The following is a 57,671-nucleotide window of genomic DNA, read 5'->3' as shown; positions in this document are numbered from 1 at the left end:
GTGGATTTATTTAGGGATCTATATTATTTTTATTGCCGAATTATCGAAAAGTACACTCTTTTTCGATAATTTTTATTTTAATCCCACCATCCTGTTTGTTATCAGCTTTCTTGTGCTTATCCTAATAGGGACAGTCCTATTGATGCTTCCGCGAACAACGATTGAAGCTCCGCTCAGTTTTGTCGATGCCTTATTTATGGCCACTAGTGCTGTTTGTATAACGGGATTGTCCGTAGCAGATATTTCCACCAACTTTAGCATGTTTGGTCAGACCGTTATTATTGTATTGATACAGGTTGGAGGATTGGGAATTATGACGTTTACAGGATTTTTTGGTTATTTTTTTTCTGGTGGATTTTCATTCAAAAACCAACTGATGTTTGGTGAAATATTGGGCGAAAATAAAGTGGCATCAGTCATTAAGACATTGTTGACTATGATATTTATAACACTGTTGTTTGAATTTCTTGGTGCGTTATTAATTTTTAGTACCTTGGAAAGTGCTAACTTCCCGAATATGGGTAGTATGATTTTTTTCTCAATTTTTCATTCCATCTCTTCTTTCTGTAATGCGGGATTTTCTATTTTGTCTGGGGGAATCACCAATGATGCGTATAAGTTCAACTATCCATTTCAATTGGCTCTTTCCTCGTTGTTTATTCTTGGAGGATTAGGTTTTGGAATTGTGCTCAACTTTTATACCTATATAAAGGAGTCTATATTCCTGTGGTACCACCGTTTGGTCACGAAGAAAAAATATAAACATAAAGCTTGGAGTTTTAGCTTCAACTCCAAGTTGGTTCTACTTTGTAATGCAATTATTATTGTTTCGGCAACACTATTCTTTTACTTTTTGGAACGGAAGAATACGCTTTCCTTAGAAAAGGGCTTAGATGGCGAATGGGCTACATCTTTTTTTATGGCAAATGCCGCGCGTTCTGCTGGTTACAATAGTATTGATTTGAGTTTTGTCGGAGCTCCAACTATTTTTCTGATCATGTTACTGATGTGGATAGGAGCCTCTCCGGGGTCTACTGGAGGTGGAGTTAAAGTGACAACAGTAGCACTTTCTTTTATAAATATTATTTCTTTAGCAAAGGGTAAGGAATATATTGAAATTTTTAAACGAAGAATAGCAGGCGAATCCGTCAATAAGGCTTTTGCAATCATTTTATTATCGTTTATAGTCGTTGGGCTCAGTTTTTTTGCGCTTATTTTTACTGATCCAGATAAAAGTATGAAAGATTTGTTGTTTGAATCGTTATCAGCATATACGACCTGTGGCTTGAGTTTGGGTATTACACCTTCCTTAAGTATGGGAGGAAAACTGATCATTGTCGTGACCATGCTGGTCGGTCGTGTAGGTATGTTAACATTATTGGTTGCCTTTATCAAAAATACGACACGTCGGAATATTATATTTCCGGAAGAGAAGATCTTGTTTTAAATGCATTCTTTTTTTTACACATAAATTTGGAAATGAAGAGAAGAGGCTGATTTAATAGTATGCGATGCGATTGTACTTGTAAATACAATAAATTTATCTTAGTTTGAGTTATGAAGTATATTGTTTTAGGGCTAGGGCATTTTGGGCGTTCATTAGGTGTTCATCTTACTGAACTCGGTCATGAAGTGATTGGAGCAGATAAAAGTTTAAATATAGTGGAGCAGCTCAAAGATAAGATTACGCATACCGTATGTTTGGATACAACAGATCGGGAGGCTGTATCTTCACTGCCTTTGAAAGATGCACATGCTGTCATTGTCGCTATTGGGGAAGACGAGGGAGCTTCTCTTATGACTGTAGCGCTCCTAAAACAATTAAAAGTAAAGCGTATAATCGGCCGTATCGTATCCGATTTGCAGAAAACAGTTCTGGAAGCAATGGAGATCAATGAGTATATTATGCCAGAAGAAGAGGCTGCAGAGCGCTTGGCTATGCGATTGGATAATATCGATATTGTTGATTCCTTTAAGGTTTCAGATCGGTATTCTATTGTTGAAACAAAGGTTCCACAGCGTTATGTTGGTATGACGCTACGCGAGGCTAATCTGACGAATCTTTATAAAATTATTGTGCTGACCACAGTGAAAATTACAGAAACAAAAAAAGACGGAATTACCAAAGAACAAAAGGAAGCATCTGGTATTGCCACGTCTGAAACAGTCATGGCGGAAGGGGATATCTTAGTTGTTTTTGGCGAATTATCCGATATCAATAAGTTAATTCAAAAAGGAGAATAAAATTATGTTATTAACAACAACAAGTGTTATCGAGGGACACCAGATCGATCGTTATTTGGGGATTGTTTCTTCAGAGGTTGTTTTGGGGGCGAATGCCATTAAGGATATGATGGCTGGATTTCGAGATTTTTTTGGTGGTCGATCCAATTCCTATGAGCGGGCGTTTCAGGAGACTCGTGAGGCTGCATTGCGTGAGTTAGAAGATCGCGCGAAAGCATTGGGAGCTGACGCAGTCGTTGGCGTACGATTGGATTTCCAAACTGTTGGAACAGGAGGGATGATGATGGTAGGAGCCACGGGGACAGCCGTTAAAATGAAATAAACTCAAGATAGCCCTAATATAATTAGGGCATTTTTTTTATAAAAAGACGGGAGTGAATCCATCGTTATTTATTTTCCATGCATTTTTCGGCTAGACTGTCTTTGATGAATCATAGCAATTTGAGGTTTATTTCTTTTCATCATCTAGGAGAACTGTATTTAATAGATTGCGCATAATTATAATTGTATATAAAAACAAATTTATCTAAGTTTGGCTTTTAAGACTTTTAAACAACCTAAGAGGATAAATGAAAAATTGGTTTAAGGCGAATTCAGCACATTTGATCGTTATTGCGGTCTTTATTGCGCTCGTATTTTTTTATTTCACACCTGTTTGGCAGGGAAAGACACTTGCTCAATCAGATGTTGTACAGGCGCAAGCTGGACAAAAGGAATTATTTGATTATAAAGCCAAAGATGGAAAGGCGCCTTTATGGACGAATTCTATGTTTGGAGGAATGCCTACCTATCAAATCTGGCAGGCAAATGAAAATAATATTGGTACCTACTTGTTGAAAGCGGTGAAGTTTGCCTTTCCAAGTCCGATGGACACCGTGTTGTTTTATCTATTGGGGGCCTACTTTCTTTTTAGCGTATTACGCATCAAACCTTGGCTTGCTGCGGTGGGCGCAGTTGCAATAGCCTTTACTTCCTACAACTTTATTTATATTGAAGCTGGACATATTACCAGGGCAAATGCAATCGCCTTTATACCACCTGTTATAGCTGCGGTGATTATGTGTTATCGTGGGAGTAAGTTATGGGGGCCGGTACTACTGGCATTATTTCTTTCCTTGGAGATACGTGTCAACCACTTACAGACGACCTATTACTTGTTAATGGCGTTGATGGTCTACGTTATTTTTGCTTTAGTAGATGCAATCAAACAAAAACAATTAAAGGAGTTCTCTATTGCCTCCGGCAGACAGGTGATTGCGGTTATCATTGCTTTAATGGTGAACGCTTCCATTTTATTGCCTACCTGGGAGTACAGTAAGCTAAGTACACGTGGCCATGCTAATATTACGAAGGTTGACAATAATAATACAAAAGCAAAAGGACTAGATAAAGAGTATGCTTATGAATGGAGCCAAGGCGTTGGCGAGACCATGACCTTTATGATTCCTAATGCTTATGGCGGAGCTAGTGGTGGTCAATTGGACGAAAAATCACATGTTGCCAAATTTTTTACGGACAAGGGGATGTCAACTGTGCAAGCTGGACAGATAGCGCAAAGTATGCCAACGTATTGGGGTGACAAACGTTTTACATCAGGGCCTTGGTATTTTGGAGCGGGTGTTTTCTTCTTGTTTATATTGGGGCTGGTTATTGTTAAAGACCGTTTCAAATGGTGGATATTAACGACCACAGTATTAGCATTACTTTTGTCATTTGGAAAGAATTTTACATTGGTCTCGGATTTATTCTTTGATTATTTCCCGATGTACAACAAGTTTAGGGCTGTTGAATCCATCCTGGTTCTTGTTTCAATCACAGTACCATTGATGGCCATTTTGACGGTGAATGAACTGCTGACGCGAGCCAAAGAAATTCCAAATCTGGATAAGAAAGTGCTTTATACTTTTGCAGGTGTAGGTGGTGTTTGTCTGCTGATTGGTTTGATGCCGGATTTGTTCTTAAACTTCAGAAATGCAGGTCATAATAATTTAATAGAGTATTATGCTCAACCCCAGCAAATTGGCGATAAATCTTTAGCAACAGAGTTGGTGAATCAACTGGTTTTGGATCGTAAAGATATTGCGAGTAAAGATGCTTACCGCTCCTTTGTGATTATCTTGCTTACATTCGGACTTGTTTGGTTCTACCTTAAGAAAAAGCTTAATGAAGGTGTTTTATTGGGTAGCTTGCTTATCTTGTTCTTATTCGATTTATGGAGCGTAGATAAACGCTTTTTGAATGATAAATCCTTTATGGAGAAAGGTGCGACTGCACAGCAGGTGTTCCAGCAACGCGAAGTTGATCAATTGATTTTGATGGATAAGGATCTAAGTTATCGCGTCCTTGACTTGACGACTGATCCATTCTCTGATGCCCGCCCTTCGTATTTCCATAAATCGTTAGGAGGCTATCATGCTGCTAAATTAATGCGTTTTCAGGAGATTTTAGAGAATCAATTCAATGGGGCGCTTAACGAAGACGTGCTGGATATGTTCAATGTGCGTTATTTGATCACAACAGATCCTCAAAATCAATCGCAGCGTATTGTGAGACGGAGCACTGCGGCTGGAAATGCTTGGTTTGTAGACAAGGTGACTTTTGTAAAAGGAAATGCGGAGGAAATGCAAGCGATCAGCTCTTTTGATCCACGTAAAGAAGCTTTTGTGAATCAACAGTACCAGAATGAAATCAAAGCAAAAACCTCGAGCGCGGCTACAACAGGGGAAATTAAACTGACATCGTATCATCCTGATAAAATGCAGTATGAATATACGGCTACCAATGACGCATTTGCGGTATTCTCTGAAGTGTTTTATGATAAAGGATGGAAGGCTTATGTCGATGGAAAGGAAATACCAATTATCCGTGCCGATTATTTGCTGAGAGCCTTACAGTTGCCATCAGGAACACATAAAGTTGAATTTATCTTTGATCCAGAATCACATAAAATGGGTAATCTTTTGACTTTAATATCGTCGATTATCCTTGGATTAGGAGTAGCAGCAGCAGCGTATTTCTCACTACGGGAGACAAAAAAAGAAACAGCTGCATAGCAAGCTGTTTTTTTTAAAGGTTAAAGCTTTAGAATAATTTGAGCTGTGGGTCAGTTATTCTAAAGCTTTTTCTATGATGTGGTGTCGAACCATATTCGAGCACTGCAGTCCGATGCTTTACGGTCGGATAGCCTTTGTTATTAAGCCAATCATAAGCGGGATAATCCGAAGCGATATTGTCCATGTATTCGTCGCGGTAGGTTTTGGCCAAGATGGAGGCCGCTGCAATAGAAAGATATTTTCCATCGCCCTTTACGATGCACGAATGGGGGATTTCTTGGTAAGGAATAAACCTGTTCCCGTCCACAATAATATATTCCGCTTTTATCTGTAGCATATCTAAGGCTTTATGCATGGCAAGATAACTGGCATTGTGAATATTGATGCTGTCAATTTCTTCCGCTGAAACACTCGCTACAGCATAGGCCAGTGCTTCCCGTTCAATAATCGGACGCAATGCCATCCGTTTTTTTTCGCTTAATTTTTTCGAATCGTTGAGCAACTCATGATGATAATCAGCTGGGAAAATTACTGCTGCAGCGAAGACTGGGCCCGCCAAACAACCTCTGCCGGCCTCGTCACATCCAGCTTCAACCTGTTGATCTTGATAATATGATAATAGCATCTTTCTAGTTCTGTAAATGAACGAAAGTACAAATAAAATTAGAGTTATGCATTGTAACTTCTGTGTGAATAATACCCTTTTACATTAATTAACACTAATAATATCTTCTTTTGTAAAGATTTAGAATGCGCTGTTGTGAATAGAAATGAAGAGGAGTTGGTTAAACTTAAACTGGGGCATTCGGTCAAATAATTTGTCAATTATAGAAATATAAAAATAGATGTTATGAGAGGCTTCATGCTTTTTTTGTTGAGTATGTTAACAGGATGGACTGTATATGGCCAGACGAGAAACGTACAAGGAATGTTGAAAGACGACAAGAACCGAGTTGTCGCTGGAGCAACAGTTAAGTTGACTTCAAAATTGGATTCTATGGTAGCAGGTTCAAACATGGCCGGTATTTTTATCTTTGATAGGATCAAGGCGGATACGTTTAAGATTACCGTTTCTAATTTAGGATTTGAACGTTTTGAAAAGGAGTTTGATTTTCCTAAGGGAGAGGTAAAATACATTATCCCAAGTTTGACCTTGCAACAGAATTCGCAGATGCTTGAGGAGGTTGTTGTGGATGGGGTGCCTACCGTGGTTGTGAAAAGTGATACGCTGGAGTACACGATGAAGGATCTGAAGTTACGTGAAGGTGCGGTAGCAGAGGATGCTTTGAAAAAATTACAAGGTGTTGAAGTGGATAAAGACGGGAATGTCACTGCGCAAGGAGAATCTGTAAAGAGGGTCAGAATTAATGGCAAAGACTTTTTTGGAGGTGATGTTAAGACAGCGACACAGAATCTTCCCGCAAATATTATCCAGAAAATGCAGATCATTGATGATTATGGTGATATGGCCAATATTACAGGGAACAAGAACGGCGATTCCGAAAAAGTACTAAACATTCAGATCGATCCCAAATATAACCAAGGTCATATGACAACACTCCGTGCCGGTTATGGTACAGAGGATCGTTATCAGGCGACAGGAATGTGGATGGGGATGCGCGAAGGAGAGCAGATTTCTGTATTAGGAAACTTAAACAATACCAATGCACCCTTGTTTGATTTCAATACAACAGGTGGTGGTGCCCGACGTGGTCAAGGTGGCGGTGGACGCCGTGGTGGTGGTATGTTTGGTGGTTCAGATGGCCTTACTAAGATAGGTTCCATTGGCCTTAATTTTCGCAAGGATTTTTCTGATAAACTGACCGCTTATGGTAGCTATAGTTATAGCCACAGCAATAATACAACATTGTCACAGCGATATATCGTGAATGCAACGCCAGGCCGATCACAAGCGGACAGTCTAGATGTGAATTCAAATACCATTGGAGGCAACCATCGTTTTGAAGCAAACGTGGAATGGAAACCAACGGATAAAGATTATATTAAGATTGTGCCGCAGTTTGGCTATGACGATGGCAATAACAGCGCGATAACAAACTCCATTACCTATCTAAGGGAGGTTTTGGATAATAGGCAGGCGTTAACAACTGGAACAAACTCCACGGCACCACGATTTGGAATCAGTGGTTTATATAACCGTAAACTGAGTGACAATGGACGTAACTTGTTTTTCAATTTTAATTACAATAACGCCAAAACAGATAAGGATGTAAATCAGATACTTGATCGGTATATTTCTGATCCATCCAATATCAACCAACCCATGAGTAACATTTACCAGCGTACGGTTCAGGATGCACTCAATAAAAGCTGGAATGCCGGAGCTTCGGTAAATTATACCGAACCTTTATCCAAAAATGGAAAATTAGAGGTAACCTATGATTTTAATAAGAATAAATACGACAATAGTATCCAGCAAACGGGGTATGACAAAGCGGGCAATAACCTTGAAAACGAATTTGAAAATGCAAAGTTAAACCTTGATTATAATTATGACTATGCGTTTATAACCCATAAAATAGGAGCGAACTATTTGTTCAGCAATGACAAGGTGACTTACTCGGTGGGGGTTGCCGGACAGCCATCCCAATTGCGAGGATCAGCGATTAATTCGGGCGAGATTATTCCGATTTCCCGTAACAATATGAACTGGATGCCAATTGCTCGTTTTGAATATAAATTCTCCCGTCAATCCAATTTAAGCGTAAACTACTCTGGATCTCCAACAGAACCAAGTGTATCGCAAATATTGCCCTATAATCTGAGCACAAGTTCGACAAATATTGTTTACGGTAATGCAAACCTGAATCCGGAATTTAATCATCAATTGAATCTGAGATTTCGTAAAAATGACTTTCAAAAAGGTAATAATTTCTTTGTATTCCTCAATGGTTCACTGGCAGATAACAAAATCGTAAGTTTAAACAAATCGTACTACGGTCCTATTCAGAAAGATCCCACAACAGGGAACATTGATTCTGCGTTGATTTCAGAGACCCGTTATTTTAATGAGACCGGGGATCGTCCGTATGCGATCAATTCATTTTACCATTATGGTAAATCCTGGAAAGAAAAAACCTTCAATGTAATGTTGATGGGCGGTATTTCGGTGAATAAAACAATTGGTTATTCTTCCATTGATGAAAATGACAATATCGGACAGAAAAATGTTGCACGTAATTTTGTCCTGACTCAAGGCCTAATGTTTCGTTACAATCCATCCGAAAATCTAGAAATTAATCCGGGTGTTCGTTACCAATTTACGCATACAGAAAATAGCTTACTACAGCGAAATAGTGATATTCAGACATGGACGCCAACTTTAATTGGTTCCTACAATATTTTGAAGAACACAATTTTTGGCGCTGACCTTTCTAAATCTTTCAACCAAGGATATGGCCAAGGGTTGTCTTCCAATCCATTCATTATCAATACCTATGTGGAACAGAGATTTTTAAAAGAGCAGCGTGGTACCTTACGTTTGCAAGCATTTGATTTACTAAATCAACAAACGAATTTATCTAGGACCGTAGATGGATTCTTAACTACAGACAGTCGTACAAATCGTCTGGGACGCTATTTTATGCTTTTATTCACCTATAAATTCCAGAAGTTTGCAATGGGGACCCCACAAGGGGGAGATGACTTTCATGGAGGTATGAGAAGACCCCGTATGTAAGCCGAACAAAAAAGCTAGCTAAAAACGGTTATAGTGATTTCGCTATGACCGTTTTGCGTTTAAAAATCCCTAGTTTTGCTGAAAATTCACCAAAATGGTTAAGTTTGACCTATGGCATACAATATGTTTGCGCTATTGTTGCAATAATGGGTGGACTGTAAATATAGATGGACGATCTTTTCGCCAATTATCATAAATAAGGAAAGCTTGGTCGGTTTGTGAGGGGGAAATGCATTAGAGAAGTGAGAATAGATCAATTAAAGAAATTTCATAAACTGAATGGAGTACGAAATCATTAGACTTTCAAATGGGATCCGTGTGGTATTCCAATATCAAAATTTGCCAATAACCCATGTGTGTATGGTTATTAATGCAGGGTCACGGGACGAATCCGAGGGTAAGTTTGGTGTCGCTCATTTTATTGAACATCTTTTATTTAAACGAACGGAGAAACGTTCAACGCAGCAGATTATTGATTATCTGGAGTCTGTCGGAGGAGACCTGAACGCTTATACAACAAAAGAATATACTTGTGTTCATGCCTCTATACTACAGCCTTATCTCAATAGAGCACTAGATCTATTTGAGGATATTTTCTTTCATTCTACTTTTCCTGAGGTGGAGATGGACAAGGAAAAATCGGTTATTGTCGATGAAATGGCGTCTTACCTGGATAGTCCAGAAGAATCTATCGTCGATGATTTCGAAGATCTTATATTTAAGGGATCGGGTTTGGGACATAACATCCTGGGGCTTGAAGATCAGCTTTTAGCATTGCAAAAAAACGATATTGCAGATTTTATGCAATCTAATTATGACACTCACGAAATGGTTATCGGCATTACAGGTAATTATAAGTTGAAAGAGGTCGAAAAGTTGTTGCATAAAGTCTTTGGAGGAATAACGCAAAATACTATTTCGCGTACGAGAAATGATGTTAGTCCAATTATAGAACAACATATTGAGATTCCCAAACCAATTAATCAAGTGCACTATATGCTGGGCTCATTGGCCTATGATTATCGTGACGAACGCAAAACTGGATTGCTACTTCTGAATAATATGTTGGGAGGAATGGGGATGGGATCTATCCTTAATCTATCCATTCGAGAAAAATATGGAATTGCCTACACCATCGAATCTAATTACACGATCTTTTCGGATACAGGGTTATTTAGTATTTATCTTGGAACCGATGAAGAAAAGGTTGAAAAAGCAAAAAAGTTGGTGTTTAAAGAGCTATTTAAAATGTGCGATCAATCCCTATCCGATGTTAAACTGAAGAAAGCAAAACAGAAGTTTATCGGTCAAATTGCTTTAACAGAAGAAAATCGAATGAGTATGATTATTTCGGCGGCTAAAAATGTGATGGATTATAATCGTGTTATATTATTGGATGAAGTGATCGAAAAAATCCAGCATTTAGATAACACTAGTCTTTTAGCCATTGCCCAGGATGTCTTTGATCCCAGGAAGATGCTGTCATTGAGTTTTGTCCCAGAAGATTAATATTTGATAGAATTCTATATATTTGCGGTTGCAGTAATTCTTAAATATGAAACTGAGCTTGCGAGCTCTCATCAGCCATTAAAGAAAAAAATATAACAGATGAAAACAGCATATGTATTTCCTGGTCAAGGAGCCCAATTTGTTGGGATGGGACAAGACTTGTATAACTTAAATGAAGAAACAAAAGCTTTGTTTGAAAAGGCTAACGATATTTTAGGATTTCGTATCACGGATATTATGTTTTCCGGTACGGACGAGGAATTGAAACAAACCAATGTAACACAACCTGCAATTTTTCTGCATTCTGTTATTTTAGCCAAAGCTTTGGGGGATTCATTTCAGCCAGATATGGTGGCAGGACACTCCTTAGGTGAGTTTTCAGCATTGGTTGCAGCAGGAGCTTTGAGTTTCGAAGATGGATTGAAATTGGTATCCCAACGCGCGAATGCCATGCAAAAAGCATGTGAATTGCAACCTTCAACAATGGCCGCAATTTTGGGCTTAGAAGATGCTGTTGTAGAAGAAATTTGTGCTAAAGTGGATGAGGTGGTTGTAGCGGCGAATTACAATTGTCCGGGACAATTGGTTATTTCAGGATCAATTGAGGGTGTAGATAAAGCTTGTGCCTTGTTGACCGAGGCTGGAGCAAAAAGAGCTTTAAAATTAAATGTTGGTGGTGCATTCCACTCACCATTGATGGAATCTGCTAAAGTAGAATTACAAGCTGCCATTGAAGCGACTGATATTTTATCTCCAAGATGTCCTATTTATCAAAATATTGATGCAAAGCCACAAACGGAGCCTGCTATTATTAAGCAAAATTTGATTGCACAGTTGACTGGTGCTGTCCGTTGGACACAGACTGTACAAAATATGCTGGCGGATGGTGCGACTGCGTTTGTAGAGGTTGGGCCAGGAAATGTCTTGCAAGGTTTGGTTAAGAAAGTAGATCGTCAGGTACAAACTTCTGCTGCTTCGGTAACAGCTTGAGAGTTGTTCTAGCTAAAAGGATATCAAGGGCCGATTATTCGGCCCTTTTCTTATACTTAAAATTTCACCATGTCTTCTTTACAAAATGCGAATTGAGGACGGATCAGCTTTGCCTTCTAATGGTACTTCTTCGGTGCTGATTCGGTTGCTAGCGTATAAAAACCGTAGTACTTCTGGCTAATACCCATTGCTTAGCCAAATAAATGCAAGGCTCAATAACGTATTATTCCGACTATTTATCTTTAAACATGCTGTAATGATCTTTCATGACCTGTAAAACGAAATCATTAGGTGTCATTTTTTCAGGATGTTTAATTTCCATAACCGCCTCGAGACGTTGCACCAAGGCTGTCAGTATCCCTACATCTCTCCTATCAAATGCTGTTTGATAAACCTCCTTGATCGCATTCGCATCTTTGTCGCTCAACTTAATGACTTGGGGGAATAAAATAGGATGATTTTCAAAGGTCTCTTCATAAATCGTATCACTGAGCTTCAAACTAGGTTTCAAACTAATGACAGATGTTTCTCCGGCGATATCTCCAATGCGTTGACCATTTTTGGATAGAACAATAGCGGTAATCGCGATACCGCCCATGGTCATCCATATATCTACTATTGATAATGTCCATCGTGATAGATACTGATAAAAGTCAGCGCGAGAGCCATCGAGCTTCACTACTTTTATTTTCATGATCTTTTTACCAATGGTCTGACCGCCAAATGCCGTTTCAGTAATCAGGGTGTAAAAAAATGCAGGTAACGTCATCCCCATAATAATACCATAGAAAAGATAAGGGTCTCTACTCGTGATATCCAATGCATCCAACAGAAACATACAAAAGAAAAAGTAACACACGATAATAAAGTAGTCTATTGCAAATGCGATCATCCTCGAACCTAGGCTAGCAAGATTATACTGGATTTTTACATTTTGTGCTGTGTTTATCTCAAGCTTATTCATATATTTGGTTTAGCCAGTTAAAAAAATTAATGAGAGAAGCATCATTTGTAGAACGAAATAAAGAAAAATGGACGTTAATTGAAAATAATTTGTCAATTAATATGCAGGTTGATCCGGACGAACTGGCTTCAAATTATATTGAGTTGACAAATGATTTGGCTTATGCACAAACATTTTATCCCGATAGTAAGGTTCGCAGCTACTTAAATGAACTTGCAGTAGCCACACATCAAAAAATCTATAAGGATCGAAAAGCCTCTAATAACAAATTTAAGTCCTTTATTAACGAAGAGATTCCGCAGGCAATTTGGTCAATCCGTCGGCCACTTTTTTATTCGCTCTTGATTTTTGTACTTGCATCGGCTATTGGCTTTCTTTCGGCGGTGTATGATATAGATTTCATTCGACTGATCTTAGGCGATTTTTATGTTGATTCAACAATAGAGAGCATTAAAGCCGGTGATCCTGCCGCAGTTTACGGTAAAGGAAGTAATTTTGGTTCGGCGATCTGGATTACGATCAATAATGTGCGTGTTGCTTTTATGGCTTTTGCATTTGGGTTGTTTCTGAGTATTGGGACTGGTTATATATTGTTTAGCAATGGTATTATGCTGGGTGCTTTTCATCAGATGTTCTTCCAATATGGTGTAATGGGAAAAGCGATGTCGGCTATTTGGATTCATGGAACTATCGAAATCTCGGTGATCATTGTTGCGGGAGGTTGTGGACTGGCGATCGGAAATAGTATCTTGTTCCCGCGATCTTATACTCGGATGGCTTCTTTTGTTCAGACAGCAAAGATTGCTATGAAAGTACTAGTTAGTACAATACCCTTTTTTATTGTCGCGGGCACATTGGAGGGCTTTGTAACTAGATACTATGATGTGTCGATATGGCTTAGTCTATTCATCATACTCCTATCGTTGATCGCTATCTTATTCTTTTATGTTATTAACCCCTATCGATTAGCAAAACGGTTTCAATGGAAGTAGAATTTGAGTTTCAGAAAGAACGAAAGATAGGCGATTTTGTCCAGAACTTTATAGACCTTTTTAAATTGATCTATAAACATTTTGTGACGACAATATTTGGCCTGTCTGCATTACCGTTAGCTGGAATAGCATTGGTATATTATTTTCTTTCTACAAAAATCACCTTTTCTGCAAGCAGTAGCTCATTCGAAGATATTGATGGATTCACTTGGGCCGGATTACTGATTCTAGCATTAATTGGGCTTGGTTTATATGTTTATGGTATTTCTATTGAATATTTTATTCTTCTGAAAGAACGTAAAAACACACTATTTACAGGAAAAGAGGTCCTACAAAATTTTAGAGCAAATATAGGTCGGTATTTTATGTTTTTATTTGCGATGGTTTTGGCGTTGATCGTTGTTTCGATACCACTCGCAATTGTTGCGATCCTCTCCGCTTTTATTCCGTTTATTGGGAGTTTTGCGATTGGTATATTGATGTCAATCGTAGGAATCTGGTTGTTTACCTCATTTTTATTCTACCGTGAGGGGTATTCTGAACTGGGAAGCTGTTTTACTGATTCCTATGTTATGCTGAGTAAAAAGCTGATCCAATATGGGGTTGCGACCTATATCGTCAATTTTATCTTCCAGATGGCCATCATGATGATTTCTATAATTCCCATGATAATTATTTCCCTTATATCTTACAATTTTTTGGGATTGGACGCAGCTTTCTTTGATTCTTCCTGGGGAAAGCTGTTAATGACTTTGGGAGGGATGTTTATTACATTGTTTACCCTTTTCTTATATATGGCAGGTGTATTGGCCAATGGTATAATTTATGAAACGGCAAAGGATCTCAAATTTGGTGAACGTATTTATGGTATAATTGATCAGATTGGAGGCAAGAATGAATAAAATATTATTCGTTGTTTCTTTTGTATTTATGCTGTCACTAGGCTCCTGCGATCCGAAACCGACAACTGAGAAATCGGAAGCCTATACTGTGGACTCGGTGGCAGTTGATTCTATTGCCCCCCTGTTGGATTCTGCGGGTATCGCCTTAGACTCTGCAGCAATGGATTCTGTTGCTATGACAAAAGCTGACAATAGTGACAATGCACTTTGGGATCCCCACTTATTTGATTCTATTCCTAAATATAGTCAGGAGAGGGTATTTAAGATGGATCCCTATCCAGAAATTATCAAACGATATGAACGTGATGATTTTGTGTATTCCGAGAATATCAAAGATAAGATAAGCGTATTGCAACGTATTTTATCCCGCATTTCGGAATGGCTGGGAGATATAATGCCTGATAATCCGTATAAGTTTAATAAAGAATTTGGTTATGTTTTTGCTTTTTTTGCGTTAATCGCGTTGGCTTTTGTTCTCTATAAAGTCCTATATAATAAAAATCAATATTTCATTAAACATGAGGGGGAAGAAGATGTCTTGGATACATTGGCTTATGTGGAGAGAAACTTGATGAACAGCGATCTCAGACAATATATTAATGATGCTGTTGAACAGAAAAATTATGCTCTGGGCATTCGCTATCTACAATTATTGAATATTCAAAAACTGGCGCAAACAGGTCACATTAAGTGGAAGCATAGTAAAACAAATGCTGAATTTGCTAATGAGATACAGAATAATACCTTACGTGAGGGATTCGAGGAATGTACCCGGATATTTGACTATGTCTGGTTTGGACAATTTGAATTAAATGCATCAGATTTCAGTCAATATGAACAATTGTTTAACCAATATCAAAATCAAATTACATGAAGGGATCAGTAAAATTTGGATTGATATTATTGGGAATCGTCCTGTTACTGATTGGTATCATCGACATGACGAGCAAGAAACCGATTATTTGGGATCGGACTTTCGATGCGAAAGATAAAAATCCTTTTGGAGCTTACGTGCTCAGAAATGAATTAAAACATATTATTGATGAGCATAATGAGGATCTCAAGCGTCCATTATATCAATATCTAGATAGTACCAAAGGAACGGATAAGAACCTTCTATTTTATACTTCCTATTTTTCCTTGGGTGAAGCGGCGGAAAATAAATTACTTGACTATGTGTCTCGAGGAGGAAAGGCGATGATTATTGCTGAAACGATTGATTATTATCTTTTGGATTCCTTGGCCATTAAGGTATTTGATTTCTATGGTTATAAAAAAGGCGTTGATATTAAAAGCCATTTAAGAGTCAAGCTGACTAACGATAATCGTAAAATTCATTATGCAAAATCGGATTTAAGTACTGTCTTTAGTAAGCTACCCAAGAATGCAACCATTCTGGGCGGGATCACTTATCAGGAATATTTACTACCTAATTTTGTTGAGGTACAGATTGGCAAGGGCAGACTTTATTTGCACCTGACCCCCGATTTATTTGGAAATTATTATCTACTGAATTCAGCCTCTCAATATGCTTATGCAGCAAAATCATTATCTTACTTAAATGATAAACCTATTGTATGGTATGATTTTAAGGCGAATACGGCTCAGTACAGTACTCCATTGCGGGTTCTGTTGACCAATCCGGGATTAAGGCAAGCATGGTATGTACTTTTGGGGGGACTTGTTCTTTTGCTTGCGTTTAAGAGCAAAAGGGAGCAGCGTGCAGTGGAAATTGCTAAGCCGGAACCCAATCTTTCCAAAGAGTTTTGTGAGACAATTGCAACATTATATTACGAAAACGGCACACCAGGCAATATGGTTGATAAGAAAATAGACTATTTCTTGCACGATATACGAAACCGTTTTCATATGGATACCTTAGCGTTAAGAGAAGAAGATTTTTGTGAAGAATTGGCAGAAAGGTCTGGTGTTTCTCTGGCTGAAACACAACAGCTAATCAGATTAATCATTCGCATGCAAGAAATGCAGCAGAATGATGTGGCAGGATTAAGGCAGATTAATGAAATTATAGAAGATTTTAAACATAAAGCAAAAATGATATGAGTGACTTCGATAAATATATATCTTTCGAAAACCGAATTGATATTTCGGTTTTGTATGATAAAATGGCTCAAGTAAAGTCGGAGGTAAAAAAGGTTATTGTCGGACAGGATCAACTGATTGATATGTTACTGATTTCGATTTTGGCTTCTGGGCACTCGCTAATAGAAGGCTTACCTGGTGTAGCGAAGACTTTATCAGCAAAATTGATAGCTAAGACAATCAGCAGTGACTTTAAACGTATTCAGTTCACCCCAGATTTGATGCCCTCAGATGTGACGGGATCATCTATCTTGGATCTAAAAAGCAACGAATTTGAATTTCGCAAAGGTCCTATTTTTGCCAATATTGTTTTGATTGACGAGATCAATCGTGCTCCAGCAAAAACACAAGCTGCGCTTTTCGAAAGTATGGCTGAGCATCAAGTTTCTGTTGATGGAAATACCTATATTTTGCCAGTTCCATTTATTGTATTCGCTACGCAAAACCCGATCGAACACGAAGGAACCTATCGATTGCCTGAAGCACAACTAGATCGTTTTCTTTTTAAGATCAATGTGAATTATCCAGAACTTGAGCAAGAGCTGGAGATCTTGAAAGAGCATCATGCGCAAAAAGCATCCAATAAAGAGGATCAAGTAAATAGTGTGGTTTCAGCGGAAGAAATTTTTTCATTTCAACGACTTATCAAATCAATTTTTGTACACGAAGAATTGTTAAGCTACATCGCTCAGGTGATCATAAAGACGCGTACCAATCCAAGCTTAACTTTAGGGGCCTCACCGCGGGCTTCTATTGCCTTATTGGAATCTGCCAAAGCGTCTGCAGCATTGAGTGGAAGAGATTTTGTAACACCCGAAGATATTAGAAGGGTTGCATCTGCAGTCTTGGGACATCGTGTCATGCTGACTCCTGAACGGGAAATGGAGGGTTTTACAACTTCTTATGTTATTGACCAAATCATTAATACGGTAGAAATTCCAAGATAATGAGAAAATTAAAGCAGCTTTTTCTAACCAATCAGTTTTTCTATTCTCTATTGGGGATAGCAACATTCTTTGCAATTTCTTTTTTTATTAAGGGATTGTTTATTGTTGCATGGATTGTATTTTGGCTATGGTTGGCTGTAATGATTTTTGATTTCGTTGTATTATTTGGAGGCAAGGGACATATTGAAATTACTAGGGTATATCCTGAGAAGCTGTCCAATGGGGATGAAAACCCGATGAAGTTAATCGTCAATTCCTTCTATCCATTTCCTACTATTATAGAAATCCTAGAGGAATTTCCGATACAACTTCAAATTCGTAACAATGAATTCTTTACTCGTTTGTCGGCGTATCAAAGTTCTGAGATTTCTTATTTGATGCGGCCAACACAAAGGGGGATATATCAGTTTGGGCGATGTATGGCACTAGTGAAACGTTTTGGATTTTTCAAACGGAGATTTGTGACCAACCAGGTTCAGGAAATTCCATGTTATCCATCGTATATTCAATTGAGAAAGTATCAGCTCTTAGCAACGAGCAATAGGTTAAATGAATTGGGGATAAAGCGAATCCGCCGTATCGGTTCTGCGATGGAGTTTGACCATGTTCGGGAGTATGTTCAAGGCGATGATTATCGTCGTATGAATTGGAAGGCAACAGCAAAAACGAAAAAGCTAATGGTCAATCAGTATGAAGAGGAGAAGTCACAGCCCATCTATTCATTTATTGACTTGGGGCGAGCCATGCGAATGCCCTTCGAGGGGTTGACACTATTGGACTATGCAATCAATACTTCATTGGTGCTTTCAAATGCAACAATACTAAAGCAAGATCGCGCTGGATTATTGACCTTTTCGAGAGATGTGAATGCTTTTATTCCAGCTGAAAAAAGAAATAATCAGATGCTCAAGATTTCGGAAGCTTTATATCAGGTTGCTACAAAATTTGATGAACCTGAATATGGGAAACTTTATAGTTATGCAAATGCACATATTAATAAACGTTCGCTGATCTTTCTTTATACAAATTTTGAAACGCTAGACTCGCTAAGAAGGCAGATGAATTATCTGTCGATGTTAAACCGGAGCCATATCATTGTTGTGGTGGTCTTCAAAAATGTTGAGGTTGAAGATTTAGCTAAAAGTTCACCTAAAAAAACGATTGAGATCTATAATCAAATTATTGCTGAAAAATTTATCTACGAGAAGCAACTTATTGTACAGGAACTGATCCGTAATGGATTTCAGACTATTTACACTGCTCCAGAAAATTTGACTATAAATTCCATCAATAAATATTTAGAAATAAAGGCACGTGGACTTATTTAATAATGGTTGTGTCTTTCACCATGACTTTTGTCCAAAAGTGTTGGTATTTCTCAATGGCTTTTAGATGAATTGGGTGGGTTTCATAAATACCAATATCTTTAAGGTCTTTAAATGTTACAATTAATGTATAATTGAAGCTATTGTCAACAACGGGCCTTTTGTTTGTTTGTGCTGGAACTCCATAATTGAGTGTTTTAATTGCTTCAATTTTTCTGAGTTCTTCAAAAAATCCGACAAAATCCTTTTTATCTTTTTCACTGATATCTTCCTTCAGCCAAAAATTAACAACATGGATAATTGTGTTAGGGTACAGGTCGTTATCTGACTGCGCCGAATTTGCCCATGCTGGTGCGGAGGCGAGCACCATAGGTGCAAGTAAAAAATTGCGTCTTTTCATTTATGATGCGGTTTAGAGATAGTAAGGTACAAAAAAAGGGGTACATTTACTGTATCCCTTTTATATTTTGATAGGTGAGCCCTTTACAGACCGAATTCTTCTTTCACCTTCTCGATGTAATCTAACTTTTCCCAAGTGAATAACTCCACCTCGATTTGTTTCTTTTCTCCAGTGGAACTTTCGAATTCTTTGGTTACTTTTCTCGGGGTTCTTCCCATGTGGCCGTAAGCAGCAGTCTCAGAGTAGATTGGGTTTCTTAGACCAAGACGGGTTTCAATGCCATAAGGAGTCATATCAAACAATTGCGTTATTTTATCGGCAATCTGGCCGTCTGTCAGGTTTACTTTGCTCGTGCCATAGGTATTTACATAAATTCCCATAGGATCTTTTACTCCAATTGCATAGGATATCTGAACGAGTAGTTCGTCTGCCACACCCGCAGCAACCAAGTTTTTGGCTATGTGACGGGTTGCGTAAGCCGCTGAACGATCTACTTTCGATGGATCTTTTCCAGAGAAAGCCCCACCGCCATGTGCCCCCTTACCTCCATAAGTATCTACGATGATCTTACGGCCAGTAAGCCCTGTATCCCCGTGTGGGCCACCAATAACAAATTTTCCGGTTGGGTTGATATGGAATTTAATTTCATCATTAAATAACAACTGAAGTTCTGGTTTCAATTGTGCTTTAACACGTGGGATTAAAATTGTTTTTATATCCTGTGTGATCTTATCTAACATGACTGGTTCACTATCGAAGTCATCATGTTGTGTCGAAATTACGATCGTATCAATCCTTTTTGGTTTATGGTCGTCGCCATATTCCAATGTTACTTGTGACTTTGCATCTGGTCGTAGGTACTGTATTTCATTGTTTTCTCTACGTAATTCCGCTAGTTCATATAAAAGACGATGGGAAAGGTCTAATGCTAAAGGCATGAAGTTCTCGGTTTCATTATTGGCGTAGCCAAACATAATACCTTGGTCTCCAGCTCCCTGCTCTTGTCTTGTCTTGCGGTCTACACCTTGATTAATATCCGCAGATTGCTCATGGATTGCAGATAATACACCACAGGAATTTGCTTCAAACATATATTCAGACTTGGTATAGCCAATTTTTTGGATAACAGAACGGGCTATTTTCTGGACATCCAAATATATGTTTGATTTAACCTCACCTGCAAGAACGACCTGACCAGTCGTTACTAAAGTCTCAATAGCAACACGAGAGTCTTCATCCCATGCTAGAAAATTGTCTATTAGTGCATCTGAAATTTGATCCGCAACTTTGTCTGGATGTCCTTCAGAAACAGATTCTGACGTAAATAAATAAGCCATGCTTTTACGTAATTTTAATATTGGATTTGCGCTAGAAATGAAATTACAGCAAAGTGATAAGAGCCGTGATAGCGAAGGGTTTTTAGCACTTTTTTACTGTGGTTGCAATCTCCTTGTCGTTGCTTTGTGTATGCAACAGCACGCAAATCAGTCCACATTCTATTTTTTGTTGCGACAAAGCTACGATACTTTGTGGGATATTTAAAATCAAATTTGTCTTTTAATTTTAAAAAGCGTAGAAAGCGATGCTAAAACGGTATAAAGATTACATTATTTTAAGAAATTGGTAATTTCCGCTATCTTTGGATATGTCAGAACGTAAACAAATATTGTTTGTTATTAACCCTATTTCAGGAGGAAAACGTAAAACGTCCTTTAAAAAGCAGGTATTGGATGTGCTGGATTTGCAGAAATTTGATCCTACATTTCAGCAAACAGCGAGACCCAATCATGCCTACGAAATTGGCTTAAAGGCTATTCAGGAGGGATATGATGCGGTAATTGCCGTCGGGGGAGATGGGACAATCAATGAATTAGGATCTGCTTTGGTTGGCTCAGGCATACCTTTAGGTATTATTCCTGAGGGCTCAGGTAATGGTCTGGCACTTTATTTAGGTATTCCGATGAATGAGGCAGCGGCTATCCGCCGTATAAATCGTTTTGAATCCATTGAAGTCGATTGTGGTGTCATTAATGAACGTCGTTTTTTTAATATCGCAGGACTGGGGTTTGACGCATCAGTAAGTGAGAATTTTGCCAACGAAAATATCCGTGGACCTTTGGGTTATATGAAATCTGTTTTTAATGTGCTAAGCAAATATCAACCAGCGCATTATAAATTAACGATAGATGGCCAGGTTTATGAAAGGCAAGCCTTTATGATTAGCGTAGCCAATTCACCTCAGTATGGAAATAATGCTTATATCGCACCTCAGGCTTCAGTTAATGATGGTATACTAGATGTTTGTATTGTACATAAATTCCCTTTATATATCTTGCCTAAGATGATTTTTCATTTGTTTAATAAATCTGCTGACCAGTCAAGTTATGTGGAGATTATACCGGGAAGGAATATCGAAATTGAAGTAGATTCTATTTCACCAGTGCATGTGGATGGTGAACCGATCGAGCTCGGTGATAAGCTTAATATTTCCATCATGCCAAAGGCGATAAAAATTATTTGTTAAAAATCATGAGTAAAAATAAGAAACAGTCTTACGAAGGCGTTGTATATTCAACGGATGACAGTTATAACTATCAACTTGCTGATTCTTTTCAGGAATTGGAAACATTACCAGTGCATCAGCAAAACCTTAAAGTACAACTCGATCGTAAAATGCGGAAAGGTAAGGTTGTTACCTTAATCACTGGATTTGTGGGACAAATAGAAGATTTGGAAGCCTTGGGTAAATTATTGAAACAGAAGTGTGGGGTAGGGGGGACCGTTAAAGATGGAGAGATTGTGATCCAAGGTGAATTTAAGCAAAAGATCTATGAGTTGTTACTTAAAGAGGGGTATCGTGTGAAATTGGTTGGTGGTTAAACAACTATATCTGTACTAATTGTAGTAAATCTAATGAATTGTTTATTAGATAAATATGATATAAAAAAGAGATGATAATGGAATGAAAAACATGAGTAATCACTTACTTTTTGTCGCTTAAAATCCTCGTTTTTCTTGCATATCAAAAAAAAAATGGTTTTCATTGTAAAATAATTATTGCTAATAAGCGATTTAGCTCATGGTAATAAGGATTATATAACGGGAACTGCTGAGAAAAATAACACTATGAATGGTGTGTTCAGTTTGAAAAAACAAATTTGATTTTTTTTATATATTTGAGATGAATATTTTAAATTTGACATTAAATATTAAATTTGCTTTGCAAAATTGATTTCGAAAGCGACTAAGAGTGCATATAATTTAAACAACATTATATATTTAAACAACAGTAAAAAACTAAAAATTAGAAAAATGGCAAACGCACCTAAAACTGCTGCAAAACAAGAAAGCAACAACGGAGGATCTTTCTTCGCTCAAGCTGCAATCATCATCTGTTTCATCGTTGGTTTCTGTTTATGGAAATTTGTAATGGGTAATCCAACTAACTTCGTTGATAACAATCCTGAAAATGCTCCTAACCCTGGTAACTATTTAGGAATGGTTTACCACGCTGGGGCTATCGTACCTGTTTTGCTTGGTTTATTCTTGATGGTATGGGTTTTCTCCGTAGAACGTTTTATCGTTATTAACAAAGCTTCTGGTACAGGAAACGTTGGAAACTTTGTTAGAAAAATCCAATCTTTGATTAATGGTGGAAACATCGATTCAGCTATCGCTGAGTGTGACAAACAAAAAGGTTCAGTTGCAAACGTAGTAAAAGCTGGTTTATTGAAATACAAAGCAGTATCAGCAGACCCTGAAGTGAATACTGAAAAAGCGGCTATTGCAATTCAAAAAGAAATCGAAGAAACTACAGCATTAGAAATGCCAATGTTAGAGAAAAACTTAAACGTAATCGCAACATTAGTTTCTATCGGTACATTATGTGGTCTATTAGGTACAGTAACAGGTATGATCAAAGCCTTCTCGGCATTGGCAACCGGTGGCGCTCCAGATTCAGCTAAATTAGCGAACGGTATCTCTGAGGCCTTGATCAATACAGCAACAGGTATTGCGACTTCTACATTCGCTATCGTATTGTATAACATCTTTACTGCAAAAATCGATAAATTAACTTACTCTATCGACGAAGCTGGTTTCTCAATCGTACAAACATACGCTGCAAACCACAAATAAGAACTATGATGAAAATTTTTGATTTTATTTTATGGAAATCGAAAATCTAAAGCATCATAGGGTAGAAGATTGAGTATTTAATTTAAAAAGAAGAATTTAAAATGGGTAAAGCAAAAGTAAAAAGAGCCAGTACGTCAATCGACATGACAGCGATGTGTGACGTATCGTTCTTGCTGCTTACGTTCTTCGTATTAACGGCGACAGCGCGCCAACCGGAAGCATTGACGGTGGATACCCCAGCATCAACTACGAAAGATAAATTACCTGACTCTAATGTGGGTATGATTACGATCGGTGATGGTGGAAAAGTTTTCTTCGGAACGACAGATCAGCAAGTTCGCGTAAAAGCATTAGAAAGAATGTCAGCAAAATATGGCATTGGCTTTTCACAAGAAGACTATGATCATTTCAAACTGATGGAAAACTTTGGTGTACCAATGTCAAAGTTGAAAGGATTGTTGGCTTTGGATGGTAGCAAGCGTACTGAAAAAGGTGTACAGACTGGTATTCCAATTGACAGTACAGAGAACACCTCGAATGAGTTGTATTACTGGGTTCAAAATGCACGTTTAGCTGCTGAGGAAGTAAATAAAGAAAAAGAGTCTTCGGATAAGAACTTTGTTCACCCAGGACCTTTGAAGATTGCAATCAAAGCTGATGCAAACGAGAAATATCCTTCTGTAAACCAGGTGATTGAGACATTGCGTAATCAAAAGCAAAACAAATTTAGTTTCATCACTGGCATGCGTGCTGAGGAAAAATAATTGACGATTTAATAAGAACAAAAAATGGCAGAATTAAATCAGGATAGTGGTAAAAAAGGCAAAGGCGGGAAAGTACGGTCCAAGAAGAATGGTGGTAAGGTCGACCTTACAGCCATGGTGGATTTGGCCTTCCTATTGATTACCTTTTTCATGTTGACCACATCTTTAAATAAACCACAAGCGATGGACGTGGCGATGCCAGATAAAAATAAAGTTAAGGATGAGCCTCAGCCAGATTTATTGACAGCTGATAACCGTTCATTGACAGTTTTATTGGGATCTGATAACAAAGTCTCTGTGATTTACGGACAAGTAAAAAATCCTATCGAAGGACCAACTACAGTTGGTTTCGGAGCTGATGGTATTCGCAAGGTATTGATGGAGAAAAAAGCCTATGTACCACGTGTTGCTGGCGGCAAGGATTTGATCGTTATCATTAGACCGAGTGATAAAAGCACGCAACGTAACTTAGTTGATATTCTTGACGAAATGAAAATCGTTGATATCAAACGTTACATGATTGCTAAAATCAGTCCAGAAGAAGTGGAGGTTTTAAAACGTGATAATATCTACAATGATTAATCATTATTAGATAGCACGATAAAGTATAAAAATATGATAGGGTCAAAATTAGATATTTTTAAGAAAGAATGGCTTGAGGTCGTTTTTCAGGGACGTAACAAGGAATACGGGGCGTATGAGCTACGTAAACTTGCCCCTAAAGCGACCAATAGAGGACTTGTTGTCGTTATCGGCATCGTAGTCATAGCCAGTCTCCTTAGTGTTTATGGAAATAAGCTTTTTCCAAAGAAACCTGTTGAAGCACCTCCAGCGGTAACAGAAGTTACCTTGGAAGACCTTGAAGAGATCAAACCACCAGAACCACCAGAAGAGGAGCCACTTCCACAAGAACCGGAAGAGAAACCTCAACAAGTGGCAATGGATGTGCCGAAAGAGGATTTGATTCGTTTTCCTGAGCCGAAAGTAGCTCCTGCAAATAAAGTTGTGGAAGAAGTTGCTTCGCAGGAAGAGTTGAAGGATCCAAATAAAACTCCTGCACGTATTACTTTGAAAGGTAGCCCAACAGGTACTTCAGTAGCACGTGGTGAGTTTGGTTCCAAGAAACAAGATGGTGGAATCACTGGTGTTTCAAAAGGAGATCCAAATGGAGATCCAAATGGAGACAAAATCTTTACTGCAGTAGAGGTTAACCCTGAACCAATTGGGGGTATGCCAGCGTTTATGAAATGGGTTTCTACGAACTATGATTATCCGCAAGCGGCACAGGAAAGTGGAGTTAATGGTGTGGTGGAAGTTTCCTTTGTCGTGGAAAGAGATGGTAGTTTGACAGATATCAGTGTAAAACGCGATTTGAAATATGGTACAGGAGATGCAGCTGTTAAGTTGTTGAAGAAAGCTAAAAAATGGAAACCAGGTATTCAAAATGGTCGTCCAGTTCGTGTAGCTTACACCTTACCAATTCGTTTGAATCTTCAGACACAATAGAATGACAGATTTTAATTCGAATAATAATTCTAATTATAGACAGAAATCGCCTTTAAAGCGGTTTCTGTCTATTTTAGGACTATTTATGTTTGGTTTTTATTTTGTTTTGGGCCTGCTGATTATTTTTTGGGACAATTTTCCCATTGAAATTAACTCGGCTTACAAAACAGTCTTCGGTGTCGTGCTGATCCTTTATTCTTTTATGCGGTTTGTCCGACTTTGGCAAAACAATTTTAATTAGCTGCTAGCGGTCTTTTTAAATTTCATTAAACTCTCTTCAAAAATTAAACTATTCTTTTATTTTAATTGTCTTATTATATGATGTATCGTATGAGAAAATATAGTGTAATTCTTGTGATGTTTAGCCTTTGTGTTGGACTGTTGCTGTCCTGCAAAGATCGAGCAAAAAGTAATAAAGGGAGCGAGGATATTCTAACCGGTAAATTACCCGTGTTGGTTGATCAGACATTACTGCCGATCATTAAGGAATCTGCTGATGTGTTTGAAAGTTCCTATCCGAATTCCAGTCTTGAAATTATGGCGAGACCAGAGATCAAAGCTGTTAATGCTTTATTGTCAGACTCAGCCTATGTGATTGTATTAACTAGGAAATTAAATAGCCAAGAAGAGGACTATTTTAAGAAGCGGGGGATTCAGCCTAAAATATTCCAGATGGCTTCCGATGCCGTAGTATTAATTAATAATCGTAACAGTACTGATACTATAATGTCCCAAAATAACGTTAAGTCTTTGTTGGAGGGTAACTTAAGTGGTCAACGTTTAATTTTTGACAATGCTAATTCAAGTACCTTACGCTTTTTAAAGGACTATTTCAAAATAGATAAAATTGATCCGAAGGCTGTTTCAGCAATGAGAGATAGTGAGGATGTGATGAAGTATATTAGTGAAAATGCTAATGCAGTGGGAGTTATCGGTTATAATTGGTACTTGAAAGCGGTTGAAAAAAATTCGCAATTATTGGATAAAATTCGTACATTGAGCATCGAAAATGTTAGTGCGGGGGCAGACAAGGCACATTTTTATAAGCCATCACAGTCAACCATAGCCGACGGAGTGTATCCGTTCATCAGACCGGTTTACATCATGAATTACCAACCGAACATGGGACTAGGCTTGGGCTTTAGTGCTTTTTTGACAGGAGATCGCGGGCAACGGATCGTATTAAAAGCAGGGTTAGTCCCTGTGACCATGCCGGGACGCGAAATCATTATTAGAGATGAGAGTTATATTAAATAGATAATAAATAGTACAAAAATAGATTATGACAAACAGTAAATTATTATTTAGTCTTTTATTGGCTGGATCTGTGGGCACAGTAAGTGCGCAAAGTTTGAAAGATGCTAGAGCAGCTATCGAGGCTGAAAACTATGGTAAAGCGAAAACTATTCTTCAACAATTAGTGACTAAGCAACCTAAGAATGGAGATAATTATTTCTATTTGGGTCAAGTTTATTTGGTAAACGACAGAGCGGACTCTGCCGCTGCGATTTTCAACCAAGGTTTGACTGCTGATCCAAAAGCCACTATCAACAATGTAGGTTTGGGTTATGTTGACTTATTGAAAAAAGATAAAGCTGGCGCTGAATCCAAGTTTGCTTTGGCAACAGCAAAATTAGGTAAAAAAGATTACGAGCCATTATTGGAAATCGGTCGTGCATATATTGAAACACCGGAGCCAGATTATGCGAAAGCTTTAGAATATTTGACACAAGCGAAAGCGAAAAATACAAAAGATATTGCGATTCCTTTAGCTTTGGGTGATGCGTATCGTGGCTTGAGAGAAGGTTCATTGGCGTATACCAGCTATGGTGATGCGATGGATATTGATCAAAACTCGGTTAAAGCAAAAGTTGGCCAGGCAATTATCGTTCGTGGAGCACAAGCTTACGACGAAGCTGTAACACAATTGGAAGCTATTGCAGCCGAAACTCCCGCTTACGCGCCGACCTACCGTGAGTTAGCTGAAACATACTACCAATGGTCAAGAATGCCCGGAACTACGGATGAGAAATACCTTGAGTTAAACAAAAAAGGTGTTGCTCAATATAAGAAATATTTGGAGGCTGCTGGTGATAATACATTGGAAGCAAAAATCCGTTATGCCGATTTCTTGGTTTACTCACGTCAATATGATGAGCTAAAGACTGTTTCAGAGGAATTAGCAAAGAATCCATCAGTTGATCCTAAGATCTATCGTTATTTGGGATATATCGCTTTCCAAAAAACGAAGGATTATTCGAAAGCATTGGAGTATTTGAATCAAATGTTCAGCAAGATGGAGAAAGACCGTGTGATTCCTTTGGATTATATGTATTTGGGTATGGCTCAGATTGCTGCTAATAGTCCGAAACCTGCAGCCCCAGCGGCTGGTGCGGATAGCACTGCGACGGTTGCTGCTCCTGTTTTGACTCCTGAAAATACGGCTAATATCCAAAAAGGAATTGCAGATATCAAAAAAGCAATTGATGGTGATAAGGAGTTATTGGGTGAGGTTGCTGAATTGGCATTTGCGAAATACCAAGAGCAAGAACTACAAACTGCAGCTTCTCTATTTGAGTTAGTTGGTCAATATAAAGACAATCCAACTTACTTATACGATGCTAACTACTATGCTGGTGAGGCTTATTTCCAAATAGGATCTAAAGAGGAAGCGGCTAGTAAAAATGATGAAGGCGCAATTGTTGATCAAGCACAAAAAGATAAAGCAATTGCAACATTGAATAAGGCGATTGGGTTCTTAACAGTTATTGAGACAACTGATAATAAAGAAGCGCAAGATAAATATTTGATCAATGCCCTTTATTATAAAGCTTTCTCCGCATTAACTGCTGATAATTTGGAAAGTCCAAAAGGTGATTTCGTACCGATGTTCCAAAAATTGATTGATACGATCAACCAACGTGGTACACAAGAAAAAAACAAAAGCTATTTAGTTGATGCGTATACCTATATTGGTCTTTTCCATTATATGAAGCAAGATATGCCAAAAGCGAAGCAAAATTTGCAGAAAGTATTGGAAATCGATCCGACGAATGAAGGAGCGAAAGCATATTTGGATGCTATCAAATAAGCTTAAGTAAAATGATTCTAAATTAGGCGCAGATCGTACGATCTGCGCCTTTTTTGTTTTGATTTTAGTCTTGGAATCTCTATATTTAAAGACAGTTACCAATATAAATTTTGATTCAGATGGAGCACGCCAATAGTATGCCGATAGACTACTTACCTATATTCATACAGCTTATCGTAGCGGTAGGATTCGGAGTAGGTACCATAATTATTACACACCTTATCGGACCGAAAGTCAGAACGGAAAATAAACTCGGAGCATTTGAATCCGGTATTGAAGTCATAGGGAACGCTAGGCAGCCTTTTTCAATTAAATATTTTCTGGTAGCAATCTTGTTTGTCATTTTTGATGTTGAGGTTATTTTCATGTATCCATGGGCTGTCAACTTCAGGGAAATGGGCTTTCAAGGCTTGATCGAGATGTTTATTTTCATGGGAATGCTCTTGTTGGGCTTTATCTATGTCATTAAGAAAAAAGCATTAAACTGGGACTAAATTGTCCTGTAACATTGGCTGTAATGGCCGATTGTACTTAAACCTTATAAATCGTCTTTTCATGAGTGATATAAAATTGGCAGAAGCTCCTCCGGGAGTAGAAGGCGCAGGTTTCTTTGCGACAAGCTTGGATAAAGCGATCGGGTTGGCGCGTGCAAATTCATTGTGGCCCTTGCCTTTTGCGACATCCTGTTGTGGTATTGAATTTATGGCTACGATGGGTTCTACCTACGATTTGGCCCGATTCGGTGCTGAACGACCAAGCTTTTCTCCGCGGCAGGCGGATATGTTGTTGGTTATGGGAACTATTGCAAAGAAGATGGCTCCTGTCTTAAAGCAGGTCTATGTGCAAATGGCAGAACCGCGTTGGGTAATCGCTGTGGGGGCCTGTGCTTCCAGTGGTGGCATCTTTGATACCTATTCTGTATTGCAAGGGATAGATGAGGTGATTCCCGTGGACGTCTATGTGCCCGGCTGCCCTCCGCGTCCGGAAGCAATTCTGGATGGTGTATTGCGCTTGCAGGATATTGTCAAAAATGAATCGCTAAATCGGCGAAACACACCAGAATATAAGGCACTATTAGAAAAATACGGTATACATACTAATAAATAGAGGATGGAGAACAGTTTTTTATTGGAGAAACTCCAGGGAAATTTTCCTGCAAAGATTGTAGAAATTCCAGATGCACATGATTTACTAACGATCCTTGTAGATGCGGATGATGTAATCGATGTGCTGCGTTTTCTAAAGACAGATAGGGAATTGCAGTTTATTCATTTAACTGATATTACTGCTGTGCACTATCCTCATCTGGAGAAAGAATTTGCTGTTGTATATCATATTCATAGTTTGATTCACAATATCCGTATACGCGTAAAAGTGTTTTTGTATGGTCCAAACCCCGAGATTCCGACAGCAACAGTTGTTTGGAAGGGCGCAAATTGGATGGAACGCGAAACATTTGATTTTTTTGGAGTGAACTTTATAGGTCATCCAGATTTAAGAAGAATTCTAAACGTTGACGATATGGACGTATTTCCAATGCGAAAAGAATATCCTTTGGAGGATCCAAACCGAGTAGATAAAAAAGATTTGTATTTCGGCCGTTAATTTATATGATATGAGCGAGTTTATAAGCAAGATAACACCTAATCAGCCCGTTTTCGATGATAACGATCCACAGGATGAGCTAATCACCCTGAATATTGGCCCGACTCACCCAGCTACACATGGTGTATTCCAGAATGTAGTGCAGATAGATGGGGAGCGTATCGTAAGTGGTGTTTCCACTATTGGCTATATTCATCGTGCTTTTGAGAAAATTGCTGAACATAGGCCTTTTTATCAGATCACTCCGTTGACGGATCGCTTAAATTATTGTTCGGCACCTATCAATAATATGGGCTGGCATATGACAGTTGAAAAGCTGTTAAAAATCGAAATCCCGAAGCGTGTACAATATATGCGTGTTATTGTGATGGAGCTTGCGCGTATAGCTGATCATATCATTTGTAATGGAATTTTGGGTGTTGATACTGGAGCCTTTTCCGGATTCTTGTATGTCATGCAGGAACGCGAATTTATCTATGAGATCTTCGAAGAAATCTGTGGTGCACGTCTGACAACAAATATTGGACGTATCGGTGGGTTTGAGCGCGACTTTAATGCAGTTGCATTTGAGAAAATTCGCGAATTTCTAAAACGCTATCCGCCTGTACTGAAAGAATTTGAGGAGATGTTTGTGCGAAACAGAATCTTTATTGAACGAACATCGGGTGTTGCTGCCGTTACTCCAGAGGAGGCATTGGATTATAGTTGGTCTGGGCCTATTCTAAGAGCAACAGGTGTAGACTATGATGTCCGGGTACAAAATCCTTACTGTTCGTATGAAGAGTTTGATTTTGATGTGCCTGTTGGAGCAACGGGAGATGTATATGACCGATTTATGGTCAGAAATGAGGAAATGTGGCAATCACTTCGCATCATTGAACAAGCCCTGGAAAAAATCGAGAAAGAACCTAAAGGGGTGTTTCATGCGGAAGTGCCCGATTTTTATCTGCCCCCAAAAGAGCAGGTTTATACCAATATGGAAGCGCTGATCTATCACTTTAAAATCGTGATGGGTGAAGTAGATACACCTAAAGCTGAGGTCTATCATGCGGTAGAGGGAGCAAATGGTGAATTGGGATTTTATATGATTCATGATGGTGGCCGCTCGCCTTACCGTCTTCATTTTAGACGACCTTCTTTTGTCAATTATCAGATGTTTGCACCGATGAGCGCGGGAATGCTGATATCAGATGCGATTTTAAATATGAGTAGTCTTAACGTTATAGCAGGAGAATTAGATGCTTAGTGTAAAACAACATAATGAAAATGTAACGTTTTCGCAGGAACTATTGGCCAAGTTTGGAGAAATAGTGAGCCGTTATCCGGAAGGGAAGCAAAAATCAGGTCTATTGCCCATTTTGCATTTAGTCCAAGCAGAATTTGGTTGGGTCAGTGCCGATGCAATGGATCAGGTAGCAGTTTATCTCCATATTTTACCAATAGAGGTCTATGAGGTTGCAACTTTCTATACCATGTTTTTGTTGGAGCCTAAAGGTAAGTATGTTCTGGAAATCTGTCGTACTGGTCCTTGTTGCTTAGTGGGTGCAGAACGAATTATGGGACATTTGGAGCAGAAACTGGGGGTAAAAGAGGGACAGGTAACAGCAGATGGGCTTTTCTCCTGGCGTGGTGTTGAATGTCTGGCTGCCTGCGGTTTTGGTCCGGTTCTACAAATTGGCCCAGAGTATACATTCTATGAGAATTTGAATGAAGATAAGGTGGATGAATTGATTGATAATTTAAAAGCTAAAACGGAATAATATGGCACGTAAACTTTTGTTGACACATATCGATGTTCCTGGCATCAATACCTTTGAGGTTTATCGTCAAAAAGGGGGATATGCTGCTGTTGAAAAGGTAATAAAAACGATGTCTCCTGAGGATGTGGTCGAGGAAGTGAAAAAATCTGGATTACGTGGAAGAGGTGGAGCAGGGTTCCCTACGGGAATGAAATGGTCTTTTTTGGCCAAACCGGAAGGGGTACCACGTTATTTAGTTTGTAATGCTGATGAGTCTGAACCAGGGACATTTAAGGATCGCTATTTAATGACTTATATCCCACACGCGTTGATTGAAGGGATGATTGTTGCCAGTTTTGCTTTAGGCGCACATACTTCATACATCTATGTGAGGGGGGAAATGATGCCACAGATCAGAATCTTGGAACGTGCTATTGCTGAAGCAAAGGAGAAGGGATTTTTAGGTAAAAATATATTGGGTTCAGGCTATGATCTGGAGATTTATGTCCAACCGGGTGGTGGTGCCTATATCTGTGGGGAAGAAACAGCTTTGTTGGAATCTTTGGAAGGAAAGCGCGGGAACCCGCGTATTAAACCACCGTTCCCTGCTATAGCAGGATTATATAACTGTCCCACAGTAGTAAATAATGTGGAGTCCATTGCAGCAACCGTCCCTATTATTAACTTGGGCGGAGAAGAATACGCAAAGATCGGTGTCGAGCGTAGTACAGGGACTAAATTGATTTCAGCCAGCGGTAATATCGTTAAACCTGGGGTATATGAAATCGAACTTGGTCTACCGGTCGAAGAATTTATCTATTCGGATGAATACTGTGGCGGTATAGCTAACGGAAAACGGATGAAAGCTGTTGTGGCCGGAGGTTCTTCGGTACCGATTCTTCCTGCAAACCTTATTTTGAAAACAGCTGCCGGAAACAGTCGCTTGATGACTTATGAGTCATTATCTGATGGGGGTTTTCAAACGGGAACCATGCTTGGCTCGGGTGGTTTTATCGTATTTGATGAGGATCAATGTGTGGTTCGTAACACTTGGAATTTTGCTCGGTTCTATCATCATGAAAGTTGCGGACAATGTTCGCCATGTCGTGAGGGAACAGGATGGATGGAAAAAGTGTTACATAAAATTGAAAGTGGACATGGATCGATGTCCGATATTGACTTGCTTTGGGATGTACAGCGCAAGATTGAGGGCAATACCATATGTCCATTGGGTGATGCTGCTGCTTGGCCAGTAGCTGCGGCTATCAGACACTTTAGGGATGAATTTGAATGGCATATATTACATCCTGAAGAGTCACAAACAAGAAATTATGGATTGGCGCATTACGCTGATCCATTGCAACCAATTGTATCATAATAAAAGCTGTAACGATAAATTATAAATATCATGGCAGAAGCGGAAGATGTAAAGTTTAAGGTCACAATCGACGGTATACCTGTAGAGGTCGCACCGGGGACAACCATATTGAATGCAGCAAGGCAAATTGGTGGCGACATCGTTCCGCCAGCAATGTGCTATTACTCAAAATTGGAAGGGAGTGGCGGAAAGTGTCGTACTTGTTTAGTTAAGGTTTCGAAAGGGTCTGAGAAGGATCCTCGACCAATGCCAAAATTAGTGGCATCCTGCCGGACTACTGTTATGGATGGCATGGAGGTACAAAATATCACTTCACCAGAAGTAGTAGACGCTAGAAAGGGTGTTGTTGAGATCCTTTTGATCAACCATCCACTGGATTGTCCGATATGCGACCAAGCTGGTGAGTGTAAATTACAAGATCTAGGGTATGAACATGGCAGCGCCGATACACGATATGAATTTGATCGAAGAACGTTTGAACAAATTGATCTAGGTGACAAAATCCAATTGCACATGAATCGCTGTATCCTATGCTATCGTTGTGTTTATGTGGCTAACCAATTGACAGATCAACGCGTGCATGGTATTTTGGGCCGTGGGGATCACTCTGAAATATCTACTTATATCGAAAATATCATTGACAATGATTTTTCGGGAAATGTTATTGATGTATGTCCGGTTGGAGCACTTACTGATAAAACATTCCGTTTCAAAAACCGGGTCTGGTTTACAAAGCCGGTAGATGCGCACCGTGATTGTCCGACATGTTCCGGTAAAGTGACTTTATGGTATAAAGGAGAGGAGGTTATCCGTGTAACTGCTCGGAAAGATGAATTTGGTGAGGTAGAAGAATTTATCTGTAATACCTGTCGCTTTGATCAGAAAAAAACAAGTGATTGGATCTTGGATGAACCAACAGAAATTGATTCGCAATCTGTTATCTCGGCCAATCATTATGAACTATTTAACCCGCCAAAAGTCGTGAAGGAGAATCCTATACTTCAACAGCAGAATCGCGAACAGTTGGCTAGAACAGAAAAATTGAAATAAGCAGGAATCATGGAGTGGTCTTTTGTTATAGAAAAATTAATATTGGTGTCTGTGATCTTCGTGATTACCTTGGTGATTGCGATGTATTCAACGCTAGCAGAACGTAAAATAGCAGGTTTTATGCAGGATCGATATGGCCCAGATCGGGCTGGTATATTTGGTATCCTGCAACCGTTGTGTGATGGTGGAAAGTTCTTCTTTAAGGAAGAGATTATTCCCGCTGGCGCACATAAGGTCCTTTTTATCGTCGGACCGACCATCGCAATCATTACCGCCTGTATCAGTTCGGCGGTTATCCCTTGGGGACAGGAATTGCAAATTGGTGATCGTGTGGTCTCCCTGCAGGTGGCAGATGTCAATGTTGGTATATTGTACATGTTTGGTGTGATCGCTTTAGGGGTATATGGCATCATGTTGGGCGGATGGGCTTCCAATAATAAATTTTCTTTAATGGGCGCAATTCGCGCAGCATCACAAAGTATTAGCTATGAAATAGCTATGGGCCTTTCCATTATCGCGTTATTGATGGTGACACAAAGTCTCTCGCTCAAAGAAATTGTAGCACAACAATCTGGTTTCGTCAATTGGAATATCTGGGCACAGCCACTTGGATTTATTATTTTCATGGTTTGTGCATTTGCGGAGTGTAACCGTGTTCCTTTTGATTTACCAGAATGTGAGACTGAATTGGTTGGCGGTTATCATACAGAGTATTCTTCTATGAAATTAGGGCTCTATATGTTCTCTGAATACATTAATATGTTTGTGTCATCGGCTTTGATGGCGTCACTTTATTTCGGAGGGTATAACTTTCCTTTTATGAATGACCTGGGGCTGTCAGCAAATTGGATCACAATTATTGGTGTAATCGTATTCTTCCTTAAAATATTTGGATTTATCTTTTTCTTTATGTGGGTACGCTGGACTTTACCACGGTTCCGTTATGATCAATTGATGAATCTGGGCTGGAAGATGCTGATTCCGTTGGCTATTGCCAATATTGTACTTACAGGTGTATTTACATTGATAAAAGATACTTATTTCTCATCATAAGAAAGGATTTTTATGCAACTAAGCAATCGTAAGAAAGTAATCGAACAAAAACCAATGACCTTTTCGGAAAGAATCTATTTTCCGGCAATTATCAGGGGTTTACGGATTACATTGAGACATTTTTTCAAGAAAATCCCTACTGTTAAGTATCCTGAGGAAATAAGGCCTTACTCGAAGAATTTTAGAGGGCAACATTCGCTGAAGCGTGATGAGGAGGGACGAGAACGCTGTACTGCATGTGGTTTATGCGCATTGTCATGTCCCGCAGAAGCAATTACAATGACAGCTGCTGAACGTAAAAAAGGTGAAGAACACCTTTATCGCGAAGAAAAGTACGCATCAGTTTATGAAATTAATATGTTGCGTTGTATTTTCTGTGGTCTTTGTGAAGAAGCCTGTCCAAAAGAAGCTATTTATTTGGATGGCCCACATGTGACAGCGGATTACCTACGTAAGGATTTTATATATGGGAAGGATAAGCTGGTCGAGCCGACCTTTGATATTACCAAATTAAAGAGCTAATTCAAGAAATTATGACAGTATTTTATTTAGTAGCCTTCTTGTCTATTTTCTTTGCGCTGATGACCATCTTTACAAAGAACCCTGTACATAGTGTATTGTATCTGGTCATTACTTTTTTCACATTTACAGTGCATTACATTTTATTGAATGCCCAGTTTTTGGCTGTGGTCAATTTTATTGTCTATATGGGGGCGATCATGGTACTCTTTTTATTTGTACTCATGTTGCTCAATTTAAATAAGGATACCGAACCGATGAAATCCAATCTGGTCAAATTTATGGGAGTAATTGCCGGTTGTTGTCTTTTGGTAACCTTTTTTGGAGTATATCGTGTGTTTGAGATCTCCAACCCCTTGACTGTCGTTAATCCCGAAATTGGATTGGTGAAAAATCTGGGCAAGGTATTGTTTAACGAATTTTTGCTTCCTTTTGAGTTGTCCTCTCTATTATTATTGACGGCCATGATAGGAGCGATTTTATTAGCTAAGAAAGAACCTAAACAAATCTAATGGAAACAGTTGTTCAACAGTTGCAAGGCGTACCAATAAATCATTATTTGATTTTTTGCACTATTATTTTTGCTATTGGTGTAATCGGCGTATTGATCCGTCGTAATGTAATTATTATTATGATGTCCATCGAGTTGATGCTTAACGCTGTCAACCTGCTATTAGCAGCTTTTTCGGTGCAGCATGGCGATTCATCAGGACAGGTGTTTGTCTTCTTTATTATGGCACTTGCAGCCGCGGAAGTAGCCGTCGGTCTGGCTATTATTATTATGGTATATCGGAATACGAAGTCTGTGGATATCGATTCCTTAAATAAACTTCGTTGGTAGAACTTAAGAAATAAATACGATGAGTGAATTAATTTGGTTGATTCCCCTTTTGCCCTTGATCGGGTTTATAGTAAATGGATTGGGCAGAAATGCATTTTCCAAGGGTATGATTGGTGCTTTGGGCAGTGCCGTGGTTTTTATTTCTTTTATCTGCAGTTGTATCCTTTTTTCTGAAGTATATCAATCAAGACAGGCAGGACAAGCAGGAGTTATCGAACAACATCTATTTGACTGGATCTCAGTGGGACATCTCAAAATAAGTTTGTCCTTTTTGGTAGATCCATTGAGTGCGATTATGTTGTTGATTGTGACGGGTATCGGCTTTTTGATCCATATTTATTCTATGGGGTATATGCATCATGATAACGGATTCGGTAAGTTTTTCGCCTATTTGAATCTATTTATCTTCTTTATGCTTCTCCTGGTGTTAGGATCTAATTACCTTGTCATGTTTATTGGTTGGGAAGGTGTAGGACTCTGTTCTTACCTACTCATCGGATTTTGGTATAAAAACACTTCCTATGCAAATGCTGCGAAGAAGGCATTTGTGATGAATAGAATTGGTGATTTAGGATTCTTGTTAGCGGTATTTTTGATCCTGGGGACTTTTGGATCACTTGAATTTTCTACGGTATTTGCAGGGGCAAAGAATTTTGCTGTTGGTGACATCGCTGTGGTGAGTATCACCATATTGCTATTCATCGCAGCAACAGGTAAATCCGCACAAATTCCACTATTTACTTGGTTGCCAGATGCCATGGCTGGTCCTACACCTGTATCGGCCTTGATACACGCAGCGACTATGGTTACAGCGGGGATCTATATGATCGCGCGATCCAATGTATTGTTTGTACTCTCACCGATCACATTGCAGCTGATTTCCATTATAGCGATTTGTACTGCTTTGTTGGCTGCTGCAATTGCAATAACACAAAATGATATTAAGAAAGTACTGGCTTATTCTACAGTTTCACAATTAGGTTATATGTTTCTCGGTCTAGGCGTGGGAGCATTTACTGGTGCATTTTTTCACGTATTGACTCATGCATTCTTCAAAGCCTTATTATTTCTTGGTGCAGGATCAGTTATCCATGGTATGAGTGATGAGCAAGATATGCGAAAAATGGGTGGATTAAAGAAAGCAATGCCAATTACTTATATCACCATGCTAATTGGAACAATAGCAATTGCAGGTATCCCTCCATTTTCCGGATTTTTCTCTAAAGATGAAATATTGGCCAATGCATTTGCTGCCAACCCGCTCTTATGGGGCCTCGGATTTTTGGGAGCGTTAATGACAGCTTTCTATATGTTCAGAATGTTATTTATGACATTCTCTGGCTCATTTAGAGGCACAGACGAACAAAAGCATCACCTTCACGAATCACCAAAGAGTATGACAATCCCTTTAATGGTATTAGCGGTGCTTTCTGTTGTTGGTGGAGCAATCAATTTGCCTGCGGCGCTAGGTGGAAACCATTGGTTGGAGAATTTTCTTGCACCGGTATTTGCTGAGGGGAAAACATTGATTCCTGCGGCACATCATTTGGAGCATAGCACCGAATATATGTTAATGGCTGTTTCTGTAGTTGGTGTATTAATTATGGTGGCCCTTGCCTACAACGTCTATGTGAAGCGTCAGCAGATACCTGCTGGAGATGAAGCTCCACGGGGCTTTCTGGCAAATCTTTCCTACCACAAATTTTATGTGGATGAACTTTATGATGCAGTCGTTGTACGCCCGATCAACTGGCTATCGACTTTCTTTGGTCAGGTCGTGGATCAACGGGGTATTGATGGTATTGTTAATGGAGCTGGTAAAGCAACATTCGATACGGGAAAAGTACTTCGCTTGCTTCAAAATGGAAATGTTGGGTTTTATTTATTGATGATGGTAATTGGAGTGATTGCTATTTTCGTTTATGGATTTTTGAGTCTTTAATATTTAGTATAATCGATGGATAACCTTTTCTTACTTATTTTATTGCCGTTAATCAGTGCATTGATTTTAGCTTTATTAAAGACCAATGCCGCCAAGTCAATAGCATTGATTTTATCAATCGTATCGCTCGCATTGACTATCCCATTCCTTTGTCAATTTGATCCAAATGGCGGAATGCAATTCGAAAAAAATTGGGAGTGGATTTCTGCCTTGCATATTCATTTTCATCTTGGGGTAGACGGGATTAGCTTGCCGCTGATACTATTGACCAATGGATTGATGCCTTTCATTATTGCGACGACTTTTTCTAAAGACTATAAGGGCAATTTTTATGCATTGATGGCTTTTATGCAAGCTGGATTACTGCTTGTGTTTATGGCATTGGATGCTTTTACATTCTATGTTGGTTGGGAAATCGCTTTGATTCCAATTTATTTTATCTGCGCACTATGGGGCGAAGGTGACCGTATTCGGGTTAATCTAAAGTTTTTCATTTATACTTTTTTGGGAAGCCTTTTGATGTTGATTGGAATTCTTTATCTCTATCAACAGGTACCAAACCACGATTTTGAATGGACTTCTTTTATCGCTTTGGAGCTGGGAGATAACACACAACGTTGGTTATTCTGGGCATTTTTTATCGCCTTTGCGATTAAGATTCCCATCTTTCCGTTTCACACTTGGCAGCCGAATACATATACAAATGCCCCGGCGGCCGGAACTATGTTGTTAGCTGGTATTATGTTGAAAATGGGGGTATATGGTTTAATGCGTTGGTTATTGCCTGTGGTTCCTACGGGCGTAGCTTTGTATGGGCAATTTGCCATGATCTTATGTGTCATTGGAATTGTTTATGCCTCTATCATCGCCATTAAGCAGGACGACGCTAAGCGGTTGATCGCGTACTCCTCTATTGCGCACGTTGGATTGATCAGTGCAGGGGTCTTCACTTGGAATACAAATGGTCTAAGCGGTGCAACAATACAAATGTTAAATCACGGTATTTCGGTCATTGGACTCTTTTATGTACTGGATATCGTGCAGCAACGTACACAAACACGCAGTCTTTCAGAACTTGGCGGAATTGCGAGCAAGGCTCCGAAATTAGCGATCTTTTTTATGATTATCTGTATGGGAGCAGTTGGACTGCCCCTAACGAACGGTTTTATTGGTGAGTTTCTGTTATTGAAAGGTGTATTTCAATATGGATTTTGGTTTGCAGTTTTCGGCGGACTAACGCTGATATTAGGAGCTGTATATACGCTGCGCCTTTATCAGCAGACAATGTTGGGAGAAGCAACGGACAAGACGATGCAGTTTGAAGATGTAAAAGGGGGCGAACTCGTTGTATTGAGTTTGATCTCCTTCTTAATTCTTTATATCGGTATATTCCCGAATTTCCTATTGAATCTTTCTGCGGGTTCAGTGGAAGTCTTAAGCACATTTTTAGGCAGATAAATAGATATATCAATTTGTATGGGAGCTATAATTACACTTTCAATATTAGCATTAGTTGTTCTTTATCTTGGCTTGTTCAAAGCGAAAACCTTGCTTTTGCCGGTTTCCATCCTTGGATTCTTGGTAGCGATTGGTTTTCTATTGAACGATTGGACAGCTGACAAGGGACCTCTTTTCAGTGGGATGGTTCATTTCGATCATTACGCGATTGCTTTTTCGGTCTTATGTATCGTCGTTACTTTGTGCATATTTATTATTTCAAAAGGGTATTTTGATGAGGGGGGACAGGTTGCAGAGTATTATTCATTACTGATATTTTCGTTGACCGGGGCTGTTTTGGTAAATAGCTATCATAATTTCTCTATGCTCTTTTTGGGTATAGAAATCATGTCCGTGGCGCTTTATATTTTAGTCGGTATCCGTAAACGGGATAAAGCGTCAAATGAGGCTGCACTGAAATACTTTTTAATGGGCGCATTTTCGACCGGATTTTTATTGTTTGGTATTGCGTTATTATATGGAGCCACAGGCTCTTTCAATTTGGATGAGATAAAAGCCTATGTTGTGAATAATCCACATGCGATCTCACCCTTATTTTATGGTGGTATCCTATTGCTTATCGTTGGCCTGACATTCAAAGTTGGGGCAGCACCATTTCACTTTTGGACGCCAGATGTGTATGATGGGGCGCCTATTTTGATAACAAGTTATATGAGTACTGTGGTCAAAGTGGCTTCTTTTGCAGGTTTATTACGCTTATTTAGTTACAGTCTACTTCCTTTACAAGATTTTTGGGAGCCTGTATTCTTGATTATAGCGATTATCACATTGTTTATCGGAAATATTTCGGCTGTCATGCAATCTTCTTTCAAGCGTATGTTGGCTTATTCCAGTATCTCTCATGCGGGTTATATGTTGTTTGCAATTATCGCCGTCGGAGCGAGTTCAGCAAACAGTATCTTTGCTTATGGGCTGGCCTATTCACTCGCAACAATTGTAGCATTTACAGGGTTGATCCTTGTAAAGAAGACAACGGGATCCGAACATTTTGAGGCGTTCAATGGACTAGGAAAACGAAATCCAATGTTAGCATTTGCTATGACAGTGGCTATGCTTTCACTTGCAGGTATTCCTTTAACCGCCGGATTTATTGGTAAGTTTATGATGTTCTCTTCGGTTATGGAGGATTACCACATTGTATTGCTGATTTTGGCCGTGATTAATGCTGCTATCGCAGTTTACTATTATTTGAAAGTGGTGGTTGCAATGTACTTTAGAGATAGTGAAGAATCCTGTGTAAATGTGCAGTGGAATTATTCATTTGTTCTACTACTTGCAGTTGGATTGACAATTCTTATCGGAGTATATCCGGACTGTCTTTTAAAATTAATATAAAGTTTCTGTTAAAATACTTGTTGTTTAATAAAGCATAGCGATTTCGCTATGCTTTTTTTATATTTATTGATATAACTCTTGAATACAAATTGTATATTGTAAAAAAGAAATCCTATCAGTTTGCAGATGGTGTTTAAAGTGTGTGTTAAATATTTTTCAATAAGCTTTTTGAGTGTGTTGCTGTTCCTACTGATGGGAGGAACAGCAATTGCACAAGAATTTATCCGTGGGAAGGTTGTTGACGCACAGACAGGAAAGGGGATTAGTCGCGTCTCCATCAACTGGGTTGGGGAGGATGGCGGTGGTGTCAGCGATACGCTTGGTTATTTTAAGATTCTGGATAAAAAGCTATACAAGCAATTGGTATTTGGGGCTGTGGCTTATGAACGAAGGACAGTTGATGTTCGTCGTGGGCGTGATTCTTTGATGACTGTCCGGTTAACGGCGAAAGATAATACCTTGGATATAGTTGTTATTAATAGAAAAAATAAGAAGCCGAAAGATCCTGCGATTGCTTTAATAGAGCAGGTCATTGCCCATCGCTCACAAAATCATTATAGCCGTATCCCTGAAATTCGTTTTGACGAATATGAGAAGACGCAATTTGGGTTTGTGAACCCTGAAGATAAAGCCAAGAAATTTCCAAAGCCGTTTCGGTTTCTTTTTGAGAATATAGATTCAGCTGTATTTAGGGGGGTAACAATCGCACCATTCTATTTGGAGGAAAATTATGCGAATGTATATTCTTCATATGATCCTAACCGAAGCAAGAAGATCGTTATCAGCCATAATCAAACCGAACTAAATCCCCGTTTTTTTAATAACGACAATTGGCAGACCCGTTTTCAAACAATACTTCGAGATGTCGATCTCTATGACAATACCATACAGGTTACGAATAAGGGTATACTGAGTCCAATAGCCAGCGGCGCAACAGCCTTTTACAAATATCGTATACAGGATACCATTCAAATAGCTGGTAAAGACTATATCGAACTTCATTTTGAGGGTAAGTCTAAAATTGATTTATTGTTCTACGGTGTACTTTTGATATCAGATGATACACGTTATGCTGTTCATCAGGCAACACTGAATATTGGAAAGACTGCAAATATCAACTGGATCAATGATGTACAGATTGATCTGGGGTACAGCGAATTTAAAAATGGTAGTATGCTTCCGGTACATGCTGATTTAAAAATGTTGTTTGGAGGAAGTAAATCCGACGTTTTATATGGGCGGCGCGAAACGCGGTATCTGGGGCATCGGACAGATTCAATCTCAAATGAGAATTTTGTTGGTGTCCCTGTTGAAAAAAAATACCTGCTGCAGTCTGCAACAAAAGTCCCAATAGTTCAAGTCAGACCTACACCACTAAGCAAGGCAGAATTGGGAGCCTATCAGAAAGTTGACTCCGTTCAAAACATGCGTTCTTTCAATCAGTTAGTAGCATTAGGCTATCTATTGGCCAAGGGATATTATAATGCAGGGAAGGTTGAGTTCGGACCATTAGAGTATCTCTATAGTCGGAATAACTATGAAGGCAATCGTATTCGATTGAGTGGTCGGACAACGCGTTTATTTTCCGAGAAAGCATTTATAGAGGGTTATACCGCCTATGGAGATAAAGACAAGGAAATAAAGTATTATCTGAGTACGGCATTTACATTAAATGGAGAACGTATTGTTCAATTCCCCGCGAACTACCTGCGCTTTACCGTCCAGCACGATGTCATGGAGCCGGGGCGCAATTTAGGCTTCCTAAAAGGGGACGGATTTTTCAGGTCCTTTGGAAAGAACAGACCAAATAAGTGGCAATTCAATGATATCTATCGCCTTGATCATCTGATCGAATTTGGTAACCATGTTAGTATTGGAACTGCATTTACACATACCCGTAGACAGCCTAGGGGCGATTTATTTTATGTCAATAGTCTACCTAATCCAGACACTATCCGTCGCGTAAATACCAACGATCTACAAGTCATTTTGCGCTGGGCCCCAAATGAAGATTTTACTTATCATAATCTGGATCGTGGAACGGTAGAAAACAAATATCCAATTTTTACTCTTCAATATAACAAGGGTTTAAAAGGCTTTTGGGGGGCAGATTATAGTTATGATGCTTTGCGATTTAGTGTGTTCAAAAGATTATTTCTATCTCCGGCGGGTCAGGCCGATCTTCAGTTTTCAGGTGGAAGGATCTGGGGGAAACATTTGCCATATACCCTATTAGAGCTTCCCGAAGTCACTAGAGATAAATCTGGGCCTTTGGTAAATTTTGATTTGATGGCCACTTCGGAATTTGCATCAGATCAGTTTTTAAAATTGACCTATTATCACAATTGGAACGGTTTTTTCTTCAATAGAATCCCTTTGTTTAAAAGACTGAAATGGCGTGAAGTTACTGGCTTTAAGGCTTTCTATGGAAAATTAAGCGACGTGAATAATCCTTTTGTTACCCCTGAAAATATTCAGTTTGAGGCGGATAAAGATGGTATCATTCAAACTAAAGCGGTCCGCGATAGACCTTATGTTGAAGGTTTGGTAGGGGTGGATAATATATTTAAATTGCTTAGATTAGAGTATAAAAAAAGATTGAGCTACAAGGGTGGAGAAGGGGTTCCTTCAGATACCTTCACCGCATCCATACATTTTAATTTTTAGCTTTATGATCCAATATTCGAACTTAAAATATGAGGTTAAAGATAGCATTGGCTATATTATAATCGATCGCGAGTCTCAGATGAATGCCTTGAATCAGGAGACACTCGATGAATTACAGGAGATTTTTAAGCATTTTAATGCAGATAATCATGTGCGCGGTATTATTTTGACAGGAGCAGGCCGCAAAGCATTTGTTGCTGGAGCGGATATCAAGGAGTTTACCGACTTGTCCGTCGTTCAGGCACGTTGGTTGAGCGAGCGCGGCCATATCATATTTACAGATCTTATCGAGGCGGCTCCAAAACCTGTTATAGCCGCTATTAATGGTTATGCGTTAGGGGGCGGACTTGAGATGGCATTAGCCTGTCATATACGTATCGCTTCTGAAAATGCAAAAATGGGACTTCCGGAGGTTTCACTGGGATTAATACCGGGTTACGGAGGTACACAGCGCCTGCCCGCGTTAATAGGAAAGGGACGAGCGATGCAGATGATCCTGACCGGCGATATGATTGATGCGCAAAAAGCTTATGAAATGGGTATGGTTAACGAAGTGGTCCCGCAAGAAAAGCTAATCGCTAGAGCAGAAGAAATCCTAAAAAAAATATTTACACGGTCACGTATTGCGGTTGCCAATGCCATTGATGCTATCAATGCCGCCGGAGATAAAAAACGGGATGGTAGTAAGGTGGAGATGGATGCATTTGGTCATTTGTTCGGCACAGACGACTTCAAAGAAGGAGTTTCCGCTTTTCTCGAAAAAAGGACACCCAAATTTCCACTTTAAAAGTAGTTCTACCTGTGGGGTAAAGCGAGGTATCAGTGCTATAAATCGTTTTCTTTTACCTAAGGGTAGACTTTAGATAGGAAGCTATTTGAAATAGACCCATGCTAAATGGGGCTATAAGAAATTGTTGCATCTGTTTTACCTGAAATATGGTCTTTCGGAGAAAGTTGTTTTTTGTGAAGAGAGCAACCTCTAACGGGAGGCCTTATGAAATTTAATCGATCTATTTCTGATACTTTTTCCGGTAATCTTGGGGGGACATCTTCATCTCTTTGGTAAAAGCTTTGGAAAAATGAAATGGATCATAGAAATTCAATTTGAAAGCGATCTCTTTAATTTTCAGTAATGTAAATTGTAAATAGGAGCAGGCCCTTTGCATGCGTAATTGATTGTAGTATACCATGGGTGGATAGGATGTTTTCTGCTTGAAGAGATTAATTAAGTGGGATTTTGAATAATTAAAATGTGCTGAAATTTCATCTAAACTAATGTTGCTCTCCAGATTGTCCTTCATAAACATGATGATATCCTGAATGATATTATCATGTTTAATTCGATTGCTCTCTTCGTATTGCGCTGAATATTTGATAGATGCCAAAAAATATTGAAGGCAGAAGCTCGTGTATTCTAAATTTTCCGGACTATAGCCCATTTCCAAATTTTTGTAGATACTTTCGAACAGCTGAAAACGATCAGTATGTTTATTTGAGTCAGTATCATTGATATGAATGATCTGCCCGATTATGTTTTCAAAAAGGGAAGCCTCCGTGCCCTGAAAGTGAATCCAATAAATACTCCAGGGATCATTGGCTTTGGATCCATAGGAATGCGTTGTATTTTTTGGAATGATATAAAGGTCGTTCCTAGAGAGATTATATAGCATTTCATCCTGTTTGATCCAACCGCGCCCTTTCTCACAATAGATCAAAATATATTCTGTACAGCCTTCCTGTCGATCGCGGTAATGCTTTTTTGCTGTCGGATAGTAGCCGATATGCGTTATATGCAATTTTGAAGTGATATTATTCAGTGCTTGATAGTTGCACACGGAATAAGGAAGCACAATTGCCTTCTCTCCTTTGAATCCTTCTGCAATTACATCCGTATCTCGAATCATAAGTTAGGAAATTTGGTATATGCTGTAAAAATAATAATATTTTACATGTTTATCGTGCTCACTTACATGATTCTCATGCAGTATTCCTGTAATTTTACGTCAATAAATCTAAATATGTAAATTCTTATGCAAAAGACCGCGACGACGTATTTGCTGTTAATCACTTTTGTGGCCGCTATTGGTGGGTTTCTTTTTGGCTACGATTGGGTTGTCATTGGAGGGGCGAAGCCTTTCTACGAGGCATATTTTCATTTGGAATCTGACCCAGCACTTCAAGGTTGGGCGATGTCGTCAGCGATTGTAGGCAGCTTTATCGGCGTATTACTTTCAGGAGGCTTGGCAGATCGTTATGGAAGAAAGCCATTGATCTATACTGCCGCAATTCTATTTATTATTTCTGCGGTAGGGACGGGTATGGCTGCTGACCTTAACATCTTTATTATCTATCGGGTGCTCGGCGGAATCGGTATAGGTGTAGCTTCCAATTTGGCACCGATGTATATTGCTGAGATAGCACCTGCGGAGAGTCGTGGAAAATTTGTTTCAATCAACCAACTGACGATTGTATTGGGTATACTCGCTGCGCAGATTGTCAATTGGCTAATTGCAAAACCTGTGTTACCTGATGAGATTATCGCGACAACATGGAATGGACAGCAGGGCTGGCGGTGGATGTTTTGGGCAGGAGCGATTCCAGCAGTTATTTTTTTATTACTGCTTTTCCTGATCCCGGAAAGTCCCAGATGGCTATACAACAAAGGAAAACATGAAGAGGCCAGACGTATCTTTTTGCGGATGGGTGGTGATTATTATGCTAACGAAAACATGGCTACCATTGACACTGCCAATAAAAACCATAATAAACTAAAGAAAAGAAATCTATTTAGGGGGAAATTATTGCAGTTGTTGCTGCTCGGAAGTTTTATCGCAGTTTTTCAACAATGGTGTGGCATCAACGTGATCTTTAACTATGCGCAAGAGATTTTTACAGCTGCAGGATACACGGTTTCGGGGATGCTCTTCAATATTATTATAACCGGTGTGATCAATGTCATCTTTACCTTCGTAGGAATGTATATGGTCGATAGGGTTGGGCGTCGCGCATTAATGTTGTTTGGTGCTGCGGGACTTTTTGGTATTTATGCGGCTTTAGGTGCTTGCTACTATTTCAATTGCAGCGGTATCTTTGTACTTCTTCTGGTATTAGCTGGAATTGCGGTTTATGCGATGACATTAGCGCCGGTGACTTGGGTTATCATAGCTGAAATTTTCCCTACAGCAGTTAGAGCTCAAGCTATGGCTATAGCTACCTCGCTATTATGGATAGCATGTTTCGTACTTACCTATACCTTTCCGATATTGAACCAAAGCTTGGGAGCGGCGGGCACATTTTGGCTGTATGGAATAGTCTGCTTGATTGGCTATGTCTTTTTGTGGGGGCAATTGAAAGAGACCAAAGGCAAAAGCCTCGAGGAAATTGAACAGGAATGGTCTGATGAAGCCATAACACCCTGATTTTTGCATATGGGAATCCATTTTTATAATTAAATCAACTTACAGTATATAACCTAATAGCTCTTTAGAACATGACAGAATTGACACGTTACCTGATTAAATCTACAGTCGATCAGCGCGGCATAGTAAAAGTTTGGGAGGAACCTGTGGCGATACCAACCTACGAGGTTGGTACGATGGAAAAAAATCCGATTTTTGCTGAAAAACGTGTATACCAAGGTAGCTCAGGTGTGGTATATCCTTATCCCATTATTGAAAAAATTAGTGATGAGAAACAGGATAAGATCTATCAGGCACTATTTATTGAAAATGAATATATCAAAGTGATGATTCTGCCTGAACTCGGCGGAAGGATCCACATGGCCTATGATAAAGTCAGAGAACGGCATTTTGTTTATTATAATGAGGTAATAAAGCCGGCTCTGGTAGGGCTTACAGGCCCTTGGATTTCTGGTGGAATCGAATTCAATTGGCCTCAGCATCACCGGCCAACAACCTTTATGCCAACAGAATATTTAGTTGAGCATAATGCAGATGGCAGTGTGACCGTATGGTGCAATGAAATCGAACGCATGTTTCGCATGAAAGCCATGCAGGGATTTACACTTTATCCCGACAAAGCCTATATTGAAATAAAAGTGCAAGTCTATAACCGCACGGCCTTACCGCAAACTTTCCTCTGGTGGGCCAATCCAGCTGTTGTCGTCAATGATGACTATTACTCTGTTTTTCCACCCGATGTAAACGCTGTTTTTGATCATGGCAAAAGGGAAGTTTCAACATTTCCGATCGCGACAGGAACCTATTATAAATACGATTATTCAGCTGGAGTTGATATAGCACAATACAAAAATATTCCTGTTCCGACATCCTATATGGCCATCCAATCAAAATATAATTTTGTGGGAGGTTACGAAGCCGGAGACACCAATGCGGGGATGTTGCACGTTGCGGACCACCACATTTCTCCGGGAAAGAAACAATGGACATGGGGTAACGGTGATTTTGGTTTAGCTTGGGACCGGAATCTGACAGACGAAAATGGTCCATATATCGAATTAATGGCAGGTGTTTACACCGACAATCAACCTGATTTTGCTTGGTTACAGCCTTATGAGGTGAAATCATGGTCACAATATTTTATGCCCTACGCGGCTGTTGGTCATGTGAAGAATGCAACGAAAGATCTTGTCCTCAATATGGAGGTCCATCAGCAGCGTGCCGACATTATTCTATACGCAACAGCTGCATTTGAAGGGCTTAATATTGTTCTGAGGGATAAGCAAGGGCGAATATATCTCGAGGAAAAGATCCATTGTTCCCCCCGTGATATTTATAAACAAACTGTTTCCGATTTGCAGAGTGATCCATTTGATTTGATTCTATCGGTTTATGATAGTGATCAAAATGAAATGTTGCATTATCAATTGGAAAAACGAAAAGATATTACAGATATCCCAGAACCGGCTCAAGCTGCGTCAATACCAGAGGATGTTCAATCTGTGGAGGAATTGTTCCTGACAGGACAGCATCTTGAACAATATCGGCACGCAACCTATAGCCCTGTGGATTACTATCTTGAGGCATTACGACGGGATCCGCATGATGCACGATGTAACAATGCAATGGGTGCTCTTCTATTGAGAAATGGAAAGATCGCCGAATCCATCCCTTACTTCCGTACCGCAATTGCGCGACTTACCGAACGTAATCCAAATCCTTACGATGGCGAGGCCTATTATAATCTAGGCTTAGCTTTACAATTATCCGGTGAGCTGGAAGTTGCCTATGCCGCTTTTTACAAGGCAACCTGGAATGCTGCCTGGCAGGATGCCGGTTATTTTGGTCTTGCACAGATAGATGCAACGCGTGGACAGTGGGAGGTTGCTCTGGAAAAAATAGAATGTTCAATAAACCGAAATTGGAAGCATCATAAAGCCCGGCAATTAAAAACTTCGATTTTAAGAAAACTGGAGCGGGTAGATGAAGCGTTGGGTTACATTAAAGATTCTCTGGAAATAGATCCATTTAATATGGGCTGTCAATTTGAATGGTACTTGCTGACAAAGGACGAGACTATATTATCGCCTATTCTAGATTTATGTAAAGTCAATGTACAGAGTGTGGTGGAATATGCGTTGGATTTTGCTCAAGCTGGTCTGTATGAAGAAGCCATCCAGTTATTGGAAAAAACAATCGATGATCCGCAAACGGTATATCCAATGATATATTATGCACTGGGTTATTTTAACGCCTGTATCGGACAAAATGATCAAGCAAAAGCCTATTATGACAAAGCTCGTATCATGGACCCGACTTATTGCTTCCCAAATCGGTTGGAAGAGATCGTTATACTTCAGGATGCAATCCTGCACAATAATGACGATGCAAAAGCATATTACTACCTGGGGAATCTATGGTACGGCAAGAGACAACATCAAGATGCGGTAGACTGCTGGGAGCAAGCAATACAATTGGATCAACAATTCCCTACCGTTTTCCGGAATCTGGCTCTGGCCTATTATAATCGAATGGGGCGAAAAGAGGAGGCTGTTGCTTTGCTTGAAAAAGCATTTGCATTGGATGAGACAGATGCGCGGTTGCTGATGGAACTTCACCAGCTTTATAAGAAACAAGGATACAATTACGCGGAAAGATTGACGCTATTGGATCGCTATGCAGATCTTGTCGTTAGTCGAGATGATCTTTTCTTGGAACGGATTACACTTTTCAATCTTCTGGGACGATACGAAGAGGCTCGGCAGTTATTGGCTTCCCGACAGTTTAAACCTTGGGAAGGCGGAGAGGGGAAGGTGTCCCGTCAATATACTATCTGTCATCTGGAACTGGCCAAAGAAAGATTAAAAGCCAATGATCCGAAGAGTGCCTTAGCCCTGTTGACAGCTATTGACAGCTATCCGCATAATCTTGGTGAGGGCAAACTGACTACAATGGAGGAAAACGATATTTATTACTACAAAGGTGTTGCATACCGTTCATTGGGAAATGAGGAGGAGGCAACAGCCTATCTCATCAAAGCTACGCAGGGAGCTCAGGAACCCCAACAGGCTCTTTTTTATAATGATCCACAACCGGACAAGATCTTTTTTCAAGGATTGGCTTGGCTTGAGCTCAAACAAGAAGAAAAAGCTGAACAATGTTTCCAAAGTCTAATTAATCATGGTAAAACCTATTTGGACAGACCTTTTAAAATCGATTATTTTGCGGTTTCATTGCCCGATATGGATATCTGGGAGGATGATCTCGACTATAAAAATAGGATTCATTGTTTATATGTAATGGGGTTGGGTTACTTAGGTAAAGGAAATTCGGGTCTGGCTAAGGAATATCTTGCACAGGTGAGGCAATTAGAGCCCAATCATCAGGGTTGTTTATCAATACTACGCTCTTTTATAGCGGAAGTCACCCCAAATAATTAAATTCAGACATGCATCGTTATCTCATTTTATTGCTTGCTCTTCTACAGAGCTACTGCGTTTTGGCAGTTGGAGGACATCAGCTCAATCTTGCCGGACAATGGAGTGTACAACTTGACCCCGAGGATGTGGGTGCGAAGAACGGTTGGACTAATAGGTCTTTCACAACACCCATTAAATTACCTGGGACAACTGACGATGCAGGACTGGGAACTGCGAATAGCTTAACACCGGCGCTTACAAAACCCCAACTTTCACATCTGACAAGGAAACATCGGTATGTGGGGGCAGCCTGGTACAGCAAGGAGCTATTTATTCCAAAAGGCTGGGCGGGTAAAGAAATGATCCTGAAACTGGAGCGGATTATATGGGAATCCAATGTATGGGTTGACGGAGTGGAAATTCCGCAAAAACAGCACAGTCTGATAGGTTCACATGAATTTGATTTAAGTTCTTTTTTAAAGGCTGGGAAAAAGCATCGTCTGACTATCCGCATTGATAACCGCAAGAAGTTGGCGATCAGTGTCGATGACATGGCACATGCCTATACGGATCATACCCAGATTATGTGGAACGGAATGATCGGTTCGATGTACATTGAAGCAATGGATCGGGTTCATATCAAGCAAGTAATTACTTTTCCGATTTTGACAGCAAAATGTGTAGACCTAAAGGTAGTTCTTTCAAATAAAACACAAAGAAATACCAATAGTACACTCCGGGTAAGAACCAGATTTAAGGGTGAGAGCAAGTATCTTCCGACGATAGAAAAGGAGGTTTTATTAGCCCCTGGTGATTCCACCATACAATTAAGCTATGATCTGGGCGCGAATATCCGGTCATGGAGCGAATTTTCACCAAATCTCTATGACGTAGAAGTGGTGTGCCGCTCGAATGAGGGAGTCAATGTGATGAGTACATCATTTGGTATGCGTGAATTGTCAAGGGAGGGAACGGTCATGAAAATCAATGGGCAGCCTCTGTTTCTTCGGGGGACATTGGAATGCAGTATTTTTCCGTTGACAGGGCATCCCCCAATGGACAAAGCAGGATGGAAGAAGGTCTTTTTGACTGCAAAGGAATGGGGACTCAATCATTTACGGTTCCATTCTTGGTGCCCTCCGGAAGCTGCTTTTGCTGTAGCTGATGAAATGGGGTTCTATCTTCAGGTCGAATTGCCTATCTGGGAAAATAATGCTGGTAAGGATGATGCAGTGCTACGTTTTTTATATGAGGAAGCTGATAAGATGATCAGGCAATATGGCAATCATCCATCGTTTTGCTTTTGGAGTATGGGAAATGAGCTGAGTGGTGACTTCGATACCCTTAACGCACTGGTAAAAAAACTGAAAGAGAAAGATAAGAGACATCTATATACGGCGACATCATTTACTTTTCAACAAGGACATGGAATTGTCGGTGAACCTTTTGACGATTTTCTGATTACGCAGTGGACGGCAAAAGGTTGGGTGAGAGGACAGGGGGTCTTTAATAGTGAACCTCCTGTCTTTAATAAAAATTACAGCGCTTCATTGGATGGCGTTTCGATTCCTGTGGTTACTCATGAGATCGGACAATATGCTGTTTATCCCAATTTGGCGGAGATCAAAAAGTATACTGGCGTTTTAAAGCCGTTAAACTTTATTGCTGTAGCCGAAGATCTGAAACGCAAGGGTTTATTGCATAAAGCGAAGGCATATACCATGTCGTCAGGCAAGTTGGCAGCAATTCTCTATAAAGAAGAGCTGGAACGGGCCTTAAAAACACCAGGCATCAGCGGTTATCAATTATTGGATCTCCATGATTTCCCGGGCCAAGGCACGGCTTTGGTGGGGCTATTGGATGCCTTTTGGGATAGTAAGAACATTCTTTCGGCAGCTGAATTTAGACAGTTTTGTGCACCAGTAGTTCCCTTGCTCCAGTTTTCCAAAGCCGTATATACCAATGATGAAGTATTTGAGGGGATTTTAGACATCAGCAATTATGGAGTTGCAGCATTGAGCGATCAGTTGGTCGAGTGGTCTATGAAAGATGGTACGAAAACTGTTGCAAAAGGTCACTTTCAAACAGTCGTAGGTCAGGGGTACAACGGGAATGTAGGCCGTTTTGAAGTGCCACTGCAGGCTATACAACAAGCTAAAAAGTTGACAGTTCATATTAATCTCAAAGGCACGAGCTATGAAAATCATTGGAATATATGGGTGTATCCTAACGAAAATCAAATTGATTTTGCTGATGTAAGCTATACAAGGGAGCTGGACGAAGCTTTACGGCTGTTGCAGGCAGGTAAAAAGGTCCTTTTAAATCCTGATTGGAAAAAAATTACAGGTATTGAAGGCAAGTTTGTTCCGGTATTTTGGAGCCCTGTACATTTTCCGAAGCAAGCTGGGACAATGGGATTGCTCTGTGATCCAAAACACCCTGTATTCGCTGATTTTCCGACAGAGGGACATACCGACTGGCAGTGGTGGGACCTACAGATCAAATCGACAACAATGTTGATGGATCAGATCAAAGGTGGCGAAACCCTTGTAGAGATGATAGATAATTTTGCAAACAATAGAAAATTAGCTTCGCTATTTGAGGGGACAGTGGGGAATGGTAAACTAATGGTCGCCTCATTTGATCTCACGACTGATTTGGACCAGCGACCTGTTGCAAAACAGATGTTGCAATCCATACTCACCTACATGAAAAGTTCTAAGTTTGGGCCAAAAGTTATCGAAAATCCTGAGGTATTGCAGAAGATTTTACAATATAAAGAATTGCAGGAAAAGGCTGCTCCCGGTGCTATTTATTAGTCTGATATATTCAGGTTAAAATCTGTATATCAATAAGTTTGGTGAAAAAAAACGGAGTTGCAGGACTTGGGCGAAACAAAAAAATAATATATATATAATATAAGCTGATGCGCAAGTAATTTATTTTTATGAGAAAATGAAACTTTAAATAAAAAAAGGCGGTGCTGTTGAAATAATTGCTAAATTGTCTCAATAAACTGATTTTACCGGAAAAGAAAAACGACCAATATACTGAAGCGTTGGGACTTGGGTTATGAGAAAAGAATTTTATGAAGCTAATTTGGTTCAGGATCTCGCTATGGGAAGTGAGGCCGCTTTGCTACAGTTTTACCAGCTGTATGCAGATCGAATCTTTGATGTTTCCTTTCATTTGTTGAAAGATACGGGATGGAGCGAAGATATTGTGCAGGAGGTGTTTGTTAAGCTGTGGACCAATCGTATGAGCATAAAACAGGATGTAGATCTTTGGCCATTTCTATATGTTTTGGCCAAAAGAGAGTGCTTTAACAAACTAAGGAGTATTAAGCGATCACATGCTGCTTTTGAACTATTAGCATATCACATCGAAAGCCAATCGGAGACCGCTGATCGAATGGTCGAACGAAAAGAGCTGTCCGAAGAAATTGAGGGTTACCTTTCCCAGTTACCTGCTCAACAAAAACTTATATTTACCTTGAGCAGGGTCGATGAAGTTCCCTCTCAACAAATAGCTGAAGAACTAAACCTCTCTAAAAACACGGTAAAAAATCATCTTGCCAGAGCATCAAAATCACTGAAACAGGCCCGATCTGGAAGAAACCTGTTATTATCCCTATTTTTTTATTTTTTTTAAAAAAAGAATATTTCATGTAGTCCTTTTTTGCTCTTGTGGTGTACTGTCTAAAATAAACTTAGAAAGTACGAACCAATTTGACCATGCAAGAAGAAAGACTACGCTATTTGCTGACCAATTATTTCCGAAATACAATCTCGCGGACTGAGTTAAAAGAGATGTTAGATAAATTGGATGATCTGGATGAATCCCAGTTTTCATCTCTCTTTGAGCGTATGGAGGAGGAGATCCCAGTTCGTTCAGAACTATTTGACAGGGATAGTGTGGCCAGGCAGCTCTCCCATCGTATTCAAGAAAATAAAGAAGAATCAGCAGACAGTGGAAGAAATAGAATAAACTATGTCAAGTGGGGGAGTTTAGCCGCTGCGGTTGTTCTTTTTTGTTTTTCGATCGTATACTTTGTAAAGCGTGAAGCGGCGCCAATAACACATCCCAAACAGGTTTTAACGAATGAGATCGCTCTCCCTGATGGGAATGCCCCCATACTTACACTGTCTACAGGTGAGCAATATTCGATTTCTGCCGATAATCCCGAGTCGTTGGACAAGGGTAATCTGACTATTGTTAGAGACAGCGATGGAACGTTGCTATATCAACTGAAACATGGTGAGCGTGGTTCTGAAAAACGGACATTTCATAGCCCCAAAGGGAGTGCTTTGACACTACAACTGATTGATGGGACAAAGGTACATTTGAATTCAGGATCCAGTTTAACTTACCCCGTACATTTTGAGACCGCCAATAGATTAGTTTTCTTAGATGGTGAGGCCTATTTTGATGTCGCCCATGATCCCGCGAAGCCCTTTATCGTAGAAACAAAGCAAACACGGATTAAAGTCCTGGGAACACAGTTTAATGTGTCATCCGATTTAACCAAAACCAAAACTCTGACGACTTTGATCAAAGGTAAAGTAGAGGTTAGCTTGGGCGGCACGCATAAAATTCTAGCCCCGGGTATGCAAGCGGAGTCAGATCCACAACAACAGCAGATCGTATTGAAGCAGGCCGATCTAAAAGAGATCTTGGCTTGGCGCGATGGCTTTTTCCGCTTTACAGAAGATGATATAGAAACAGTGCTTCAAAAAGTAAAAGAATGGTATGATATCAAGGAGATCACGATACAATCGACTTCAACAGATACATTTACTGCTATGATGAAAAGAACCAAGAAGCTTTCAGATTTACTCAAGCAGCTCGAAAAGACATCCAATTATAAATTTAAAATTCAGGATGGGAGGGTCCTTGTTATGTGACAATACGAGATGAAGCTAAAAGTAATCGGAAGTGCTCGTAACACTCCCGATCGATGCTTAGCAATTAAATAGACCTAATTGAGTTATAAACCATTTAACACCAAACTTATACAAATGTATAAAAGGAACAGCAAAAGTTGCTTTTTTAAACAGAAATTCTTTGTAAAAGCATTTATCAGGATGAAAGTATGTATACTAATCCTCGTCATCTCCATGGTGCATGTCCATGCAGCTAGCTTTGGTCAACAAGTAACCTTGGATATAAAAAACGGACATTTGGTGGATGTCCTGGATGAGATTCAAAAACAAACGGGGTACGAATTTTTGTACAATAATAAATTAATCGATAAACAGAAGCGGGTGACCATTAAAGCAAAAAATAGAAACTTTAAGGAGGTCCTGCAAGAGTTTTTGACCGAAAGAAATCTCGCTTATGAGCTAAATCTTAATACGGTATTGATCGTTGCAAAACCAGCATCGTCTAACCTGCCACAAAGTGTCGCTCGAGTACAGAAAAAAAAGATTGCTGGGGTCGTTTCAGATGCAAAGGGGAATGCATTGGAGAGCGTCACCGTTGCGGTTAAAGGGACAAGTGTAGCAACAAAGACCGATGCACAGGGACGATATACCTTGGAAATAGAAGATCAGCACAAGACACTTGTGTTTTCCTTGGTGGGCTATCAACCTATCGAACAGCCTATCGGAAACTCAACCCAAGTAAACGTAACATTGGAAGCTGCGGTCAGAGATCTAGAGGAAGCTGTTGTTGTTGCTTACGGAAAACAGCGTAAAATCAGTGTAATAGGTGCTATTAGTAGTGTCTCACCACAACAGTTAAAAAGCCCCGTTGCGAAAATCAGTAGTTCATTGGCTGGACAAATGGCGGGAGTCGTTACTGTACAAGGCTCCGGTGAACCTGGATCGGCGACATCATTTTGGATACGGGGAGTCAGTAGTTTCGCTGGAAGTAACAGTCCATTGATCTTGGTCGATGGAATCGAACGTCCCATGGATTTAGTTGACCCTGAGGATGTGGAATCATTTTCCGTTTTAAAAGATGCGACAGCCACCGCTGTCTACGGGGTAAGAGGTGCCAATGGCATTGTGATCATCACAACAAAGCGAGGAAAAAAAAGTGCCAAACCAACAATCAATGCACGTGTAGAACGTGGTATGCTGGAACCCATACGACTACCAAAACTGGCCAATGCCGCACAATGGTTGGACTATTATCACGATCTTAATTATGAACAATCTGGTGTGGCACCACTATCGCCAGAGGAGATCAACAAGCATATAAATAAGTTAGATCCGGATGTATACCCTAATGTGGATTGGATGCAGGAAATATTTAAGAAAAGAACGTCCAATGGCAGGCTCAACATGAATGTCACTGGAGGTGGAGATTTTATTAAGTATTATGTGTCGGGTTCCTATATGAAAGAAAATGGGATTTTTCAACCTCGAAAGACATCCAACTATGATCCTTCTGTGAATTTCGACCGAATCAATTTCCGGTCAAATGTAGACATTAGGCTTTCACCTTCGACCGAAGTCAATTTAAATCTTTCCAATCAGTTTGAAACAAAGAATCGTTTAGGAGTGGATTTAGGAACCATGTATGATATCATCCTGCATACCACCCCCGTGGCCAC

48 protein-coding genes (2 of these 48 running past the window's edge) are annotated in these 57,671 nt (G+C 39.5%); 43 read left to right on the top strand and 5 right to left on the bottom strand.

Annotated elements, in window-relative coordinates; translation table 11 throughout:
• The 4 genes from DFQ12_RS18480 to DFQ12_RS18465 form a co-directional block, all read left to right on the top strand.
• A protein-coding gene (locus DFQ12_RS18480) for a TrkH family potassium uptake protein (protein WP_244211786.1) crosses the window boundary here: on the top strand, window positions 1-1,447 show its 3' portion. 344 nt of this gene lie to the left of the window's left edge; 1,447 of the gene's 1,791 nt are visible here — the last part of the coding sequence; its start codon lies off the left edge, out of view; its stop codon occupies window positions 1,445-1,447.
• A gap of 110 nt (window positions 1,448-1,557) precedes the next feature.
• A complete protein-coding gene (locus DFQ12_RS18475) occupies window positions 1,558-2,244 on the top strand; it encodes a potassium channel family protein (protein WP_120260504.1) in 687 nt (228 codons plus the stop codon).
• Window positions 2,245-2,248: 4 nt separating this feature from the next.
• Complete coding sequence (locus DFQ12_RS18470; RefSeq protein ID WP_077437339.1) at window positions 2,249-2,566, top strand: YbjQ family protein; 318 nt, start codon at window positions 2,249-2,251, stop codon at window positions 2,564-2,566.
• Window positions 2,567-2,813: 247 nt separating this feature from the next.
• Entirely contained in the window at window positions 2,814-5,297 is a 2,484-nt protein-coding gene (locus tag DFQ12_RS18465; RefSeq protein ID WP_120260503.1) for a YfhO family protein, read from the top strand.
• Window positions 5,298-5,325: 28 nt separating this feature from the next.
• Here DFQ12_RS18465 and DFQ12_RS18460 read toward each other — a convergent pair whose 3' ends face one another.
• Window positions 5,326-5,922 carry a ribonuclease HII gene (locus DFQ12_RS18460; RefSeq protein ID WP_120260502.1) on the bottom strand — a complete coding sequence of 199 codons (597 nt, stop codon included), beginning with the start codon at window positions 5,920-5,922 and terminating at the stop codon, window positions 5,326-5,328.
• Between the two features lie 225 nt (window positions 5,923-6,147).
• On the opposite strand from DFQ12_RS18460, the gene DFQ12_RS18455 reads away from it, so the two are divergent.
• The 3 genes from DFQ12_RS18455 to fabD all read left to right on the top strand — a co-directional run bounded on the left by DFQ12_RS18455 (window position 6,148) and on the right by fabD (window position 11,496).
• The gene (locus DFQ12_RS18455) at window positions 6,148-8,997 is read left to right on the top strand and encodes an outer membrane beta-barrel protein (RefSeq protein WP_120260501.1); all 2,850 of its coding nucleotides are present in this window, start codon (window positions 6,148-6,150) and stop codon (window positions 8,995-8,997) included.
• 279 nt (window positions 8,998-9,276) lie between these two features.
• The gene (locus tag DFQ12_RS18450; protein ID WP_120260500.1) at window positions 9,277-10,506 is read left to right on the top strand and encodes a M16 family metallopeptidase; all 1,230 of its coding nucleotides are present in this window, start codon (window positions 9,277-9,279) and stop codon (window positions 10,504-10,506) included.
• A gap of 99 nt (window positions 10,507-10,605) precedes the next feature.
• A complete protein-coding gene (gene fabD, locus DFQ12_RS18445; RefSeq protein ID WP_120260499.1) occupies window positions 10,606-11,496 on the top strand; it encodes an ACP S-malonyltransferase in 891 nt (296 codons plus the stop codon).
• Between the two features lie 232 nt (window positions 11,497-11,728).
• Here the strand turns inward: fabD and DFQ12_RS18440 are convergent, their stop codons facing one another.
• Entirely contained in the window at window positions 11,729-12,460 is a 732-nt protein-coding gene (locus tag DFQ12_RS18440) for an RDD family protein (protein ID WP_120260498.1), read from the bottom strand.
• A gap of 29 nt (window positions 12,461-12,489) precedes the next feature.
• On the opposite strand from DFQ12_RS18440, the gene DFQ12_RS18435 reads away from it, so the two are divergent.
• The 6 genes from DFQ12_RS18435 to DFQ12_RS18410 are packed head-to-tail and all read left to right on the top strand — an operon-like array spanning window position 12,490 to window position 18,732.
• Complete coding sequence (locus DFQ12_RS18435) at window positions 12,490-13,452, top strand: stage II sporulation protein M (protein WP_120260497.1); 963 nt, start codon at window positions 12,490-12,492, stop codon at window positions 13,450-13,452.
• The gene (locus DFQ12_RS18430; RefSeq protein ID WP_120260496.1) at window positions 13,443-14,354 is read left to right on the top strand and encodes an ABC transporter permease; all 912 of its coding nucleotides are present in this window, start codon (window positions 13,443-13,445) and stop codon (window positions 14,352-14,354) included. The genes DFQ12_RS18435 and DFQ12_RS18430 overlap by 10 nt, the downstream gene beginning before the upstream one ends.
• Entirely contained in the window at window positions 14,347-15,228 is an 882-nt protein-coding gene (locus DFQ12_RS18425) for a DUF4129 domain-containing protein (protein WP_120260495.1), read from the top strand. Before DFQ12_RS18430 ends, DFQ12_RS18425 begins: the two co-directional genes overlap by 8 nt.
• Window positions 15,225-16,418, top strand: coding sequence for a DUF4350 domain-containing protein (locus tag DFQ12_RS18420; RefSeq protein ID WP_120260494.1), 1,194 nt, complete (start codon window positions 15,225-15,227; stop codon window positions 16,416-16,418). The genes DFQ12_RS18425 and DFQ12_RS18420 overlap by 4 nt, the downstream gene beginning before the upstream one ends.
• A complete protein-coding gene (locus DFQ12_RS18415; protein WP_120260493.1) occupies window positions 16,415-17,404 on the top strand; it encodes an AAA family ATPase in 990 nt (329 codons plus the stop codon). Before DFQ12_RS18420 ends, DFQ12_RS18415 begins: the two co-directional genes overlap by 4 nt.
• Entirely contained in the window at window positions 17,404-18,732 is a 1,329-nt protein-coding gene (locus tag DFQ12_RS18410; RefSeq protein ID WP_120260492.1) for a DUF58 domain-containing protein, read from the top strand. Before DFQ12_RS18415 ends, DFQ12_RS18410 begins: the two co-directional genes overlap by 1 nt.
• Here DFQ12_RS18410 and DFQ12_RS18405 read toward each other — a convergent pair.
• Window positions 18,725-19,129: a Dabb family protein gene (locus tag DFQ12_RS18405; RefSeq protein WP_120260491.1), complete on the bottom strand. Its 405-nt coding sequence runs from the start codon at window positions 19,127-19,129 to the stop codon at window positions 18,725-18,727. The genes DFQ12_RS18410 and DFQ12_RS18405 overlap by 8 nt on opposite strands.
• Window positions 19,130-19,212: 83 nt before the next feature.
• The gene (metK, locus tag DFQ12_RS18400) at window positions 19,213-20,466 is read right to left on the bottom strand and encodes a methionine adenosyltransferase (protein WP_120260490.1); all 1,254 of its coding nucleotides are present in this window, start codon (window positions 20,464-20,466) and stop codon (window positions 19,213-19,215) included.
• A 308-nt stretch (window positions 20,467-20,774) separates the two neighbouring features.
• On the opposite strand from metK, the gene DFQ12_RS18395 reads away from it, so the two are divergent.
• The 24 genes from DFQ12_RS18395 (at window position 20,775) to DFQ12_RS18275 (ending at window position 45,061) form a co-directional block, all read left to right on the top strand.
• A complete protein-coding gene (locus tag DFQ12_RS18395; protein ID WP_120260489.1) occupies window positions 20,775-21,653 on the top strand; it encodes a diacylglycerol/lipid kinase family protein in 879 nt (292 codons plus the stop codon).
• Between the two features lie 5 nt (window positions 21,654-21,658).
• Window positions 21,659-22,009 carry a translation initiation factor gene (locus tag DFQ12_RS18390; protein WP_120260488.1) on the top strand — a complete coding sequence of 117 codons (351 nt, stop codon included), beginning with the start codon at window positions 21,659-21,661 and terminating at the stop codon, window positions 22,007-22,009.
• Between the two features lie 432 nt (window positions 22,010-22,441).
• A complete protein-coding gene (locus DFQ12_RS18385; RefSeq protein WP_120260487.1) occupies window positions 22,442-23,266 on the top strand; it encodes a MotA/TolQ/ExbB proton channel family protein in 825 nt (274 codons plus the stop codon).
• Between the two features lie 101 nt (window positions 23,267-23,367).
• On the top strand, window positions 23,368-24,030 hold the full coding sequence (locus DFQ12_RS18380; protein WP_120260486.1) for an ExbD/TolR family protein: 663 nt from the start codon (window positions 23,368-23,370) through the stop codon (window positions 24,028-24,030).
• 24 nt (window positions 24,031-24,054) lie between these two features.
• Entirely contained in the window at window positions 24,055-24,612 is a 558-nt protein-coding gene (locus tag DFQ12_RS18375; RefSeq protein ID WP_120260485.1) for an ExbD/TolR family protein, read from the top strand.
• A gap of 33 nt (window positions 24,613-24,645) precedes the next feature.
• Complete coding sequence (locus tag DFQ12_RS18370; RefSeq protein ID WP_120260484.1) at window positions 24,646-25,536, top strand: energy transducer TonB; 891 nt, start codon at window positions 24,646-24,648, stop codon at window positions 25,534-25,536.
• 330 nt (window positions 25,537-25,866) lie between these two features.
• The gene (locus DFQ12_RS18360) at window positions 25,867-26,793 is read left to right on the top strand and encodes a PstS family phosphate ABC transporter substrate-binding protein (RefSeq protein WP_167457305.1); all 927 of its coding nucleotides are present in this window, start codon (window positions 25,867-25,869) and stop codon (window positions 26,791-26,793) included.
• A 25-nt stretch (window positions 26,794-26,818) separates the two neighbouring features.
• Window positions 26,819-28,627: a tetratricopeptide repeat protein gene (locus DFQ12_RS18355; protein ID WP_120260481.1), complete on the top strand. Its 1,809-nt coding sequence runs from the start codon at window positions 26,819-26,821 to the stop codon at window positions 28,625-28,627.
• Between the two features lie 119 nt (window positions 28,628-28,746).
• Window positions 28,747-29,121 (top strand): NADH-quinone oxidoreductase subunit A, encoded by a 375-nt coding sequence (locus tag DFQ12_RS18350; RefSeq protein ID WP_120260480.1) that lies wholly within the window; start codon window positions 28,747-28,749, stop codon window positions 29,119-29,121.
• 61 nt (window positions 29,122-29,182) lie between these two features.
• Entirely contained in the window at window positions 29,183-29,734 is a 552-nt protein-coding gene (locus DFQ12_RS18345; RefSeq protein ID WP_120260479.1) for an NADH-quinone oxidoreductase subunit B, read from the top strand.
• Window positions 29,735-29,737: 3 nt separating this feature from the next.
• On the top strand, window positions 29,738-30,232 hold the full coding sequence (locus DFQ12_RS18340) for an NADH-quinone oxidoreductase subunit C (protein ID WP_120260478.1): 495 nt from the start codon (window positions 29,738-29,740) through the stop codon (window positions 30,230-30,232).
• A 10-nt stretch (window positions 30,233-30,242) separates the two neighbouring features.
• Window positions 30,243-31,478 carry an NADH-quinone oxidoreductase subunit D gene (locus DFQ12_RS18335; RefSeq protein ID WP_208642583.1) on the top strand — a complete coding sequence of 412 codons (1,236 nt, stop codon included), beginning with the start codon at window positions 30,243-30,245 and terminating at the stop codon, window positions 31,476-31,478.
• Window positions 31,471-31,992, top strand: a complete 522-nt coding sequence (locus tag DFQ12_RS18330; protein WP_120260477.1) for an NADH-quinone oxidoreductase subunit NuoE family protein — start codon at window positions 31,471-31,473, stop codon at window positions 31,990-31,992. Before DFQ12_RS18335 ends, DFQ12_RS18330 begins: the two co-directional genes overlap by 8 nt.
• A gap of 1 nt (window position 31,993) precedes the next feature.
• Window positions 31,994-33,349 (top strand): NADH-quinone oxidoreductase subunit NuoF, encoded by a 1,356-nt coding sequence (gene nuoF, locus DFQ12_RS18325; RefSeq protein ID WP_120260476.1) that lies wholly within the window; start codon window positions 31,994-31,996, stop codon window positions 33,347-33,349.
• A 30-nt stretch (window positions 33,350-33,379) separates the two neighbouring features.
• On the top strand, window positions 33,380-34,399 hold the full coding sequence (locus DFQ12_RS18320; protein ID WP_120260475.1) for an NADH-quinone oxidoreductase subunit G: 1,020 nt from the start codon (window positions 33,380-33,382) through the stop codon (window positions 34,397-34,399).
• Window positions 34,400-34,408: 9 nt separating this feature from the next.
• On the top strand, window positions 34,409-35,452 hold the full coding sequence (gene nuoH, locus DFQ12_RS18315; RefSeq protein ID WP_077437309.1) for an NADH-quinone oxidoreductase subunit NuoH: 1,044 nt from the start codon (window positions 34,409-34,411) through the stop codon (window positions 35,450-35,452).
• Between the two features lie 12 nt (window positions 35,453-35,464).
• The gene (locus DFQ12_RS18310) at window positions 35,465-35,974 is read left to right on the top strand and encodes a NuoI/complex I 23 kDa subunit family protein (protein ID WP_120260474.1); all 510 of its coding nucleotides are present in this window, start codon (window positions 35,465-35,467) and stop codon (window positions 35,972-35,974) included.
• Between the two features lie 11 nt (window positions 35,975-35,985).
• A complete protein-coding gene (locus DFQ12_RS18305) occupies window positions 35,986-36,483 on the top strand; it encodes an NADH-quinone oxidoreductase subunit J family protein (protein WP_120260473.1) in 498 nt (165 codons plus the stop codon).
• Window positions 36,483-36,812 (top strand): NADH-quinone oxidoreductase subunit NuoK, encoded by a 330-nt coding sequence (nuoK, locus tag DFQ12_RS18300; RefSeq protein WP_077437306.1) that lies wholly within the window; start codon window positions 36,483-36,485, stop codon window positions 36,810-36,812. The genes DFQ12_RS18305 and nuoK overlap by 1 nt, the downstream gene beginning before the upstream one ends.
• A gap of 19 nt (window positions 36,813-36,831) precedes the next feature.
• Complete coding sequence (gene nuoL, locus DFQ12_RS18295) at window positions 36,832-38,754, top strand: NADH-quinone oxidoreductase subunit L (protein ID WP_120260472.1); 1,923 nt, start codon at window positions 36,832-36,834, stop codon at window positions 38,752-38,754.
• 15 nt (window positions 38,755-38,769) lie between these two features.
• Entirely contained in the window at window positions 38,770-40,212 is a 1,443-nt protein-coding gene (locus tag DFQ12_RS18290) for a complex I subunit 4 family protein (RefSeq protein WP_120260471.1), read from the top strand.
• Window positions 40,213-40,230: 18 nt separating this feature from the next.
• A complete protein-coding gene (locus DFQ12_RS18285) occupies window positions 40,231-41,607 on the top strand; it encodes an NADH-quinone oxidoreductase subunit N (RefSeq protein WP_120260470.1) in 1,377 nt (458 codons plus the stop codon).
• Window positions 41,608-41,781: 174 nt separating this feature from the next.
• Window positions 41,782-44,274, top strand: coding sequence for a DUF5686 family protein (locus DFQ12_RS18280; protein ID WP_167457304.1), 2,493 nt, complete (start codon window positions 41,782-41,784; stop codon window positions 44,272-44,274).
• Window positions 44,275-44,278: 4 nt separating this feature from the next.
• Entirely contained in the window at window positions 44,279-45,061 is a 783-nt protein-coding gene (locus DFQ12_RS18275; protein ID WP_208642582.1) for an enoyl-CoA hydratase/isomerase family protein, read from the top strand.
• 223 nt (window positions 45,062-45,284) lie between these two features.
• Here DFQ12_RS18275 and DFQ12_RS18270 read toward each other — a convergent pair whose 3' ends face one another.
• Window positions 45,285-46,178, bottom strand: a complete 894-nt coding sequence (locus DFQ12_RS18270) for an AraC family transcriptional regulator (protein ID WP_120260468.1) — start codon at window positions 46,176-46,178, stop codon at window positions 45,285-45,287.
• Window positions 46,179-46,304: 126 nt separating this feature from the next.
• Between DFQ12_RS18270 and DFQ12_RS18265 the strand changes: the two genes are divergently transcribed.
• The 6 genes from DFQ12_RS18265 to DFQ12_RS18240 all read left to right on the top strand — a co-directional run.
• Window positions 46,305-47,693: a sugar porter family MFS transporter gene (locus tag DFQ12_RS18265; protein WP_120260467.1), complete on the top strand. Its 1,389-nt coding sequence runs from the start codon at window positions 46,305-46,307 to the stop codon at window positions 47,691-47,693.
• A 71-nt stretch (window positions 47,694-47,764) separates the two neighbouring features.
• Complete coding sequence (locus DFQ12_RS18260; RefSeq protein ID WP_120260466.1) at window positions 47,765-51,133, top strand: tetratricopeptide repeat protein; 3,369 nt, start codon at window positions 47,765-47,767, stop codon at window positions 51,131-51,133.
• A gap of 8 nt (window positions 51,134-51,141) precedes the next feature.
• Window positions 51,142-53,931: a sugar-binding domain-containing protein gene (locus DFQ12_RS18255; RefSeq protein ID WP_120260465.1), complete on the top strand. Its 2,790-nt coding sequence runs from the start codon at window positions 51,142-51,144 to the stop codon at window positions 53,929-53,931.
• Window positions 53,932-54,184: 253 nt separating this feature from the next.
• The gene (locus DFQ12_RS18250) at window positions 54,185-54,763 is read left to right on the top strand and encodes an RNA polymerase sigma factor (RefSeq protein WP_120260464.1); all 579 of its coding nucleotides are present in this window, start codon (window positions 54,185-54,187) and stop codon (window positions 54,761-54,763) included.
• An 83-nt stretch (window positions 54,764-54,846) separates the two neighbouring features.
• Complete coding sequence (locus tag DFQ12_RS18245; protein WP_120260463.1) at window positions 54,847-56,016, top strand: FecR family protein; 1,170 nt, start codon at window positions 54,847-54,849, stop codon at window positions 56,014-56,016.
• A 180-nt stretch (window positions 56,017-56,196) separates the two neighbouring features.
• Window positions 56,197-57,671, top strand: partial view of a TonB-dependent receptor gene (locus DFQ12_RS18240; RefSeq protein ID WP_167457303.1) — the 5' portion only. It continues 1,822 nt past the right edge of the window; the window shows 1,475 of its 3,297 coding nt (coding positions 1-1,475); the start codon lies at window positions 56,197-56,199; its stop codon lies beyond the right edge, outside the window.

It is taken from the genome of Sphingobacterium detergens (assembly GCF_003610355.1).
Taxonomy (GTDB): domain Bacteria; phylum Bacteroidota; class Bacteroidia; order Sphingobacteriales; family Sphingobacteriaceae; genus Sphingobacterium; species Sphingobacterium detergens.
The sequence above is the reverse complement of the archived record's forward strand: the minus strand, read 5'-3'. Positions and strand labels throughout refer to the sequence as shown.

Excerpts from the sequence above, each read along its gene's own strand:
- DFQ12_RS18290 (WP_120260471.1), top strand. The coding sequence starts at position 38,770 with ATGGATAACCTTTTCTTACTTATTTTATTGCCGTTAATCAGTGCATTG.
- nuoH (WP_077437309.1), top strand. The coding sequence starts at position 34,409 with ATGGAGTGGTCTTTTGTTATAGAAAAATTAATATTGGTGTCTGTGATC.
- DFQ12_RS18395 (WP_120260489.1), top strand. The coding sequence starts at position 20,775 with ATGTCAGAACGTAAACAAATATTGTTTGTTATTAACCCTATTTCAGGA.
- DFQ12_RS18305 (WP_120260473.1), top strand. The coding sequence starts at position 35,986 with ATGACAGTATTTTATTTAGTAGCCTTCTTGTCTATTTTCTTTGCGCTG.
- DFQ12_RS18430 (WP_120260496.1), top strand. The coding sequence starts at position 13,443 with ATGGAAGTAGAATTTGAGTTTCAGAAAGAACGAAAGATAGGCGATTTT.
- metK (WP_120260490.1), bottom strand. The coding sequence starts at position 20,466 with ATGGCTTATTTATTTACGTCAGAATCTGTTTCTGAAGGACATCCAGAC.
- DFQ12_RS18265 (WP_120260467.1), top strand. The coding sequence starts at position 46,305 with ATGCAAAAGACCGCGACGACGTATTTGCTGTTAATCACTTTTGTGGCC.
- DFQ12_RS18390 (WP_120260488.1), top strand. The coding sequence starts at position 21,659 with ATGAGTAAAAATAAGAAACAGTCTTACGAAGGCGTTGTATATTCAACG.
- DFQ12_RS18335 (WP_208642583.1), top strand. The coding sequence starts at position 30,243 with ATGAGCGAGTTTATAAGCAAGATAACACCTAATCAGCCCGTTTTCGAT.
- nuoL (WP_120260472.1), top strand. The coding sequence starts at position 36,832 with ATGAGTGAATTAATTTGGTTGATTCCCCTTTTGCCCTTGATCGGGTTT.
- DFQ12_RS18340 (WP_120260478.1), top strand. The coding sequence starts at position 29,738 with ATGGAGAACAGTTTTTTATTGGAGAAACTCCAGGGAAATTTTCCTGCA.
- DFQ12_RS18370 (WP_120260484.1), top strand. The coding sequence starts at position 24,646 with ATGATAGGGTCAAAATTAGATATTTTTAAGAAAGAATGGCTTGAGGTC.
- DFQ12_RS18385 (WP_120260487.1), top strand. The coding sequence starts at position 22,442 with ATGGCAAACGCACCTAAAACTGCTGCAAAACAAGAAAGCAACAACGGA.
- DFQ12_RS18410 (WP_120260492.1), top strand. The coding sequence starts at position 17,404 with ATGAGAAAATTAAAGCAGCTTTTTCTAACCAATCAGTTTTTCTATTCT.
- DFQ12_RS18275 (WP_208642582.1), top strand. The coding sequence starts at position 44,279 with ATGATCCAATATTCGAACTTAAAATATGAGGTTAAAGATAGCATTGGC.
- DFQ12_RS18415 (WP_120260493.1), top strand. The coding sequence starts at position 16,415 with ATGAGTGACTTCGATAAATATATATCTTTCGAAAACCGAATTGATATT.
- DFQ12_RS18250 (WP_120260464.1), top strand. The coding sequence starts at position 54,185 with ATGAGAAAAGAATTTTATGAAGCTAATTTGGTTCAGGATCTCGCTATG.
- DFQ12_RS18355 (WP_120260481.1), top strand. The coding sequence starts at position 26,819 with ATGACAAACAGTAAATTATTATTTAGTCTTTTATTGGCTGGATCTGTG.
- DFQ12_RS18470 (WP_077437339.1), top strand. The coding sequence starts at position 2,249 with ATGTTATTAACAACAACAAGTGTTATCGAGGGACACCAGATCGATCGT.
- DFQ12_RS18435 (WP_120260497.1), top strand. The coding sequence starts at position 12,490 with ATGAGAGAAGCATCATTTGTAGAACGAAATAAAGAAAAATGGACGTTA.
- DFQ12_RS18420 (WP_120260494.1), top strand. The coding sequence starts at position 15,225 with ATGAAGGGATCAGTAAAATTTGGATTGATATTATTGGGAATCGTCCTG.
- DFQ12_RS18475 (WP_120260504.1), top strand. The coding sequence starts at position 1,558 with ATGAAGTATATTGTTTTAGGGCTAGGGCATTTTGGGCGTTCATTAGGT.
- fabD (WP_120260499.1), top strand. The coding sequence starts at position 10,606 with ATGAAAACAGCATATGTATTTCCTGGTCAAGGAGCCCAATTTGTTGGG.
- DFQ12_RS18465 (WP_120260503.1), top strand. The coding sequence starts at position 2,814 with ATGAAAAATTGGTTTAAGGCGAATTCAGCACATTTGATCGTTATTGCG.
- DFQ12_RS18285 (WP_120260470.1), top strand. The coding sequence starts at position 40,231 with ATGGGAGCTATAATTACACTTTCAATATTAGCATTAGTTGTTCTTTAT.
- DFQ12_RS18455 (WP_120260501.1), top strand. The coding sequence starts at position 6,148 with ATGAGAGGCTTCATGCTTTTTTTGTTGAGTATGTTAACAGGATGGACT.
- DFQ12_RS18270 (WP_120260468.1), bottom strand. The coding sequence starts at position 46,178 with ATGATTCGAGATACGGATGTAATTGCAGAAGGATTCAAAGGAGAGAAG.
- nuoK (WP_077437306.1), top strand. The coding sequence starts at position 36,483 with ATGGAAACAGTTGTTCAACAGTTGCAAGGCGTACCAATAAATCATTAT.
- DFQ12_RS18360 (WP_167457305.1), top strand. The coding sequence starts at position 25,867 with ATGAGAAAATATAGTGTAATTCTTGTGATGTTTAGCCTTTGTGTTGGA.
- DFQ12_RS18460 (WP_120260502.1), bottom strand. The coding sequence starts at position 5,922 with ATGCTATTATCATATTATCAAGATCAACAGGTTGAAGCTGGATGTGAC.
- DFQ12_RS18450 (WP_120260500.1), top strand. The coding sequence starts at position 9,277 with ATGGAGTACGAAATCATTAGACTTTCAAATGGGATCCGTGTGGTATTC.
- DFQ12_RS18260 (WP_120260466.1), top strand. The coding sequence starts at position 47,765 with ATGACAGAATTGACACGTTACCTGATTAAATCTACAGTCGATCAGCGC.
- DFQ12_RS18330 (WP_120260477.1), top strand. The coding sequence starts at position 31,471 with ATGCTTAGTGTAAAACAACATAATGAAAATGTAACGTTTTCGCAGGAA.
- DFQ12_RS18350 (WP_120260480.1), top strand. The coding sequence starts at position 28,747 with ATGGAGCACGCCAATAGTATGCCGATAGACTACTTACCTATATTCATA.
- DFQ12_RS18425 (WP_120260495.1), top strand. The coding sequence starts at position 14,347 with ATGAATAAAATATTATTCGTTGTTTCTTTTGTATTTATGCTGTCACTA.
- DFQ12_RS18380 (WP_120260486.1), top strand. The coding sequence starts at position 23,368 with ATGGGTAAAGCAAAAGTAAAAAGAGCCAGTACGTCAATCGACATGACA.
- DFQ12_RS18255 (WP_120260465.1), top strand. The coding sequence starts at position 51,142 with ATGCATCGTTATCTCATTTTATTGCTTGCTCTTCTACAGAGCTACTGC.
- DFQ12_RS18345 (WP_120260479.1), top strand. The coding sequence starts at position 29,183 with ATGAGTGATATAAAATTGGCAGAAGCTCCTCCGGGAGTAGAAGGCGCA.
- DFQ12_RS18440 (WP_120260498.1), bottom strand. The coding sequence starts at position 12,460 with ATGAATAAGCTTGAGATAAACACAGCACAAAATGTAAAAATCCAGTAT.
- DFQ12_RS18405 (WP_120260491.1), bottom strand. The coding sequence starts at position 19,129 with ATGAAAAGACGCAATTTTTTACTTGCACCTATGGTGCTCGCCTCCGCA.
- DFQ12_RS18375 (WP_120260485.1), top strand. The coding sequence starts at position 24,055 with ATGGCAGAATTAAATCAGGATAGTGGTAAAAAAGGCAAAGGCGGGAAA.
- nuoF (WP_120260476.1), top strand. The coding sequence starts at position 31,994 with ATGGCACGTAAACTTTTGTTGACACATATCGATGTTCCTGGCATCAAT.
- DFQ12_RS18245 (WP_120260463.1), top strand. The coding sequence starts at position 54,847 with ATGCAAGAAGAAAGACTACGCTATTTGCTGACCAATTATTTCCGAAAT.
- DFQ12_RS18310 (WP_120260474.1), top strand. The coding sequence starts at position 35,465 with ATGCAACTAAGCAATCGTAAGAAAGTAATCGAACAAAAACCAATGACC.
- DFQ12_RS18320 (WP_120260475.1), top strand. The coding sequence starts at position 33,380 with ATGGCAGAAGCGGAAGATGTAAAGTTTAAGGTCACAATCGACGGTATA.